General features: G+C 38.8%; 69 protein-coding genes, 1 pseudogene and 1 riboswitch (1 of these 71 running past the window's edge). Of the genes and pseudogenes, 57 read left to right on the top strand and 13 right to left on the bottom strand.

What is annotated here, in order from left to right:
• The 9 genes from G8761_RS20215 to G8761_RS20175 all read left to right on the top strand — a co-directional run.
• Positions 1 to 648, top strand: the 3' portion of a protein-coding gene (locus G8761_RS20215) for a carboxymuconolactone decarboxylase family protein (RefSeq protein WP_166029781.1). Its footprint begins 81 nt before the window's first position; the window shows 648 of its 729 coding nt (coding positions 82-729); its start codon lies beyond the left edge, outside the window; the stop codon is at positions 646 to 648.
• Positions 649 to 799: 151 nt separating this feature from the next.
• Positions 800 to 1,483: a GntR family transcriptional regulator gene (locus G8761_RS20210; RefSeq protein WP_166029780.1), complete on the top strand. Its 684-nt coding sequence runs from the start codon at positions 800 to 802 to the stop codon at positions 1,481 to 1,483.
• A 33-nt stretch (positions 1,484 to 1,516) separates the two neighbouring features.
• A complete protein-coding gene (locus G8761_RS20205; RefSeq protein WP_166029779.1) occupies positions 1,517 to 2,278 on the top strand; it encodes a fumarylacetoacetate hydrolase family protein in 762 nt (253 codons plus the stop codon).
• 74 nt (positions 2,279 to 2,352) lie between these two features.
• A complete protein-coding gene (locus G8761_RS20200) occupies positions 2,353 to 3,414 on the top strand; it encodes an Ldh family oxidoreductase (protein ID WP_166029778.1) in 1,062 nt (353 codons plus the stop codon).
• A 26-nt stretch (positions 3,415 to 3,440) separates the two neighbouring features.
• Entirely contained in the window at positions 3,441 to 4,526 is a 1,086-nt protein-coding gene (locus G8761_RS20195) for an amidohydrolase family protein (RefSeq protein WP_166029777.1), read from the top strand.
• A gap of 24 nt (positions 4,527 to 4,550) precedes the next feature.
• Positions 4,551 to 4,904, top strand: a complete 354-nt coding sequence (locus G8761_RS20190) for a Rieske (2Fe-2S) protein (protein ID WP_166029776.1) — start codon at positions 4,551 to 4,553, stop codon at positions 4,902 to 4,904.
• 41 nt (positions 4,905 to 4,945) lie between these two features.
• A complete protein-coding gene (locus G8761_RS20185) occupies positions 4,946 to 5,716 on the top strand; it encodes an SDR family NAD(P)-dependent oxidoreductase (RefSeq protein ID WP_166029775.1) in 771 nt (256 codons plus the stop codon).
• Positions 5,717 to 5,744: 28 nt separating this feature from the next.
• Positions 5,745 to 6,482: a cyclase family protein gene (locus tag G8761_RS20180; protein WP_166029774.1), complete on the top strand. Its 738-nt coding sequence runs from the start codon at positions 5,745 to 5,747 to the stop codon at positions 6,480 to 6,482.
• Positions 6,483 to 6,527: 45 nt separating this feature from the next.
• Entirely contained in the window at positions 6,528 to 7,868 is a 1,341-nt protein-coding gene (locus tag G8761_RS20175) for a short-chain fatty acid transporter (protein WP_166029773.1), read from the top strand.
• Between the two features lie 178 nt (positions 7,869 to 8,046).
• On the opposite strand, the gene G8761_RS20170 is transcribed toward G8761_RS20175, so the two are convergent.
• Positions 8,047 to 8,412: a hypothetical protein gene (locus tag G8761_RS20170; protein ID WP_166029772.1), complete on the bottom strand. Its 366-nt coding sequence runs from the start codon at positions 8,410 to 8,412 to the stop codon at positions 8,047 to 8,049.
• A 199-nt stretch (positions 8,413 to 8,611) separates the two neighbouring features.
• On the opposite strand from G8761_RS20170, the gene G8761_RS20165 reads away from it, so the two are divergent.
• The 4 genes from G8761_RS20165 to G8761_RS20150 all read left to right on the top strand — a co-directional run bounded on the left by G8761_RS20165 (position 8,612) and on the right by G8761_RS20150 (position 12,281).
• Positions 8,612 to 8,971 (top strand): P-II family nitrogen regulator, encoded by a 360-nt coding sequence (locus tag G8761_RS20165; protein WP_166029771.1) that lies wholly within the window; start codon positions 8,612 to 8,614, stop codon positions 8,969 to 8,971.
• A gap of 4 nt (positions 8,972 to 8,975) precedes the next feature.
• The gene (locus G8761_RS20160) at positions 8,976 to 10,283 is read left to right on the top strand and encodes an ammonium transporter (RefSeq protein ID WP_166029770.1); all 1,308 of its coding nucleotides are present in this window, start codon (positions 8,976 to 8,978) and stop codon (positions 10,281 to 10,283) included.
• A gap of 291 nt (positions 10,284 to 10,574) precedes the next feature.
• Positions 10,575 to 10,772 carry a hypothetical protein gene (locus G8761_RS20155; protein ID WP_166029718.1) on the top strand — a complete coding sequence of 66 codons (198 nt, stop codon included), beginning with the start codon at positions 10,575 to 10,577 and terminating at the stop codon, positions 10,770 to 10,772.
• Between the two features lie 69 nt (positions 10,773 to 10,841).
• Positions 10,842 to 12,281 (top strand): glycoside hydrolase family 1 protein, encoded by a 1,440-nt coding sequence (locus tag G8761_RS20150; protein ID WP_166029769.1) that lies wholly within the window; start codon positions 10,842 to 10,844, stop codon positions 12,279 to 12,281.
• Positions 12,282 to 12,319: 38 nt separating this feature from the next.
• Here the strand turns inward: G8761_RS20150 and G8761_RS20145 are convergent, their stop codons facing one another.
• The gene (locus G8761_RS20145; protein WP_166029768.1) at positions 12,320 to 13,009 is read right to left on the bottom strand and encodes a YoaK family protein; all 690 of its coding nucleotides are present in this window, start codon (positions 13,007 to 13,009) and stop codon (positions 12,320 to 12,322) included.
• A 228-nt stretch (positions 13,010 to 13,237) separates the two neighbouring features.
• Between G8761_RS20145 and G8761_RS20140 the strand changes: the two genes are divergently transcribed.
• From G8761_RS20140 to G8761_RS20095, 10 genes are all read left to right on the top strand, one after another.
• Complete coding sequence (locus tag G8761_RS20140) at positions 13,238 to 14,506, top strand: MDR family MFS transporter (protein ID WP_166029767.1); 1,269 nt, start codon at positions 13,238 to 13,240, stop codon at positions 14,504 to 14,506.
• A gap of 492 nt (positions 14,507 to 14,998) precedes the next feature.
• Positions 14,999 to 15,101: riboswitch (SAM riboswitch) on the top strand.
• Between the two features lie 256 nt (positions 15,102 to 15,357).
• Positions 15,358 to 15,465 carry a YezD family protein gene (locus G8761_RS20135; protein WP_081679927.1) on the top strand — a complete coding sequence of 36 codons (108 nt, stop codon included), beginning with the start codon at positions 15,358 to 15,360 and terminating at the stop codon, positions 15,463 to 15,465.
• 89 nt (positions 15,466 to 15,554) lie between these two features.
• Positions 15,555 to 16,262: a phosphoadenylyl-sulfate reductase gene (locus tag G8761_RS20130; protein WP_166029766.1), complete on the top strand. Its 708-nt coding sequence runs from the start codon at positions 15,555 to 15,557 to the stop codon at positions 16,260 to 16,262.
• Positions 16,263 to 16,273: 11 nt separating this feature from the next.
• Positions 16,274 to 17,368 (top strand): inorganic phosphate transporter, encoded by a 1,095-nt coding sequence (locus G8761_RS20125; RefSeq protein ID WP_166029765.1) that lies wholly within the window; start codon positions 16,274 to 16,276, stop codon positions 17,366 to 17,368.
• Position 17,369: 1 nt separating this feature from the next.
• Positions 17,370 to 18,518: a sulfate adenylyltransferase gene (sat, locus tag G8761_RS20120; protein ID WP_166029764.1), complete on the top strand. Its 1,149-nt coding sequence runs from the start codon at positions 17,370 to 17,372 to the stop codon at positions 18,516 to 18,518.
• 13 nt (positions 18,519 to 18,531) lie between these two features.
• Positions 18,532 to 19,131 (top strand): adenylyl-sulfate kinase, encoded by a 600-nt coding sequence (gene cysC / locus G8761_RS20115; RefSeq protein ID WP_166029763.1) that lies wholly within the window; start codon positions 18,532 to 18,534, stop codon positions 19,129 to 19,131.
• Between the two features lie 28 nt (positions 19,132 to 19,159).
• On the top strand, positions 19,160 to 19,936 hold the full coding sequence (cobA, locus tag G8761_RS20110; RefSeq protein ID WP_166029762.1) for a uroporphyrinogen-III C-methyltransferase: 777 nt from the start codon (positions 19,160 to 19,162) through the stop codon (positions 19,934 to 19,936).
• An 18-nt stretch (positions 19,937 to 19,954) separates the two neighbouring features.
• A complete protein-coding gene (locus G8761_RS20105; RefSeq protein WP_166029761.1) occupies positions 19,955 to 20,680 on the top strand; it encodes a sirohydrochlorin chelatase in 726 nt (241 codons plus the stop codon).
• A 683-nt stretch (positions 20,681 to 21,363) separates the two neighbouring features.
• Positions 21,364 to 22,350, top strand: coding sequence for a glutathione S-transferase family protein (locus G8761_RS20100; protein WP_166029760.1), 987 nt, complete (start codon positions 21,364 to 21,366; stop codon positions 22,348 to 22,350).
• An 8-nt stretch (positions 22,351 to 22,358) separates the two neighbouring features.
• Positions 22,359 to 22,862 carry a GNAT family N-acetyltransferase gene (locus G8761_RS20095; RefSeq protein ID WP_166029759.1) on the top strand — a complete coding sequence of 168 codons (504 nt, stop codon included), beginning with the start codon at positions 22,359 to 22,361 and terminating at the stop codon, positions 22,860 to 22,862.
• 47 nt (positions 22,863 to 22,909) lie between these two features.
• Here G8761_RS20095 and gltC read toward each other — a convergent pair whose 3' ends face one another.
• A complete protein-coding gene (gene gltC / locus G8761_RS20090) occupies positions 22,910 to 23,821 on the bottom strand; it encodes a glutamate biosynthesis transcriptional regulator GltC (RefSeq protein ID WP_166029758.1) in 912 nt (303 codons plus the stop codon).
• 198 nt (positions 23,822 to 24,019) lie between these two features.
• Here gltC and G8761_RS20085 point away from each other — a divergent pair, with 198 nt between their 5' ends.
• The 4 genes from G8761_RS20085 to G8761_RS20070 all read left to right on the top strand — a co-directional run bounded on the left by G8761_RS20085 (position 24,020) and on the right by G8761_RS20070 (position 27,269).
• The gene (locus G8761_RS20085; RefSeq protein ID WP_166029757.1) at positions 24,020 to 24,799 is read left to right on the top strand and encodes a transporter substrate-binding domain-containing protein; all 780 of its coding nucleotides are present in this window, start codon (positions 24,020 to 24,022) and stop codon (positions 24,797 to 24,799) included.
• A 146-nt stretch (positions 24,800 to 24,945) separates the two neighbouring features.
• A complete protein-coding gene (locus G8761_RS20080; RefSeq protein WP_166029756.1) occupies positions 24,946 to 25,590 on the top strand; it encodes an amino acid ABC transporter permease in 645 nt (214 codons plus the stop codon).
• The gene (locus G8761_RS20075) at positions 25,587 to 26,324 is read left to right on the top strand and encodes an amino acid ABC transporter ATP-binding protein (RefSeq protein ID WP_166029755.1); all 738 of its coding nucleotides are present in this window, start codon (positions 25,587 to 25,589) and stop codon (positions 26,322 to 26,324) included. The genes G8761_RS20080 and G8761_RS20075 overlap by 4 nt, the downstream gene beginning before the upstream one ends.
• Positions 26,325 to 26,450: 126 nt before the next feature.
• Entirely contained in the window at positions 26,451 to 27,269 is an 819-nt protein-coding gene (locus G8761_RS20070; RefSeq protein WP_166029754.1) for an STAS domain-containing protein, read from the top strand.
• 146 nt (positions 27,270 to 27,415) lie between these two features.
• Here G8761_RS20070 and G8761_RS20065 read toward each other — a convergent pair whose 3' ends face one another.
• From G8761_RS20065 to G8761_RS20050, 4 genes are all read right to left on the bottom strand, one after another.
• Positions 27,416 to 27,721 (bottom strand): BC1872 family protein, encoded by a 306-nt coding sequence (locus G8761_RS20065; protein WP_166029753.1) that lies wholly within the window; start codon positions 27,719 to 27,721, stop codon positions 27,416 to 27,418.
• Positions 27,722 to 27,856: 135 nt separating this feature from the next.
• Positions 27,857 to 28,021 carry a hypothetical protein gene (locus G8761_RS20060; RefSeq protein ID WP_166029717.1) on the bottom strand — a complete coding sequence of 55 codons (165 nt, stop codon included), beginning with the start codon at positions 28,019 to 28,021 and terminating at the stop codon, positions 27,857 to 27,859.
• A 151-nt stretch (positions 28,022 to 28,172) separates the two neighbouring features.
• Entirely contained in the window at positions 28,173 to 28,739 is a 567-nt protein-coding gene (locus tag G8761_RS20055; RefSeq protein ID WP_243450098.1) for an LrgB family protein, read from the bottom strand.
• Between the two features lie 176 nt (positions 28,740 to 28,915).
• Entirely contained in the window at positions 28,916 to 29,074 is a 159-nt protein-coding gene (locus G8761_RS20050; RefSeq protein WP_166029752.1) for a hypothetical protein, read from the bottom strand.
• A gap of 346 nt (positions 29,075 to 29,420) precedes the next feature.
• Here G8761_RS20050 and G8761_RS20045 point away from each other — a divergent pair, with 346 nt between their 5' ends.
• Positions 29,421 to 29,573, top strand: coding sequence for a DUF1540 domain-containing protein (locus tag G8761_RS20045; protein WP_166029751.1), 153 nt, complete (start codon positions 29,421 to 29,423; stop codon positions 29,571 to 29,573).
• A gap of 177 nt (positions 29,574 to 29,750) precedes the next feature.
• Positions 29,751 to 30,395, top strand: coding sequence for a nucleoside deaminase (locus tag G8761_RS20040; protein ID WP_166029750.1), 645 nt, complete (start codon positions 29,751 to 29,753; stop codon positions 30,393 to 30,395).
• Positions 30,396 to 30,474: 79 nt separating this feature from the next.
• Here the strand turns inward: G8761_RS20040 and G8761_RS20035 are convergent, their stop codons facing one another.
• The gene (locus G8761_RS20035) at positions 30,475 to 30,945 is read right to left on the bottom strand and encodes a ferritin-like domain-containing protein (RefSeq protein ID WP_166029749.1); all 471 of its coding nucleotides are present in this window, start codon (positions 30,943 to 30,945) and stop codon (positions 30,475 to 30,477) included.
• 638 nt (positions 30,946 to 31,583) lie between these two features.
• Here G8761_RS20035 and G8761_RS20030 point away from each other — a divergent pair.
• The 10 genes and pseudogenes from G8761_RS20030 (at position 31,584) to G8761_RS19990 (ending at position 39,939) form a co-directional block, all read left to right on the top strand.
• On the top strand, positions 31,584 to 31,982 hold the full coding sequence (locus G8761_RS20030) for a DoxX family protein (protein WP_166029748.1): 399 nt from the start codon (positions 31,584 to 31,586) through the stop codon (positions 31,980 to 31,982).
• 105 nt (positions 31,983 to 32,087) lie between these two features.
• The gene (locus tag G8761_RS20025) at positions 32,088 to 33,026 is read left to right on the top strand and encodes a VOC family protein (RefSeq protein ID WP_166029747.1); all 939 of its coding nucleotides are present in this window, start codon (positions 32,088 to 32,090) and stop codon (positions 33,024 to 33,026) included.
• 179 nt (positions 33,027 to 33,205) lie between these two features.
• Positions 33,206 to 34,186 (top strand): aldo/keto reductase, encoded by a 981-nt coding sequence (locus G8761_RS20020; protein WP_166029812.1) that lies wholly within the window; start codon positions 33,206 to 33,208, stop codon positions 34,184 to 34,186.
• Between the two features lie 299 nt (positions 34,187 to 34,485).
• Complete coding sequence (locus G8761_RS20015; RefSeq protein WP_166029746.1) at positions 34,486 to 35,307, top strand: STAS domain-containing protein; 822 nt, start codon at positions 34,486 to 34,488, stop codon at positions 35,305 to 35,307.
• A 121-nt stretch (positions 35,308 to 35,428) separates the two neighbouring features.
• Positions 35,429 to 36,319: an SRPBCC domain-containing protein gene (locus G8761_RS27920; protein ID WP_166029745.1), complete on the top strand. Its 891-nt coding sequence runs from the start codon at positions 35,429 to 35,431 to the stop codon at positions 36,317 to 36,319.
• A gap of 118 nt (positions 36,320 to 36,437) precedes the next feature.
• Positions 36,438 to 37,010, top strand: coding sequence for an EMC3/TMCO1 family protein (locus G8761_RS20005; RefSeq protein WP_166029744.1), 573 nt, complete (start codon positions 36,438 to 36,440; stop codon positions 37,008 to 37,010).
• 316 nt (positions 37,011 to 37,326) lie between these two features.
• The gene (locus G8761_RS20000) at positions 37,327 to 37,491 is read left to right on the top strand and encodes a hypothetical protein (protein WP_166029743.1); all 165 of its coding nucleotides are present in this window, start codon (positions 37,327 to 37,329) and stop codon (positions 37,489 to 37,491) included.
• 12 nt (positions 37,492 to 37,503) lie between these two features.
• Positions 37,504 to 37,956 (top strand): annotated as a pseudogene (locus G8761_RS27375) (NAD(P)H-hydrate epimerase); the annotation flags it as partial.
• A gap of 54 nt (positions 37,957 to 38,010) precedes the next feature.
• A complete protein-coding gene (locus tag G8761_RS19995; protein WP_243450103.1) occupies positions 38,011 to 38,871 on the top strand; it encodes an NAD(P)H-hydrate dehydratase in 861 nt (286 codons plus the stop codon).
• Positions 38,872 to 39,165: 294 nt separating this feature from the next.
• On the top strand, positions 39,166 to 39,939 hold the full coding sequence (locus G8761_RS19990) for an NAD-dependent protein deacylase (RefSeq protein ID WP_166029741.1): 774 nt from the start codon (positions 39,166 to 39,168) through the stop codon (positions 39,937 to 39,939).
• Positions 39,940 to 39,996: 57 nt separating this feature from the next.
• Here the strand turns inward: G8761_RS19990 and G8761_RS19985 are convergent, their stop codons facing one another.
• Positions 39,997 to 40,530, bottom strand: a complete 534-nt coding sequence (locus tag G8761_RS19985; RefSeq protein WP_166029740.1) for a helix-turn-helix domain-containing protein — start codon at positions 40,528 to 40,530, stop codon at positions 39,997 to 39,999.
• 186 nt (positions 40,531 to 40,716) lie between these two features.
• On the opposite strand from G8761_RS19985, the gene G8761_RS19980 reads away from it, so the two are divergent.
• The 13 genes from G8761_RS19980 (at position 40,717) to G8761_RS19920 (ending at position 49,183) form a co-directional block, all read left to right on the top strand.
• A complete protein-coding gene (locus tag G8761_RS19980) occupies positions 40,717 to 41,361 on the top strand; it encodes an alpha/beta hydrolase (protein WP_166029739.1) in 645 nt (214 codons plus the stop codon).
• 24 nt (positions 41,362 to 41,385) lie between these two features.
• Complete coding sequence (locus G8761_RS19975; protein WP_166029738.1) at positions 41,386 to 42,165, top strand: DODA-type extradiol aromatic ring-opening family dioxygenase; 780 nt, start codon at positions 41,386 to 41,388, stop codon at positions 42,163 to 42,165.
• Between the two features lie 23 nt (positions 42,166 to 42,188).
• Entirely contained in the window at positions 42,189 to 42,962 is a 774-nt protein-coding gene (locus G8761_RS19970; protein ID WP_166029737.1) for a 2-keto-4-pentenoate hydratase, read from the top strand.
• Positions 42,963 to 42,975: 13 nt separating this feature from the next.
• The gene (locus G8761_RS19965; RefSeq protein ID WP_166029736.1) at positions 42,976 to 43,164 is read left to right on the top strand and encodes a 2-hydroxymuconate tautomerase; all 189 of its coding nucleotides are present in this window, start codon (positions 42,976 to 42,978) and stop codon (positions 43,162 to 43,164) included.
• A 72-nt stretch (positions 43,165 to 43,236) separates the two neighbouring features.
• On the top strand, positions 43,237 to 43,656 hold the full coding sequence (locus G8761_RS19960) for a DoxX family protein (protein WP_207789286.1): 420 nt from the start codon (positions 43,237 to 43,239) through the stop codon (positions 43,654 to 43,656).
• 24 nt (positions 43,657 to 43,680) lie between these two features.
• Complete coding sequence (locus tag G8761_RS19955) at positions 43,681 to 44,436, top strand: GTP cyclohydrolase II (protein ID WP_166029734.1); 756 nt, start codon at positions 43,681 to 43,683, stop codon at positions 44,434 to 44,436.
• Positions 44,429 to 45,541, top strand: coding sequence for a bifunctional diaminohydroxyphosphoribosylaminopyrimidine deaminase/5-amino-6-(5-phosphoribosylamino)uracil reductase RibD (ribD, locus tag G8761_RS19950; protein ID WP_166029733.1), 1,113 nt, complete (start codon positions 44,429 to 44,431; stop codon positions 45,539 to 45,541). The genes G8761_RS19955 and ribD overlap by 8 nt, the downstream gene beginning before the upstream one ends.
• Position 45,542: 1 nt before the next feature.
• Positions 45,543 to 46,115 (top strand): 5' nucleotidase, NT5C type, encoded by a 573-nt coding sequence (locus tag G8761_RS19945; RefSeq protein WP_166029732.1) that lies wholly within the window; start codon positions 45,543 to 45,545, stop codon positions 46,113 to 46,115.
• An 827-nt stretch (positions 46,116 to 46,942) separates the two neighbouring features.
• Complete coding sequence (locus tag G8761_RS19940) at positions 46,943 to 47,320, top strand: hypothetical protein (protein WP_166029731.1); 378 nt, start codon at positions 46,943 to 46,945, stop codon at positions 47,318 to 47,320.
• A 280-nt stretch (positions 47,321 to 47,600) separates the two neighbouring features.
• Positions 47,601 to 47,978, top strand: coding sequence for a hypothetical protein (locus G8761_RS19935; RefSeq protein ID WP_166029730.1), 378 nt, complete (start codon positions 47,601 to 47,603; stop codon positions 47,976 to 47,978).
• A 17-nt stretch (positions 47,979 to 47,995) separates the two neighbouring features.
• The gene (locus tag G8761_RS19930; RefSeq protein WP_166029729.1) at positions 47,996 to 48,418 is read left to right on the top strand and encodes an SRPBCC family protein; all 423 of its coding nucleotides are present in this window, start codon (positions 47,996 to 47,998) and stop codon (positions 48,416 to 48,418) included.
• The gene (locus G8761_RS19925; RefSeq protein ID WP_166029728.1) at positions 48,418 to 48,750 is read left to right on the top strand and encodes an ArsR/SmtB family transcription factor; all 333 of its coding nucleotides are present in this window, start codon (positions 48,418 to 48,420) and stop codon (positions 48,748 to 48,750) included. Before G8761_RS19930 ends, G8761_RS19925 begins: the two co-directional genes overlap by 1 nt.
• Before the next feature lie 106 nt (positions 48,751 to 48,856).
• Positions 48,857 to 49,183, top strand: coding sequence for a YflT domain-containing protein (locus G8761_RS19920; protein ID WP_166029727.1), 327 nt, complete (start codon positions 48,857 to 48,859; stop codon positions 49,181 to 49,183).
• 562 nt (positions 49,184 to 49,745) lie between these two features.
• On the opposite strand, the gene G8761_RS27695 is transcribed toward G8761_RS19920, so the two are convergent.
• Entirely contained in the window at positions 49,746 to 49,877 is a 132-nt protein-coding gene (locus tag G8761_RS27695) for a hypothetical protein (RefSeq protein ID WP_275940726.1), read from the bottom strand.
• A gap of 464 nt (positions 49,878 to 50,341) precedes the next feature.
• On the opposite strand from G8761_RS27695, the gene G8761_RS19915 reads away from it, so the two are divergent.
• Positions 50,342 to 51,517: a M20 family metallopeptidase gene (locus G8761_RS19915; RefSeq protein ID WP_166029726.1), complete on the top strand. Its 1,176-nt coding sequence runs from the start codon at positions 50,342 to 50,344 to the stop codon at positions 51,515 to 51,517.
• A gap of 40 nt (positions 51,518 to 51,557) precedes the next feature.
• Here G8761_RS19915 and G8761_RS19910 read toward each other — a convergent pair whose 3' ends face one another.
• The 3 genes from G8761_RS19910 to G8761_RS19900 all read right to left on the bottom strand — a co-directional run bounded on the left by G8761_RS19910 (position 51,558) and on the right by G8761_RS19900 (position 52,799).
• Positions 51,558 to 51,851 carry an EthD family reductase gene (locus G8761_RS19910; RefSeq protein ID WP_243450102.1) on the bottom strand — a complete coding sequence of 98 codons (294 nt, stop codon included), beginning with the start codon at positions 51,849 to 51,851 and terminating at the stop codon, positions 51,558 to 51,560.
• 101 nt (positions 51,852 to 51,952) lie between these two features.
• Positions 51,953 to 52,372 carry a VOC family protein gene (locus G8761_RS19905; RefSeq protein ID WP_166029724.1) on the bottom strand — a complete coding sequence of 140 codons (420 nt, stop codon included), beginning with the start codon at positions 52,370 to 52,372 and terminating at the stop codon, positions 51,953 to 51,955.
• Positions 52,373 to 52,469: 97 nt separating this feature from the next.
• Positions 52,470 to 52,799 carry a hypothetical protein gene (locus G8761_RS19900; protein WP_166029723.1) on the bottom strand — a complete coding sequence of 110 codons (330 nt, stop codon included), beginning with the start codon at positions 52,797 to 52,799 and terminating at the stop codon, positions 52,470 to 52,472.
• A 712-nt stretch (positions 52,800 to 53,511) separates the two neighbouring features.
• Here G8761_RS19900 and G8761_RS19895 point away from each other — a divergent pair.
• The 4 genes from G8761_RS19895 (at position 53,512) to G8761_RS19880 (ending at position 55,396) form a co-directional block, all read left to right on the top strand.
• Entirely contained in the window at positions 53,512 to 54,405 is an 894-nt protein-coding gene (locus G8761_RS19895; protein ID WP_166029722.1) for a ParA family protein, read from the top strand.
• Positions 54,402 to 54,890 (top strand): hypothetical protein, encoded by a 489-nt coding sequence (locus tag G8761_RS19890; protein ID WP_166029721.1) that lies wholly within the window; start codon positions 54,402 to 54,404, stop codon positions 54,888 to 54,890. The genes G8761_RS19895 and G8761_RS19890 overlap by 4 nt, the downstream gene beginning before the upstream one ends.
• A 165-nt stretch (positions 54,891 to 55,055) precedes the next feature.
• On the top strand, positions 55,056 to 55,214 hold the full coding sequence (locus G8761_RS19885; protein ID WP_166029720.1) for a hypothetical protein: 159 nt from the start codon (positions 55,056 to 55,058) through the stop codon (positions 55,212 to 55,214).
• Positions 55,215 to 55,255: 41 nt separating this feature from the next.
• The gene (locus tag G8761_RS19880; RefSeq protein WP_166029719.1) at positions 55,256 to 55,396 is read left to right on the top strand and encodes a hypothetical protein; all 141 of its coding nucleotides are present in this window, start codon (positions 55,256 to 55,258) and stop codon (positions 55,394 to 55,396) included.
• Positions 55,397 to 55,496 lie beyond the last annotated feature (100 nt).

Genomic DNA, 55,496 nt, shown 5'->3' with positions numbered 1-55,496 from the left:
TCCCCGACAGCGTTGGACCATTATACAGCCTTAAGAAATGAAATTCTGGTTAAGGGAAAAATGAAGCAGAAGGATAAAGAATTGATCCTTGTCGGCGTCAATGCAGCAAGAAGATATGAGAGAAGTATGCTGTATCACACAAAAGGCGCCATCGATGCGGGAGCAACCGTAGAAGAAATCATCGAAATCATTTCCACCTGTATTATTTCGAGGGGAATTCCAGCATGGATGACTGGGATTAAGGCGATTAGCTATGCCCTGAATGATTTGAAAGGCCAGTACTCAATCGAACCTGTCCATGAGGAGAAAGGCTTTACTTCAGTGGAAGAATGCCTCAATTTTTTCAGGGATGGATCAGGTGCAGTGCCCGAATGGTTAAACTTACTTGGTAAGCATAACCCTGATGTCTTAATCCAGTACTGCAGCTTAAGAAAGATAGTATTAAAGGAGCAGGCAGTTTCAAGGAAGCTTAAAGAACTATTACTGGTAGGTATTAATGTCTGTGAAAGATATAAAGAAGGGGTCGCACTTCACGTAAAGGGAGCTAGAAATTTTGGGGCAACCGATGAAGAAATAGCAGAAATTTCCCTTGTAGGCTTACTAACAGCTGGCATACCTGCATGGTTTGAAGGAAGCGATTTCTTGTAATTTATCTTTAAATAGGGAATTGAAATGACAATTCCAATTCCCTTTGTATATTCTTTTTATTAAATTAAGAATATTCAGTTGACCATCTATCTACCAATCCTATATCATATATGATATAGGATGAAAGCGATTACGGTAGGAGGGGTCTTTATTGCAATATAAAACAAAAAAATTATTAATCTATCAAAAGCTTAGAGAAGAAATACTAAATGGTCAGTATGAATTTGGCGAAAAACTGGTGATCAGCCGGCTGGCGAAACGGTTCGAGAGTAGCGAAATCCCTATTAGGGAAGCTATGAACCAACTGGAAGCCGAGAAGTTAATTGAGTTTAAGCCACATACCGGAGCTATTGTCAGCACACTTTCTTTGAAAGATATCCAAGAAATATTTGAACTGCGGGTTGAATTGGAAGGGCTTGCAACAAGGCTGGCTGCAGAGGCTCTTACGAAAGAGACTCTGAAAGAACTTCGTGAAATACTTGATGATTCACGAGTTGCTTTTAAAAATAAGAAATATGAGCGTTTTGAAGAGTTGAATATTGAATTCCATTTAAAAATTTATTCAGAATGCGATAATCAGCTGCTTTTCCGTACAATTAAGGATTTATGGAGCAACACAAATCGATATCCATCACTGTTTAAAGAAAATGATAGCCATATCAAACTCTCAATGCAGGAGCATGAGGAAATTTATTCCGCACTGACAAACAAGGACGGTATGTTGGCAGAAAACTCGATGATCAGGCACAAGGCGAGAGCAGGAAAAGAGATCCTTAGAGTAAAACAATGGGATTTTTATAACAGACTGAATGGGCTTATCGAAGAAAATAAATAAGTTAAAATCTTTTACAAACAGGAGGCTGAAAAAATGAAATACGTACGATTCTCAACTAATGATGAAGTGAAGTATGGTGTTTTGGATGGTGACCAGGTACATCAATTGGATGGTGACTTTTTAAATGGAGAAGCAAAAAAGACAGATACCGTGTTTCCTTTATGTGAAGTTAAGCTGCTTCCTCCTGTAAAACCAGGAAAGATTATTGCAATTGGATTGAACTATGCATTGCATGCTGAAGAAAGCGGAAAGCCTCTTCCAGAAGAGCCAATGATTTTCATGGTATCCCCAAGTGCTGTTGTCGGAGAAGGAGAAGAGGTCTTCCTTCCTTATCTGGACCACCGTATTGATTATGAAGCGGAGTTAGCAGTCGTAATTGGCAAAACTGCCAATAAGGTTAGCAAAGAGGATGCATTATCTTATGTAATCGGCTATACATGCTGCAATGATGTTTCTGACCGTGATCTACAAAAGAAAGATGGACAGTTTACAAGAGCAAAATCATTTTCTACATATAAACCATTAGGCCCGGTTATTGAAACCGATTTAAATCCTAACAATTTAGAAATCAAACTGAGCATAAACGGTGAAGTCCGTCAGCACTCCAATACAAATGATTTAATCCATGACGTTGAAAGCTTGATTGAAACAGTAACAGAAGTTATGACACTGGAACCAGGGGATATCATTATCACTGGTACGCCTTCTGGTGTTGGTCCATTGAAGTCGGGTGATGAAATAAAGCTGGAGATTGAAGGAATCGGTACTTTAACAAACTATGTTATCGCTAATTAACACTATATCTACATTACCCTAAATGATAACAAAATATTTTTCATAGAATACTAGATATCCGGGAGGCTATTTTCATGATAATCGAAGCAGAGAAAATAAAAGATTTTTCGAATAAATGTTTTACTAAACTTGGCATGCCGGAGAATGAAGCAGAGATTATTACTGAGGCACTTATGGAGGCTGACTTAAGAGAAATTCACAGCCATGGTTTTATGAGGCTTCCCATTTATGTGGAACGCATGCAAAAAGGACTTATTGAAACCAAAGCTAATATTTCTTATGAAACAGACAACGGCGCACTGGCCCTAATGGATGCAGGGTACTCTTCAGGGCAGGTTGCAGGATATTTGGCAATGGAAAAGGCGATTGAAAAGGCCGAGGAGTCAGGTGTAGGGCTTGTAGCTGTAAAAAACAGCAACCACTTTGGAATCACAGCATTTTATTCCTTAATGGCTGCCAAAAAAGACATGATCGGCATTGTATTAAGCAATGTAGTTCCTTTAATGCCTGCCATTGGGGGTGCAGAAAAAGTAATCGGAAATAACCCAATTTCAATTGCAGCTCCAACACGGACTGAGTTTCCAATTGTAGCAGACATGGCGATGAGTAATACATCCTTTGGAAAAGTACTTTATGCGAAGGAAAAAAGAGAAGCTATTCCTGAAGGTTGGGGAGTAAATGCAAAAGGGCTGCCTACAACAAAACCTGATGAGGTTATAAACGGAGGATTCCTATCATCAGTTGGCGGCCCGAAGGGATTTGGCCTTGCATTAATGATCGAGATCCTGACCGGAGTTCTAACAGGAGGGGCTTTTTCCAAAATGATTCCTTCTATGTATGATGTGAATCAAAAACAATCCATCTCTCACTTTATGCTTGCCATCGATATTAAAAAGCTTATTCCTTTGGAACTTTACTATGAAAATATCAACCAGCTGGTTTCTTTTATAAAAAATTCTAAAAAAGCTCAGGGAGTCTCAGAAATTTACCTTCCTGGTGAAATTGAATTCCTTAAAGAGAAAAGAAACAAAGAAAAAGGAATCCATATAGAAGAGGATACCCTGGCAAGTTTAAATAAAATGGCAGAACAGTTAGGCTTAAGTGGTCTGGCCCCGAGCGAAGTCACACGTTTATAGATGGTATTTTTAAAGGAGGAAAAAGTATGGGCACCGAGCAAACACTTGAAGCAAATCAGCTAATATTAAAGCAAAAATTAAAAGTAATCGACACAGACGTCCATCATGAACTTTCGTCTCTCCATGATCTGGTTCCTTATTTATCGGATCATTGGAAGCGCTATATTACTGATTATGAATGGAAGCCAATTAAAACCACGCCTTTCCATCAGGTAAGGCAGGGGACAAAGCACAGGAATGATGCGTTCCCGGAAGCTGGTCCTCCAGGCTCAAGCTTTGAACTTTTACAAAAACAATTGCTTGATGAAAATGATATGACCTACGCCGTCCTCGGCGGATGGTTTCATGAATGTACAGTTGCGACAGGTTGGTTCGAGTTTGCTGCGGCAAGGGCATCTGCTTACAACGATTACACTATTGAAAAATTCCTGAACCGGGATAAGAGATTGTTAGGATCAATCACTATCCCTCGTGATCCAGTGGCAGCGGTAAGAGAGATTGAAAGAGTAGGCTCACACCCGCAAATGGTACAAGTCATGTTGTCCGTTGGCAACTTTGCCTGGGGGGATCCTTACTACCATCCAATTTTTGAAGCAGCGAACCGAATGGGTCTTGCAATCGGAATGCACCTGTCCGCAGATATATCTGTTTCAGGAGGTGATTTTCTCCGATATTATGTCGCCTGGCGTTCTGCCCACCCGCAGGCTTATATGACACAAGTCATCAGTTTAATTACAAACGGAGTGTTTGATAAATTCCCGAACTTAAAGGTTGGTTTTATTGAAGGTGGGTTTGAATGGGTGCCATTTATGATGAACCGGATGGATTCAGCTTATAAAGCGCTCAGACAGGAAACTCCATGGGTAAAACGGATGCCAAGCGATTATTTCAGAGACAATATGAAATTCAGTACTCAGCCATGGAATGATATTTCTTCTGAGCATTTCTTATCAATTGTGGACATGATGGGTTCTGAGGATATGCTTATGTTCTCCAGTGATTATCCTCACTGGGATTTTGATTCGCCAAAGCGCACATTGCCACCAAAAATTCCTCAGAGCTTAAAGGAAAAAATCCTTTATAATAATGCAGCTGATTTGTATAAGCTTTAAAACCAAAGGAAGGAGAGACAGTAGATGAAGCATCCAGTTTGTATGGAAGAAGAATTACAGTCAGGAGAAATGAAATCCTTAAAAATTGATCGCATACCAGTTGTGGTTATCCGTTCAAAGGAGGGTGAATTATTTGCCCTTCGGGATGTATGCCCCCATAAAGGACCAGCCCTATCAGATGGATCTCTTGACGGAACATGTACGGCAAATGAACCGGGTGAATATAACTTTGTAAAAGACGGAGAGATATTAAAATGCCCTTGGCACAGCTGGGAATTTGATATTAGGACTGGATGTTCTTTATTTGATCCTCACAATGTGCGTGTTAAAACATATGAAGTAACAGAGGAAGATGGAAAAGTTTTTGTTCATTTATAAACTTTTATTCTTGCATGAAAGACAGGAAAGGAGTGAGCGGGTTGAGAAAACTCGATAACAAGGTTGCACTTATTACCGGTTCAGCAGGGGGGCTTGGAAGAGAAATCGCCGTTGGATTGGCAAAAGAAGGAGCCATTATTGTACTGAATGATGTAAATGAAACATTGGTAGCACAAACGGCCGAGGAGTTAAAGGAAAAATTCGAAGTGGACTACGTTATCGGAGATGTATCTAAAAAGTCCGATGCATTGGCTATGGTAGACCAAGTAGTAAAGAGATTTGGAAAAATTGATATCCTGGTTAATAATGCCGGTGGAAGTTTACATACCCCCCGAGTTCTTGAAGATATCGAAGAGGAAGATTGGGACAAGGTCCTTAACGTAAACTTAAAGGGAACTTTCTTGCTCTCACAGATCGCAGTTAAATATATGAAGGAAAATGGCGGTGGGAAAATAATTAATATGTCTTCCATTGGAGGGAGAACCTCAAGCCTTGTTACTGGAGTTGCTTATGCTGCAGCTAAAGGAGGTGTTATTTCCTTCAGCAGACGACTTGCCAGTGAAGTTGGGCCATTTGGAATTAACGTAAATATTATTGCACCTGGCCTCATCATCAGCGGCGAACGCATGCACAAATTATTCTATGAAGAAAACTCCCAAGAACAGCAGGAGCGTGTAATCAATGAAATCCCTTCAAGGACGCTTGGCGAAAAAGAAGATATAGCAAACGCAGCCGTGTTTTTAGCTTCCGACGAATCAAAATATATGAATGGTGCCGTTTTGGATGTTAACGGAGGAAGATTTATGGGTTAATCTTTGGCCATCAGGAAAGGAGTAAAAAATGAAAATATTTGATTTAACCATGCCGATTTTTGAGGGAATGCCTCAGCACTCCGCACATGGCAAAACCCCTTTCTTTTTGCCGGGAACCCGGACACACGAAGCCTGGCGTACCTTTAACCGGACAAATCATTATGATGAACATGATCTGGTTTCGTTTCAAAATGAAAATATTATTATTTGCGGTCATACAGGAACACATATGGATTCATGCTTTCATGGAGACCCGCACTCAGAATATACCATCGATAAAATGCCAGTGGAATGTGGATATGGGGATGCAGTATGGCTGGATGTATCGTTCCGTTACGGGCCTAAGGAACTCGTAACCGCCAAAGACCTTAGAGAAGCAGAAGCGAAATCTGGTACAACGGTACGGCCTGGAGATATTGTCCTTATCCATACAGGATGGTCTATTAATAAGGATCCATACCAATACTCGTTTAATCATATGGGGTTATCGATTGATGCGGGTGAATGGCTACGCGAAAAGAAAGTAAAGACTATAGGAATTGATAACTGTAATGTGGACGCACCGGGCGCTTTGAATCTTCCAGTCCATATGAACTTTTTAAGACCTACATCCTTAGGGTTAAAGGGCGATGATTTTATTGCCATTATTGAAAATCTGGTTAATATTAATCTAATACCTAAATCCCGGTTTATTTTTTCCGGGGCACCTATTCCATATTTGGGAGCTACAGGCGGACAGGTTCGGGCATTAGCCATTGTAAGTTAATTCAATACAAGGGGAATTTTAGAAAGAACAAAGGGGATGAATTAAATGTCAAAGCTGACAAATTTTTTTACCGAATTGATGAGAAAGTATCTTCCGGATCCATTCGTATTTGCTATTGGTTTGACACTGTTGACTGTATTATTAGCTGTTCTTGTTGAGGGCCAAGGGGTAATGGCTGCAGCAGTCAGCTGGGGGGACGGTTTTTGGAATTTGCTTGCTTTCACAACTCAGATTGCAGTTATGCTAGCTATGGGATATGTAATTGCTAGCGCTCCACTAGTCAACAAATTACTGGACAAACTGGTAAATATGGTCCATAAGCCCAGAACTGCAATTATTGTTGCAACATTGGTTGGGGGAATTGGAAGCTGGTTAAACTGGGCTTTCGGACTTGTCATTGGTGGTATCGTAGCAAAAAAATTAGGTTCAAAAGTTAAAGGGGTACATTATCCGCTTATTATTGCTGCTGCTTATAGCGGTTTCACACTTTATGGTTTGGGATTATCAGCAAGTATTCCTGTATTAATTTCAACACCGGGTCATCCGATGGAAAAAGTAATGGGAGTCATTCCTCTTTCTAAAACGATTTTCACTACACCTATGCTTATCACAAGCCTTATTACGATTATTACTCTCCCTTTGCTTAATGCACTTCTACATCCTAAAAACAAAAAAGATGTTATTGAACATGATCCAAGTTTAGAACTTGCTGGCCAGGAAATTGCTGCTTCTGTTGAGGCAGTACATGAACCCGTTACATTTGCTTCTAAATTAAACAACAGCTGGATTTTAAGTTTTTTAATTGGCATTATGGGTGTCGCTTATATCGTTAACCACTTTGTTAAGGGCGGTACACTTGACTTTAATACAATCAACTTTATTATTCTTTTCGGTGGTATCCTTCTTTTAGGAACTCCTTCAAACTATGTAAAACAGTTGAACGAAGGGATTAAAACGATTTCTGGAATTTTGCTTCAATATCCGTTCTATGCTGGTATTATGGCGATCATGGCTGCATCCGGCCTGGTAGACACTATTTCCAAGGGATTCGTAAACCTTGCTGACGCTCATACTTTGCCACTTTGGGGACTATTGAGCTCTTATGTTATTAACTTCTTTGCTCCATCCGGTGGTGGCCATTGGGTAGTACAAGGTCCATTCATGATTGAAGCTGCACATAAACTTGGAGCTTCACTCAGCCAAACGTCCATGTCCGTTATGTTGGGTAACGCTTGGAATGATCTGATCCAGCCTTTCTGGATTTTGCCAGTCCTAGCCATTTCAAAATTAAAGCTGAAAGATGTAATGGGATATCTTGTTATCATCATGGTTTGGATAGGTATCCTTTATAGTGCTTCAGTATTAATTTGGGGATATCTTGGTTAGTCCTTAAAAAATACTATATTAAATAAATATTAAGCTGGTTATAGAGTAAAAGTTTCACTCTGAACCAGCTTTTATATTTGTTTGAGAATATTTGCATTTTTCCATATGCCCTTTTCAAATCAATATTTCAGTTATTTCTCTTTTCGGGAAACCTAAAAATAGGTTAAGACTCATATACTCAAGATTTAAACTTCCCTATAAATTTCTGCAAATAAGGAAAAACCAAGGGTTTAATTTGCTGGTAGGAGTTATAACAGGAATCTATAGTTTCCATAAGTAATTCATAATCCACCTGGTTAAGCACTTTTTCTATTTCATTCTGGGGCTGGCTTCTATGATTTCTGCCTCCCAAAAGCCAATCATTGCCTTGATTCCTTTGCCGCGAAACAGGTCTTTGCTGCCATCTGAAGTCCTTGCGTTCAGAATGGTTTGACTCAAAATCTTCCTCTTGATTATCCTCTTGGAACCTTCTGCCTCCGAACAAAAATTTAGCCATCGGATCGATATGCCTTTCTGTCTTTTCTTCATTTTCCCCAATAGACATCTTATTCACCCCGTATAAAAACATCTCTATAAACAAGTTATGATTATTTTTATTTTCAGGTTGGACTTTTGTAACGCTTTTCAACTAGTATTTTCAATTGCTGAAAACGTACTTATAAAGGCTTGATAGTTGACGAACATTACAGCATATTATATCCTTTAACAAATGATGTTAGAAAACCTTACATGAGGTGGTTCGATTGAAAAAAATAGATGCCATTATTAGACCAGAAAGACTTACGGAGACAATTAAAGATTTAAAGAAAATAGGAATTACAGGTTTTACTGTATCCCAGGTAGTTGGGAGAGGAAAACAGAAGGATACACAGGGAGTATATCGCGGGAAAAATTATCAGGTAACACTTCATCCAAAGGTTAAATTGGAAATTATTCTTTCTGATTATATGGTTGAGCCAACCATCAAAACGATTTTTAATGCCGCTCAGACAGGCGAGGACGGAGACGGCAAAATTTATGTTTATCCAATATTGGAGGCATATAACATTCGAACAGGGCAGCCGGATTTTGATATTGACGATTTAGCGAATCAGGAGGATTGACAGCATGAAACTAGAGTTTTTAAATACAATTTGGGTCGTTTTGGCTGCTGCAATGATTCTATTTATGGAGGGCGGATTTAGTTTATTAGAAGCCGGATTTGTGAGAACCAAAAATGCCGTTAATGTAATTATGAAAATTTTTGTTGATTTAACGGTTGGGGCGTTAGCTTTTTGGATGATTGGTTTTGCCGTAATGTTCGGTAAAGATGCGTTTGGCATGGTAGGGACAACTTTATTTGGCCATCCTGAATCAATAGTACTTTCCCTTCAGCTGCCGAGTGCAGCCTTTGTATTATTCCAGATGGGATTTGCGGTAGCATGCATTTCCATTGTTTCAGGAGCGGTTGCGGAACGGATGAATTTTAAAGCATATGTAGTAACTGCTGTTTTGATTTGTATAATAATTTATCCTCTTTCTGGACACTGGATTTGGAATGAACATGGCTGGCTCGCGAAGCTTGGAATGAAGGACTTTGCCGGATCTGCTGCCATTCATGCACTTGGAGGGTTTACTGCCTTTTCGATGGCAAAGCTGTTGGGCCCGCGTAAGGGAAGATTTAATTCGGATGGAAGTGCGAATGTATTTGCACCGAGTAATATACCACTTGCCTCAGCTGGTGCGTTTATTCTCTGGTTTGGCTGGTTTGCCTTTAATGCAGGAAGCACCCTTGATGCTTCCAATTCTTCCTTGGCATCTATAGCTATAAATACAATGCTTGCCGGTGCAGCGGGAGGAACCTCTGCTTTATTTTTAACAATGAAGAAATTTGGCAAAGCGGATCCAAGTATGACTATCAACGGTGTGTTATCCGGACTTGTGTCAGTTACAGCAGGTTGTGCTTTTGTTTCCCAATGGAGTGCGATTGCAATCGGGGTAATCAGTGGCCTGATTGTCATATACGCTACCTTGTTAGTAGATAATTTAAAAGTTGATGATCCCGTGGGTGCAGTAGCAGTTCATGGATTCAATGGGGTTTTTGGTACCGTAGCTGTAGGACTTTTCGATAAATCAGAAGGCCTTTTAACTACAGGAAATGGGCATCTTTTATATATCCAATTATTAGGTGCAGCGGTAGTAATCATTTGGGGATTACTTGGAGGATCATTTATGGCCAAGGTTTGTGAGATGACTGTCGGTTTCCGTGCCAGTGCCCGGGAAGAAGACGAAGGTTTGGATATGTCTTACCACGGGATTCCAGCATATAATGAATTAGAACGATTTACCGATCTCCCAACAAGCTTATATAATTTTGAAGAAACTACTGGCATTACAGTTGCAACGCCAAAAGAAAAAGTCAGAAGAGATTTTTGATATTCCAGCACCTCATGAATGGGGTGCTTTTTATTTAGTCCGCTCGTAAGCGATATCAATACCTGGTCAAAAATAATTGCACCCTTTTTTAAAAGGTGTTACTATTTTATTAACTAAAATTAAGCCTTCTAGGGTTGTTACTGGTGAAGCAGGCAAAACCTAAATTGCAATGTCTAATTTTCGACGTGCAATTTAGGTTTTTTTAGTTTCGGAATACCCTAATAAAGGGATTGTTACTGGTCAGTCAAGCAAAACCTAAGTCAACTAACAGCTTCTTTGTGATGTATTGATTTGGTTTTTTACTTAGGTAATGGCCATACCCAAGTAAAAGAATCTGCCGAAACATCAAAAATGAATAGCATCAAAGCAGAAGGCTATGATTTAATCACTCCTGTTAATATTACAAATACAGATAACTACGAATCAATTTCTCCTGTTAAAAAGGGAAAGGTAAACACAAGTGAAGCTTTTCTTACTTTACAGGCATAATGCTTATTTCCAGAGAGGGCATCTGTCCCACCTGTAAATAGATAGAACTTACAATAGGAGGAATTACAAATGGTACAATCTAAAAAAAGATTCCCTGAAGGTTTTTTATGGGGAGGAGCAACGGCTGCTAACCAAATAGAAGGCGGTTTCCACGAGGGTAATAAAGGCTTAAATATAGCAGATGTACTGCCAGGTGGAAAACAGCGTCTAAAAATCATTCAGGAGCCTGGCTTCAATTTTGAAATCGATCCAAATAAATACTACCCAAACCATGAAGGAATTGACTTCTATCACCGTTACAAAGAGGATATTGCTCTTTTTAAGGAAATGGGATTTAAAGTATTCCGTATGTCAATCGCCTGGACTCGTATCTTCCCGAACGGAAATGAATTGGAAGCGAATGGAGAAGGCCTCGCTTTTTATGACCGGGTATTTGATGAGCTTATTAGACAAGGCATTGAGCCGGTTGTTACCATTTCTCACTATGAAATGCCTGTAACACTTGTTAAAGAATATGGCGGCTGGAGAAGCCGAGAAGTAGTTACCTTCTTTGGAAGATATGTAAATGCCATATTCAATCGTTATAAGGATAAGGTTAAGTACTGGATGACCTTTAACGAAATTAACAGCGGTTTAGTAATGCCGATCATGGGTCTTGGTTTCTCTATTCATAAAGAAGAGGACCGTTACCAGTCAACTTTCCAGGCATTCCACCATCAATTTGTGGCGAGTGCCATTGCTGTTAAGGCATGCCACAAAATCATTCCTGATGCCAAAATCGGCTGCATGCTTCTCTATGCTCCTGTTTATTCTTGGGATTCAAACCCGGAAAATGTGATGTATGCCCTTGAAGAAGAGCGTTTCTTTAACCATTTCTGCGGTGATGTACAGGTCCGCGGGGAGTATCCACGGTTTATTAATCGATATTTTAAAGACCATAATATCGAGCTTCAAATCGAGGAAGGCGACCTTGAACTATTAAAGGAAGGAACAGTAGATTACATCGGGTTCAGCTATTATATGTCACGTACCGAGAAAATGGTAATAAGAGATGAGGAAAGCAGCCAGGGCAACTTGATTGGCGGAGTACGAAATCCGTTCCTAAAAGCAAGTGATTGGGGCTGGGAAGTAGACCCAATCGGCTTGAGAATTACCTTAAATAAACTTTATGATCGTTATCAGGTTCCTCTTTTTGTGGTAGAAAATGGCTTAGGTGCTTATGATAAGGTTGAAGAAGACGGTTCTATCAATGACGAATACCGTATTGAATATCTGCGAGAGCATATCCGTGAAATGGGAGAGGCCATTGAGGATGGTGTTGAACTGATGGGTTACACACCTTGGGGCTGTATCGACCTTGTATCTGCTTCATCAGGTGAGTATTCTAAACGTTATGGCTTCATTTATGTAGACAAGCACGACGATGGCAGCGGAACCATGGAACGCAGCCGCAAGAATTCCTTCTACTGGTACAAGGAAGTAATCGAAACAAATGGTGAAAACCTTTAATTAAAGAAATTGCCGGTATCTATGAAAGATACCGGCTTTTATTTTCTAAAAAAACCTTTTTCCCTGTGATATAAGATGAGAGTAATCATCAAAGTGACCGAAGCAATCCATATGGCATTATCCCCGATATAAGTGGTTGAAAAGGTTCCTATCAAAGCTCCGCATAAAAAAGAACCAATAATCGTTACAAAATCTATGAATTGCTTTCTCGCTTCGTCATCATTTTCTATAAATGCTGAATAGGCTGCTTTGGCAGCGGTCCTTAAATTACCCGTTGCCATTGTTGAATTATAAGCCCATTTATCAATTTTATTAAAAGTGGAAATTTGTAAAGAGGAAACAAATGAAATACTTACAGTAACGATGATATCTGGTACACTTTCCGGCATAAAGCCAACCGCAATGAGAATGACACATTCTAATATAAGAATAGAACGCCTATAGCTATACAATAATTCTCTAATATGAGGAATCTTTACAATTTCGGATACAAAAACACCTGCAATAAAAGCAGCTACAGGAGGGATATAAAGTATCGATTGTTTCCATTCTCCCTCTGCAGCATTTACTGCAAGGAGCACCAAATTTGCCGTTTGTGCATTGGCAAACACTCCATCACGGCTAACGAAAGTGTAAGCATCTAAAAAGCCTCCAACAATAGCTAATAAAATCCCCAAATAAATGGAGTTCGAAGATAATGAGGGCAGCTTCTTATATTTTTCTTCCATACTTAAATCTCCTCGGGAATTTTTATACTTTAGTTATTTGCTTATAAAGTAATAACAAAACGAGGATTTTTTAAAAAAAGAGTTGTGAAAATTGCGACATATTCAAACACCTACTTCCAGTGTTTACATAGTTTTCCTGATTTTATAAAATAAACCTATAAGATCATTCGTTCGGACACTTTCCACTTATGATTTTATAAGACTTAAGAAAGGAAAAGGTCTAAATGAATGACGATTTTTCAATTTCACAAAACGATTAAACTTCGGCTTGCAGAGTCCTTTATTAGCTCCACTGTTAGCGGGATGGTATTTCCTTTTATGGCTATCTATTTATCTCATTATTTTGGTACTAAAACCGCAGGACTCCTATTGCTTGTCAATGTGTTTGTCGGTATTGGGATGAGCTTTCTTGGAGGTTATTTTTCCGATCAATTTGGCAGGAAGAAAACCATTGCGCTTGCCGAAACTCTCCGATTCCTGGCCTTTTTTATTATGATGTTATCCAACTCGCCATTGTTTACTTCTCCACTGATTACCTTTTTCATGACAATCATAAATAGTGTCTGCTGGGGACTGGCAGGACCGGCAAACCAGGCAATGCTCATTGACGTTAGCAAACCAGAGGAACGGAAACTTATGTACACGATTATGTACTGGACGAACAATTTATCGATCGCAACAGGAGGCATCGCAGGCGGATTTCTGTTTAAGCATTACTTGTTTGAACTATTGCTTGCTCTATCCGTTGCAGCTCTTATCGCCTGGGTTCTAATTGTTTTTTTCATTGATGAAAGTCTTGCACCAAAACTGCAAATGGCAAAATCAGCCGCTGCCCATACCAAAACGATGCTGAAAAGCTACAGGGAAGTTTTCAAGGACCGTACCTTTATCCTGTTTGTTTTAGCCGGACTTCTTGTTCTATCTATGGAATTTCAGCTTACAAGCTACATCAGTATTCGTCTTGCGGATGAAATGCCTTTACAGCAAATAATGAACTGGACATTTGGCGGAATTGAAATGCTCGGCTTCTTGCGAACAGAAAACACCATTCTTGTTGTCGTAATGGCCCTGATCGCAACACGAATAGTTGAGAAATTCAAAGACAGTAGTACACTTATTTTCAGCAGTATCGTTTTTGTTGCAGGTTATGCTATCATTTCTTACTCAAATAACATCTGGTTGTTGTTCTTCGCGATGCTTGCCGCTACAGTAGCTGAGGTCCTGCGCGTACCGGTGCAGCAGAATTATCTTGCTAATATGCCACCAGCAGAAGCAAGAAGCTCTTATATGGCCGTGCAAGGTTTAACCTACAATATGTCATCACTTATCTGCTCCATAACTGTAACTATCAGCGCTTTCATGTCCAGTTTTGCAACCACTATTTTCATCACATCATTCGGCATCATCGGTGTTCTGCTATACTATCGCATCATGCCAGAGCTTGATGCAAGAAAACAAGTAGAGGAACCCATTCATTCGGTAGCTGAACAGGTTTGACTATATTGAAAAAGTCTTATTGACCGGAACCTCTCTCAAAGCGAAAAGAGTGCGATAAATTAGGGGCATACCGTTCAGAATCAACTATTGAATTAAAAACGATCGATAACGATAATCCTTATTGACCGCACTATATGAGAATTGGCGACAAGGCAATGGCTTAAAAACAAGAAAAGCTATTGTAATCCAAATCGGTTGATATAAATTAGACTTTTATCAACCTATACATTTTAAATATTATGTACTAATAAAAAAGATCCAGTCTTTTTATATTCCTAAGCTCTCAGGTCGGAATTAGACACAGAGTTTTCCACGATAAAAAAACAAAAATTCCATTTTACAAAAAGTCCGGCCAATCCTTATGGGGCCGGCCTTTTTTATAACCATCCAGACCGAACAAACTGGTAAAAAAGAATTAATTTAAAATTTTTTAATTTAACCAATTGCAGAATTCCTATTGGTATGGTAGGATTAATTTCATCAACTGAATAACACTTATCCAGAGCGGCTGAGGGATCTGGCCCAATGATGCCCGGCAACCTGTTAAACAAGGTGCCAATTCCAGCAAAATGTTGATCATTTTGGGAGATAAGGTGGACGTAAAAAATCACCTCTCCAAGCCAGGAGAGGTTTTGTTATTAGAAAAACTTGACATTCGCCAAGCTCTTTTGGCGTATGCCTTAATTTTACTTATCACGCTCAAAACGGCACATCCTGTGCCTTTCGCCTGAATAGGACTTCCTGTCCGTCGTGCGTTCAGAATTTATGGATACAAATTATGATTAGCTAAAAGGAGGCGAACCCATTTGAAGGCGGAGGAGTGGGAGGAAATCATCCCTCATCTTGAACAAATGCTTGCTACTTTAAAATTCGGATCAATCACTTTGATTGTTCAGGACGGTAAAATCATTCAAATTGAAAAAAATGAAAAGGTTCGTCTTCAACAGAATAAACGCTGACTAGACAAACTAGAGGCGGTCTTCCCCTTATTGATTAAGGGAGTAAGACTGCCTTTTTTTAGACAGAATCAATTTCGGAGGTTATAGAAATGGAAAATATCGTTGATATTCAAGAAATTACAAATCAATTTTCACTGGATGACGGGGCAAAGGGGGCTCTCAATGTATTAAAGTGGGCCTACAGCCACTATCCGGAAGATAAGATTGTTTATGCTTCAAGCTTTGGCGCAGAAGCGATTGTTTTGATAGATCTTATACAGCAGGTTAAACCGGACGCTCATATTGTTTTTCTCGATACAGATCTTCATTTTCCTGAAACCTATGATGTTATTGAAAAAATCCAGCAGAGGTTCCCATCGCTTCGCATTGAAAAAAAGAAGCCGGAGTTGACCCTTGATGAGCAGAGAGAACAATATGGTTCTGCTTTATGGAAAAGGGATCCTGGTCTATGCTGCCAAATCAGAAAGGTAATTCCTTTGCGGGAAACTCTGACCTCAAAGGAAGCATGGATTTCAGGATTGAGAAGAGAGCAATCTCCAACAAGAGCTAATACAGATTTCTTAAATAAAGATGAAAAGTTCCAAAATATCAAGGTTTGTCCTTTAATTCATTGGACTTGGGATGAAGTGTGGGAGTACATCAGAGAAAAAGACCTTCCTTACAATGCCCTGCATGATCAAAATTATCCAAGCATCGGCTGCTTCCCATGTACACAGGCCGTTAGCGGTAATGGTGATTCTCGTGAAGGAAGATGGGCAGGAAGCAGCAAGACAGAGTGTGGCCTGCACACTCGTTAAGGAGGACATTCATGCTCACAATATTGGCAATCATAATTGGTTTGTTTTTTGCTTTTAATATAGGTGCAAGCGGTGCCGCTGCTTCAATGGGTATTTCTTATGGTGCTGGCGTTATTAAAAACCGCCAGATAGCACTTTTTCTTTGCGCGATCGCTGTCTTCCTTGGAGCATGGCTTGGCGGAGGAGAAGTAGTGAAAACCATTGGGAGCGGTATTGTTCCAAGCTCCACCTTTACAAATGCCATAGCGCTAATCGTTTTAACATCTGCTGCGATATCTCTGTTTCTGGCCAATCTTTTCGGTATTCCTTTATCAACTAGCGAAGTGGCAGTCGGATCCGTTATAGGTGCAGGAATTGTATATCAGTCTGTTTTTGTTGGAAAAATTGCCTGGATCGCGATGTTCTGGCTATTGACTCCATTTGCTGCTTTCCTTATTGCGATTCTTGCGGCGTTTGTTTTGGAAAGAAAGTGGATCAAAAAATGGGTGACTTCACCCAAAGCCGGTCCTTTTCTTGCGGTTTTAGTTGTTTGCATGGGACTGTTTGAGGCTTTTTCAGCAGGAATGAACAACGTGGCAAATGCCGTAGGTCCGTTAGTGGCAGCAGGGTTAATGACCACGAATAGCGGTATTCTGTGGGGTGGATTATTCGTTGCTCTCGGAGCCGCATTCTTAGGTCATAGAGTCCTTGAAACAAACGGTAAAAAAATTACATCACTAAGGCTTGAAGAGGGAAGCATTATTTCCGGAATCGGGGCGACAATCGTAACCACAGCATCCGTATTTGGCATTCCAGTGCCCCTTACTCAAATCACTACTTCATCCATTATTGGCATAGGCTTTGCCAAACATGGAAAGAGCGTGTTGAAAAAAGATATCGTTGTTAAGCTTTTGACCGTCTGGATTGTTTCACCAGTATTATCCATGGTCATTTCCTATACATTAATCCAGCTTTTGATTGAACATAACATATATCCGATTGTTGCGATGGTGGGCGTGTTGATTTCAGTATTTGGAGTCATCTTCCTGATAAAGAAAACCGCTGCAACCTCCGTATCGGAAAAAAATCAAACAAAAGAACTAAATTTGCTGAGAAAGGTTGATTGAAATGTCATTTTTACCAAAACCACATGGGGGAAAGTTAATTGATGCTTATAACCCTAACTATGATCTTGCATCTGTAAAAAAAGAAATTGAGATTGATAATATCGCACTAAGCGATCTGGAATTAATAGGCGTCGGGTTATTCAGCCCGCTTAGAGGATTCCTTGGAAAAGAAGACTATGAATCTGTTGTAAGCTCAATGAGACTTGCTGATGGCACTATCTGGTCCATACCAGTTACACTTCCTATTTCACAAGAAATTGCTGAAGAATTACAGGAGGGCGAAGAAATTAAACTTGTCCATAATGGTGAAGCTTATGGGGTTATCAAAGTATCCAGCTGGTATGAGCCAGACCTTGAAAAAGAAGCGATTGAAGTCTATAAAACTAACGAATTGGCACATCCAGGTGTTAAGCGTCTTTTTGAAAGAGGCCCTGTATATGTAGCAGGTGAAGTTATTCTTGTGAAAAAGCCTGAAAAAGGAGTATTCGGAGACGTTTGGTTTGAGCCGAAAGATACACGTGCTCTTTTTGAAGGTAAGGGATGGAAAACAGTCGTTGGATTCCAGACTAGGAATCCAATTCACAGAGCTCACGAGTATATCCAAAAAGCAGCTCTTGAAACTGTAGACGGCTTGTTTGTTAATCCGCTAGTTGGGGAAACCAAGTCAGATGATATTTCTGCAGACGTTCGTCTGAAAAGCTACCGTGTTCTTTTAGAAAATTACTATCCGCAAGACCGCGTCCAGCTTGGTGTATACCCAGCAGCCATGAGATATGCAGGTCCACGCGAAGCCATTTTCCATGCAATTGCCCGTAAGAATTTCGGATGCACTCACTTTATAGTTGGACGTGACCATGCAGGTGTAGGCAACTATTACGGCACATATGATGCTCAGCATATCTTCAGTAATTTTACAGAAGAAGAGCTGGGCATAAAGCCATTATTTTTCGAACACAGCTTTTACTGCAAAAAATGCGAAGGTATGGCTTCTGATAAGACCTGCCCGCACAGCAAAGAAGACCGCGTGATTCTTTCTGGAACAAAGGTAAGAGAAATGCTTCGTGCAGGTCAGCTTCCGCCATCCACCTTCAGCCGGAAGGAAGTAGTTGAAGTATTGATCGAAGGCATGAAAGAAGAGGCAAGGGTCTAGGAGGAAGAAGTCAATGTCAAAGTCAACTAATATTAAATGGCATGATGCAGCCATTACTAAAAACGAGCGCAAAGTAAATAACGGCCATGGCAGCGCAGTATTATGGTTTACCGGACTTTCCGGTTCTGGTAAATCCACTCTCGCTAACGCAGTTTCATCAAGTTTATTTCAGAAGGGTATCCACGAATATGTTCTTGACGGCGACAATATCCGCCATGGACTAAACAAGGATTTAGGATTTTCTGATCATGATCGAACTGAAAATATTAGAAGAATCGGGGAAGTATCGAAACTCTTCGTCGACAGTGGTACAATAGTAACTACGGCATTTATTTCACCATTTCGTTCAGACAGGGATCAGGTACGTTCCTTATTTTCAGAAGGTGAGTTTATCGAAGTATTTGTCGATTGCCCGCTTGAGGAATGTGAACGCAGGGACCCTAAGAAGCTTTATGAAAAAGCTCGACGAGGTGAAATAAAGGACTTTACCGGTATCGATTCTCCTTATGAGGCTCCGGAAGCTCCGGAACTGACTATACAGACCGATTCATTATCAATTGAAGAAGCGGTAGAAACGATTCTAAGCTATTTGAAGGATCATAAAATTATCTAAATAAATAGAGTAAAAGGGTGGTGATGAAATGGCAGGAAAAGTATATTTAGTAGGAGCCGGCCCCGGGGATCCGGATTTAATCACTGTTAAAGGTTTGCGCCTTATTCAGGAAGCGGACGTTATCTTATACGATAGGCTTGTAAATCCTGAACTTTTAAAACATGCAAAGAAGGATGCTCAGCTTGTTTACTGCGGAAAACTGCCACATCACCACGCAATGAAGCAGGAAACGATTAATCACTTTTTAGTAAAGTACGCGAAGAAGGGTCTAAACGTTATCCGATTAAAGGGCGGAGATCCGTTTGTTTTTGGCCGGGGCGGGGAAGAAGCTGAAGAATGCGCCAAGCATGATATCTACTTTGAAATCGTTCCTGGTATCACATCTGGTATCGCTGCGTCTGCCTATGCGGGCATACCCGTAACTCACAGGGAATTAAGCCGCAGCTTTGCTTTCATCACCGGCCACCAGATGGGTGATGTGGAAGCCGAACATCAGTGGGAACACTTAGCAAAGGCCGTTGATACGATTTGTGTCTATATGGGAGTTTCTCATCTTCCTTCTATTAAAAATAAGTTAATTAAAGCCGGCAAGTCACCAAAGACACCGATAGCTCTTGTCCATTGGGGGACTCTGGGCGTGCAGAAGACAGTAGTCGGCACATTAGAAACAATTGAAAACCGGATAGTAGAAGAGGGCATTTCAAATCCAAGTATGATTGTCATTGGAGAAGTTGTCAGGCTCCATCAAAAGCTTCATTGGTTTGAAAAGGAAATTCAGCCTCAGCTTCCAGTTCTTCACGGTTAGTTTGAAAGGAGCTTTAGTATGAAAGGGATTCTATTTATTGGACATGGAACGCGTTCGAAAAAGGGAGCAGAAGAAGCAAGGCTTTTTATAGAAAGAGTTAAGGAACAAATTGACGCTCCAATTCAGGAGCTTTCTTTCCTTGAATTGACGGAGCCTTCAATAGAGGAAGGATTTCGCAGTTGTGTGGAAAAAGGAGCAACAGAAATCATGGTAGTTCCATTGTTCCTGCTTGCAGCGGGCCATATCAAGTCTGATATTCCTCAAGCTGTAGCCCCTTTAATGAACGAGAATCCCTCTATTAAAGTAACAATCAGTGATCCATTTGGTGTCCAAGACCTCATGCTGGATGCTGCTGCTGAGCTGGTAAGGAGATCAGCACCGGATTTGTCAGAACAAGACTCTGTTCTCATTGTTGGCAGGGGAAGCAGTGACCCGGATATACTGCAGGATTTTTCAAAAATTGCTGAAGGAATTCGGAGCCGTTTGCCTGTATCAGAGGTTTCAGTATGTTATATGGCAGCTGCTACACCTCGACTTGACGAAGGGCTTGAGGAGATTACAAAGACTACCTCGGGACAGGTTATTCTTGTTCCTTACCTTTTATTTTCAGGTCTCCTATTAGATGAAGTAAATCAAAAGGTTCGCACCAGACAAAAGCAAGGCCAGAACATCATACATACCGGCCAGCTCAGCAGGCATCGGGAAATCGAAAACATCGTGATTCAGCGCGCAACTAATAAATAGAGGTTATCCCCAGCGGATAACCTCTTAAATTTACCCCACGGGGTAAAATAGGTGATTTTTATTCCTCTTTTTCGAAAATGCTTCCAAAAATCTATGAAATTAGTTATTTTTATTGAAAAAAGTGTAACTTTAAGTAGTTTTAGATATCACCAATACATTTTGAAGAAAAATACATCCGATTATGAGGATTTAGGCCTTCTCTTGTATACGGAATGCACGATTTTCTTATGCAAATGCACGGATTCCTTAAAGGAATGCACGAGTTCGCAAAACAAATGCACGAGTTCGCAAAACAAATGCACGAGTTCGCAAAACAAATGCACGAATTCCTTAAAGAAATGCACGAGATCGCAAAACGAATGCACGAGTTCCATAACAAATACACGAGTTCCATAACAAATGCACGAATTCCTTAAAGAAATGCACGAGTTCGCAAAACAAATGCACGAGTTCGCAAAACGAATGCACGAGTTCCATAACAAATCCACGAGTTCTTCTTATGCATGCCCGACCGCTGGACATGTTACATATTGTAGTAATAGAAATAAAGTTGATTCTGTTTTTTACTTAACTTAGAAGATTAACGCAAGAATTTTTAAACTTAAAGAAAGAATTGTTAAAAAATATAATTGGAAAATATCTCCGATTCGTTTAATATATTAATAAATTGTGAGGAGGTAACTATGTCTAAAAAATTAGCTGCAGAAATTAAAGCGGACGGTTCTTTTAACCGTCAGACAAATAGATTTATCACACCATTTGGAAATGGGCCAGATGAATTGCCTGTTGAGGCGGAGCGATACCGTTTACTATGGTCGGCCGTTTGCCCTTGGGCACATCGATCTGTGATTGTCCGAAGAGTTTTAGGTTTGGAAGAGGTGATAAGTCTTGGAACAGCAAGTCCTATGCGGCCAAAAATTCCCCAAGTTGATTGGGAATTTTCCCTTGACGAGGGTTGTGTGGACCCTGTACTTGGCATTCGCTATATAAGCGAGATTTATAAAAAAACAGACCCCGAATACAGCGGACGTCCTACCGTTCCAGTGATAGTCGATCTAAAGGAACAGAAGGTTGTTAATAATGATTATTTTAGACTTACAAACTATTTCGAGACGGTTTGGGCACCTTTTCATAAAGAAAATGCACCAGATTTATATCCGGAAAGTATTCGAGAGGAAATTGATTCTATTAACGGTATCATCTTCAACGATGTAAATAATGGAGTGTATAAATGCGGTTTTGCACAGTCCCAGGAAGCTTATGAAGAGGCTTATGATAAACTGTTTACGAGACTAGATGAATTGGAGTACCGCCTCTCTACGCAGAGATTCCTAATTGGTGATTTTATTACTGACTCTGATGTCCGTTTGTATGCGACTTTAATCCGTTTTGACGCAGCTTACTATGCTGCTTTTAAAACAAATCGAAATAGAATAGTAGATTTCCCTAACCTATGGGGATACTTGCGGGATTTATACCAAACTCCAGGCTTTGCAGACACAACAGATTTCCATGCGATTAAGGTACATTATCATTTATCCAACCATATAGCGAGCAACGACCAAAAGTCAGCCGGAATTTTGCCAAAAGGGCCAGACCTGTCCGGTTTATATTCGAAACATAACCGCGAAGCATTAAGCAAGAGTGAAGAAAAATTTCTAAAGAAATAGGTGAAACGATGATAATCCGTAATGCAAGGGAAAATGAATTAACTTTTATAAGGGAACAAAGGGTTCATTCCTATAAAGAACATTCAAAAAACCTTCCGCTTGAGCATTGGGAGGCCTTAAAGAAGGCTATTTCATCAGAGGCGGATATTCAGCCGGGGGTGGAACTAATAGTAGCGGAATGGGAAGGAAAGGTAACTGGAAGTGTTGCACTTTTTCCTGCAGAAACAGATGCCTATGAAGGGGCAGTTGAATTGCTGGATTACCCTGAAATCCGGATGCTGGCTGTTTCACCTGATACACGAGGCAGAGGAGTTGCAACTGCGTTGGTATCGGAATGTATCAGGCGGGCAAAAGCACAGGGCTGTACCGCAATTGGGCTGCATACCGGACAATTTATGGAGATGGCTATCCATTTATATGAAAGAATAGGTTTTGAACGGCAGCCAGAGTTTGACTTCGAGCCTGCTAATGACGGAATCATTGTAAGAGCGTACAAGCTAGAATTAACATAATGTTATTATGTAAACTTTATTACTTAAAAAAGCCTGAATTCTCCGATTCAGGCTTGTGTTTTGTATTCATCATAGTAAGCAAAGTACTCTTTTACGAAGTTATAAAAAAGGGTTTCTGAGGGGGAGAGCTCTCGGTGTTTAGGAGTTATTAAACCAACGCTTCTTCTTACCTCTGGCTGAGAAATTTTTATCTTAACGGTATCTCTTGGAAGATTGTCGTTAAGAGTTACCTCTGGTAATAATGTGACAGCCATACCCGATGATACTAATCCTTTTATTGCATCCAGGTCTTCACCCTCAAAAGGGATGATAGGCCGGAATCCCGCCTGAAGACAAGAATCCTCGACAATTTTCCGAAGGATATAGCCTTGTGGAAACAAAACAAAAGATTCCCTCATTAATTTCAGCAGGGTAATGGTTTTATCCTGTGCAAGTGGATGGCTTTTTGGCAAAAGGGCCAGGAATTGTTCTGTAAAAAGTATATCTGTACGAATGTCAGGATCCCTTGAGGGTACTGGACCAATAAAAGCTAGGTCAATTTCCCGGTTTTTAACGGCATCTATTAAAAATTGATAAGATCCCTGCCGAAGATGAAAGCGTGCGTCAGGGTGCTTCTTTTTAAATGCTGTTATAATACTAGGTAGAATATTACTAGCAAAGCTCGTTGGGAAACCAATTCGGATGGTTCCACGATCTGGATCTATATATTCATCCACTAACTGCTTGGCATTATTAATGGCTTTAATCCCAATTGCTGCCTGTTTAGCAAATAGTTTTCCAATATGAGTTAACTTAATATTGCGACCATCTTTTTCTAAAAGCTGTACACCTAATTCTGCTTCTAAATTACTAATCTGGCGACTTACAGCAGACTGTGCAACATGCAAAGATTCCGCAGCACTGGATACGTGCTCTTGTTTTGCAACCTCAATAAAATAAATTAATTGTCTAAGCTCCATATCTAAACCTCCAATTCATATCAAATCGAGATTAATTATAACAAAAAAATGTATTGTTAAGATAGAAATTTATTATTAAGATAATATTTAGTAAAAAGAAAGAAAAGTTAGTATAAAATATATTCATATTATTTAACTAATTTTTAATATACTGATAAAATAGTGAATGTATTTAGATACTTAGAAGGGATGGTTAAAATGAAAAAATTTCTTTTAGTAAGTTTAAGTCTTTTAATGGCTGTTGTGCTTGCAGCATGTGGCAGCAGCAATAATGATTCAAAAGAAACAAATGGTGCTGGTGCTGGAAAGGTTTATAAGGTTGGTGTTGATACAACTTATCCTCCTTTTGAGTTTAAAGAAGGCGACCAATATAAGGGAATTGATATTGAATTAATCAACGCCATTGCAAAAAATCAAGGCTTCAAAATCAAACTTTCTCCAATGGATTTCGGCGGAATCATTCCTGCTATGCAGGCTAACCAGCTTGATGTAGCTATTGCTGGCATGAGTATCACAGATGAACGTAAAAAGGTTGTGGATTTCTCAAATCCATATTTTGATGCAGGATTAACAGTTGTTGTAAAGAAAGATAATAGCAAAATTAAGTCCGTTAATGATCTAAAAGGTAAAAAAGTAGCGGTTAAAAAAGGTACAACTGGTGCGAAATACGCTCAGGACAATGCTTCTAAATTAGGCATTGAGGTAGAACAATTCAATGATAGCCCATCAATGTTCCAGGAAGTTTCAAACGGAAACGCTGATGCTCTTATCGAAGACTACCCAGTTATCTCTTATGCGATTGCGAAAAAAGATCTTGGCCTTAAAATCATTGGAGACCGTTTGAATGGTGACAAATACGGTATCGCTGTACTGAAAGGCCAAAATCAGGATGTATTGAAGAAGATCAACAAAGGCCTGGCTGAATTGAAGAAAGACGGAACATATGACAAGATCATCAACTCTTATTTAGCTAAATAAGCAAACGGGCGCGCTTAATGCGCGCTTTGTTTTTAGCTAATCAGAATTTATATCCATAAATTCTGAACCCATAAGCAAAACTAAGGCATCCGCCAAAAAGGACTTGGCAAATGCCAAGTTTTTCTAAGAAAGGAGAAGACACACCTATGGATGTAATTTCTTCAGCAATTCCTCTTTTATTAAAAGGACTCGAAGTTACCATATATATTTTTATAATTGCAATAATCCTGGGATTCTTACTTGGTTTATTAGTTGCTCTGTTCAGGCTTGCACCTATTAAAATTCTAAACTGGATTGCGATAGTCTATGTAAACGCTATACGTGGCACTCCATTCATTGTTCAGTTATTTTTCATTTATTTCGGAATCAATTCATTACATTTTGTATCATTAAATAGCACAACCGCTGGTATAATTACAGTAGCAATAAATGCTGGTGCCTACTTTTCCGAGATTATTCGTGCTGGTATCCAGTCTATCGATAAAGGACAAACAGAAGCGGCTAGATCTCTTGGTCTTACAGGATCACAGGCAATGCGCCATGTCATCCTGCCACAGGCTTTTAGAAGAATGCTGCCAACCATTACAAACCAATCAATTATTAGTTTAAAAGATACATCCCTATTATCTATCATCGGAATAGCCGATTTAACCCAGCAGGGACAAATCCAGGCTTCTGCTACCTTTGAAGCATTCAAAATCTGGCTTACAGTTGGGGTTATTTACTTCATTATCATTTACCTTATTTCTGCATTGGCTAGTTTCGTTGAGAGGAGGTTCGAACTGCGATGATTATAATTTCTGTAAAAAATCTGAAAAAGTCATTTGGCAGTGTTGAGGTCTTAAAGGATATAAACGCAGAAGTAAAGGAAAAAGAGGTTATCTGTGTTATTGGGCCATCTGGTTCAGGAAAAAGTACCTTCCTGCGGTGTTTAAACCGTCTCGAAGATATTTCCGGCGGAGAGGTTGTTATTAATGGAAATAACATCACCGACCCTAAAGTCAACATCAACAAAGTACGTCAAGAGGTAGGGATGGTTTTTCAGCAGTTCAATCTGTTCCCTCACAAAACAGTTTTAGAAAATATCACGCTTGCTCCTATGAAAGTCCGCTCAGCTGAAAAAGCAGAAACAGAAAAAAGAGCAATGGAGCTGCTTGATAAAGTAGGACTACGCGAGAAAGCAAACAGCTATCCAGGCGAGCTTTCCGGTGGCCAAAAGCAGCGTGTTGCTATAGCAAGAGCACTTGCCATGAATCCTAAAATTATGCTTTTTGATGAGCCGACTTCGGCGCTTGACCCAGAAATGGTAGGAGATGTTCTCGAGGTCATGCAGCAGCTTGCTAAAGAAGGAATGACCATGGTCGTTGTTACTCACGAAATGGGCTTCGCTAAAGAGGTAGGGGATCGGGTTATTTTTATGGACGGCGGCTATATAGTTGAAGAAAATACTCCTGATGAACTATTCGGCAATCCTCAGCATAACCGTACAAAGTCCTTCCTAAGCAAGGTATTAAACCACATTTAATATGAAATCAAAAGTCTTCAATCCAAAAAGGGTTGAAGGCTTTTTTAATACTGGGTAGTTTGCCTTTTATTACTTTTAGGGTTATAAATAAGTTACTAAATTACTTGCTGAGCAGGAGGATATAAGTTGCCATTAGAGCATTTAGGAACATTACTAGTAGATCAGCAGCTTCAATTATCATCCAAAATAAGTCATAGATTGAATGAGAGATACACTCAGTTTTTAAATGAATCCAGTATCAAGGATCGGGAGATTGTCAGATGGAGAGGAAAGCTTATCGAGTATATTGGTAAGGCTATTATTTCTAATCAGCCTGAGAATGTGTGGGAACAATTAACCGACTGGGCCCAACAAACGGGTGCCGGAGCGGCCCAGTATAATGTAGGAATTGATGAACTCATGAAAACGATAAAGGTCTACCGTGAGGTGATCTGGGAATTTGTTGAAAATCAGAATCATGATGAACTGAACTTCAAGTCCTTTTTACATATAAATAAAATAATCGATTCATTTTTAGACCAGACAGCGTATGTTTTTAGTACTTCCTATGTGAAGCAACACGCAAAAAATCTCAGTTTTGTCAGACAATCCATGCTTGAAATTTCTGCACCTATTGTTTCTGTTTCCGACAATATTGCAATTCTTCCATTGGTAGGGGAGATCGATACTGACAGGGCTAAGGTCTTGATGGAAACAGCACTAGAAAAATGCAGTGAGCTAAAGAATACTGAATTAATCATTGATTTATCCGGTGTACCTATAGTGGATACTATGGTTGCAGACCAGCTGTTTAAAATAGCACATTCTCTGAATTTAATTGGAGTAAAACCAACCTTTATTGGCATTCGGCCGGAAATTGCACAAGCAGTCGTTCATTTAGGAATTGATTTTACAAATATCAGTACCATGGGTAATTTAAAACAAGCGTTAAAAAATAGATTTTAAAGCCTATCAATTTGGATAGGCTTTTTTTATTGTAGCTCTCTACCTATGAAATCTTTCTCCGGACAATAAGGCAATATATTTCTACGCAGCAAATCCATTTCTCTTCATTTGCAAATTTTTTCTTAACACAATTCGAATAATTTATTTTAAAGCCATTCATCCGCGATGGAGCCATTGTCCACCATATCGCAGGCCGCGTTTGTGATAGCCTCAGCTAAGGTACTGCCTACAGCACATACCTCATTAAAGCAAACCTCGCTATCTCCATTGGTTTTATAGGTAAAACCATCCTCTTCTAATTTTTTAACAATCAGCATCGCGTGGTCAATGTTTTGCTCTGGCTGAAATTTGGAAACAGGAATAAAGATATTGTTTTCAAAATCATACCATCGGTCCCATCTGTTTAATTTCCAGCCAAATATTCTTCGTGCGATGATTTCTGCTTTGTTCAAAAGGTTTGACCTCCTTTTCCCCGGATTTTAATATTTTATCATTGTCATGGTTAGGAACTGATTAAACTTTATGTCCAATTTTCGAATTAAAAAAGACAGTCTCCAATCCAAGACTGTCTTTGACGGAACTCTTTTTCATGCAGTTTTATCATCATCCAGCTCTATTTGATTTTGTATAGCCCTGAGCAAATCATTCGCCTTTGAGCCCAGCATCATTGCTAGTTCTTCAAATAGTTCATCTCTTTTTAAATCTAATTGTATGATTTGTTTCGCTAATTTTATCCCTCTTGAATGTACCATTTTCATTAACTCCTTTTAAAAATTATAATTTCAAAATCAATGGCAGGATTGGAACTAAAATGGATAGTAGAACAGCAGAGGTAATCATCGCTGCGCTCCCCATTGCGCCTTCTTCTTCACCCCAAAGAAGGGAACGGTTCGCCCCTAGCATTTATGCAGAGGTATCCATTGCCAACCCTTTGGCCGCCTTGCTTTTTATTTCTAAACCTTTAAATAAATGAGGGCCAATTGTTAAAGAAATAAGGGCGGATAAAACAACAAAGAAAACGGTGGTTGATGTAAGGCCTCCAAGATCACTTGAAATAATTAAAGCAATTGGAAGGGTGACAGACTTTGGTATTAATGAAGCGACTAATTGATGTTTCAAGTGAAAAATACTGGCCAAAACTCCTGCAGAAATGACTCCCATAGCCGTACCGGTAAACACGCCCATAAGAATTTTTTTATAATTAGTCTTTAAAAACATCCATTGTTTATATAGTGGAACAGCAAGTAAAACAACAGCCAGCTGCAATAGCTGATTAAAAATATGGCTGCCTTCTTGATAAGAATCCTCCCGTATATGCCCAGAAACCAATAATAAAATCAAAAGAACCGAAGAGGTATACAAAGGATTCAGCCAGCTCTTTTGATATTTAATATAAAGCCATAAACCCGACAAGTAGCATAAAAGGGTGAACACAACGCAGAAAAAAACATTTTCTGTATAAGTAATCATTTTCGATTTCTCCTTTTTATTTTTTCATACCATTCCACAAAAAAAGCTGTACCTAACAGATTGCATATACTCCAATTTAATATCTCTCCTAAACGGGAGGATAAAAAGAGACTGACAATGGGCGGTATAAATAGCAAGGTAAGATGTTTTAACTGAAAAGAAGCTGCTTTTTTTATCTAATCCAATTTAATCACACCTGTTAATAGAAACAGAAAGAGGAGAAGCATGCCGGCATCGCTTTCCGGTAAAGGAAGGTGAAAGGCAGCAACTGAACTGTAACCCAGCAAAAGGAAGCCAATAATGATCAAGAGCTGAAAAAACCAACTAAGTTTCACAATATCTGCCCCCAACTGTTTAACTATGTCAGTTATCATAAAGCATTTAACGAGGAGAATCATTATAAATGTCAAAAAATCTGACATGGTTTTTTAGAAACGATTAAGACAATGTAAGAAAGTCTAACAAAAAAGAACAGCCTCCGATTGCTGAGACTGTCCATCGTTTTAATCTATCTTATAGTGGCTTTTCCTTCCTTTTAAATAAATGCACATTAAAAATACACAAGTGAATAGATTGGGAAGAAGTTGTATTCTTTAAGAATTTATTATATACAAACAAATGGTTAGTCCACCTCTAAAAAGGGTATGGATTAGTACAACCTTTTAAAGGAGGTGGCACACCATGAAAATCGAAGTGAAATGTGATGTTGAAAATTGTAAGTATTGGGCTGAAGGTGATCAATGTGTAGCTGACTCCATTCTTGTAGTTGCACATAACGGAGATGAAGCTGCAAATGTTATGGAGACAGCTTGTAAAACCTTCGAAAAACGTTAATTTTGTAAAATGATATTAGGGAACTGGACGGCACACGCTGTCCATTTTTTTTTGTTGACATTTTTTCCTCCCCTAGCAAATAACATCTAGAATTCCTTTAAATACTATTTTTAAAAAAAATATAAAAAAAGGTATAATTAAGTTAATACATATATAAGCAGTGGGGGAAGGTAATTTATGAAATGGTCAGACATACCTTATTTATGGCAAGAAACTTTTAAAGTGGCATGGGAATCCTTCCTGGATGGTTCACGCCCAATAGGAGCAATAGTGGTTAATGATGAGGGAGAAATCATTTCTAGTGGAAAAAGCTCCACTATGAAAGAGACCGATGGGTCGGTGATTTTTCATAATGAACTAGCACACGCAGAGGTAAATGCATTATTAAAGGTTGATAACCGAATACATAAGCAAGTGAATGGATATACCTTATACTCTTCGTTGGAGCCTTGCCCACTATGTTTTGGTGCTTTTTACATGAGTGGGATCCGGAATCTGAAATATGCTGCTAAAGACAAATACGGCGGCAGCACAAATCTGAAAGGGACCACACCTTACCTTAACAGAAAACCGATCAAGATTTCAGGCCCAGTCCCGGAGTTAGAGAACCTATCTATTTTGCTTAACTCTTATTATGATTATTCTATTGATTACAAGAAAGCCCATCCTGTACATATTGGAATGGCTGAAGATTACCCGGTAGCAATGAATCTGGCTAAGAAATGGGCAGCAGAAGAAAAATTAAAAAATCCTAATCAATATAAAATTGAGGATATTTACCATCTCATGTTGGAAGAATTAAACTCCTTGCAAATAGTTTAGGTTAAGGAGGACAAAAAAGGGCAATATGTACTTTGTTAAAGGAGGCTGATACGCCTCCTTTAATTTTTTGTTTTTACATTTAATACCTAGGATGTTTTTGCATAAAATATAAAAACCACACAGCATGATTTTGTTCATCTGCTGCGGCACGGCGGAATGTTCGCTTAATAAATTGATCCTGAGCTCTCTCTGCAATCTCATGATAAAAGTCTACGGTTTCCTGCTCATCCCTAAATGCAAACTCCAAACCCGGTCTATAGGCATTAGGACAACCTTCCTGGATTTCCGTTCTTGGCTGCCTTCCTGTCAAATTGGTGTAAATTCTGACAAACTCCTCAAAATGACGTCTTTCATCCTTTTGAATCTCCTTAATTTGCCTTCTTTCACTCTGTGACCCTGCCATTTGAGCAAGCCTTTCATAACAGGCAATGGCGCTATACTCACCATTAATTGCTTTCTGAATATCCTTCACTAATTGAGTGTCAACCGGCGCTCTATAAGAATCATAAAAGTAAGGATTATTATTATAAAAGTTATAACCTGCATTCATAATTGGGCACCTCCTGCGTTTATAATTATCAACTTATCTTATGTTTTATAAATAGGCTGGTGTGCAGGTCCTCATATACTGATCAATAATTTTTAAAAATAAAAAGACAAACAGAATAGAATAGTATTGTTCATATTTCGGATTTAAAAAATAGGGCGGTCTAAGACCTATGAGGGCCAGTTTATAAGAAAAAGGATTGGAATAATAGTACTTCTACTTTTTCCTCAGATTGGTTGATTAGTTGTAACTTTATTTCACGGATGTATTGATAGACATGCGTACTAGTACCGCCTTGGTTAATTTTTGTTCTTATAATTACTTGCTTCATTATGGCAAATGGGGATGGGTTGTTTTTTACATGATTGTTTTAACAAGTATTTTCCTTGCAGGAGTTTATGGGGGTGTAAAGGTTTTTAAATAAATCCTTTTATGAATAATGGATCAGAAGAGCTACCCAGGCGACGATGACTCAATTAAAATTTCTACTTTAATGTTCTTGACAATCTATTTTATAGGTTGTATTATTATCTCAGATTCAAGATATTTAAATTCAAAGTAAAATAAATCAATTGCTCTTTTATTTTTTTAAATAAATATCTCGAAATCAAGATAAATTCATTCTTTTAGGAGGAATAAACATGGTAAGTATAGGTTTATTATTAATTCGTTTGGTTATCGGGCTTTCATTTATGGGTCATGGGTCACAAAAATTATTTGGCTGGTTCGGCGGCTATGGATTAAAAGGAACAGGCGGATGGATGGACTCAATCGGTATTAAGCCTGGTGTTACGATGGCATTGATTGCTGGGCTTGCAGAATTTTTCGGAGGACTTTTATTTGCTTTAGGTTTTTTAACTCCTCTTGCCGGAGTAATGATTGCGGCCACAATGGTTATAGCAATTATTAAGGTGCATGGTCCTAATGGATTTTGGTCTACAGGAAATGGGTATGAATACAATCTGATCTTATTAGTGACTGCAGTTGCTGTTGCGCTAGCAGGACCAGGCAAATACGCATTAGACGCTCTGTTATTTTAAAAATACTTTAATTAATGATTTTCAATTCCTGTTTTTAAAAATGGGGAAATATAAAATGCAACTGAAAAGAACCAGTATTTAGGAACAACAAAAGGAGTGAACATAGTGAGTAAAAAAACAATAGGTATTCACCATATAACAGCCATAGTTGGACATCCTCAAGAGAACGTGGATTTCTATGCGGGTGTTTTAGGTCTTCGTTTGGTGAAGAAAACGGTGAATTTTGATGATCCGGGTACGTATCATCTGTATTTTGGCAATGAAAGCGGTAAGCCAGGTACAATTATCACCTTCTTCCCTTGGGCAGGTGCTCAACAGGGGACCATTGGAGATGGCCAGGTAGGAGTCACATCCTATGTTGTTCCGATTGCCGCCACTGATTTTTGGGAAAAGCGGCTCGAAAAATTTCAAATCCCTTATTCAAAAATGGAACGTTTTGGTGAGCAGTATTTGGAATTTGATGATCCGCACGGTCTTCACTTGGAAATTGTTGAAAGAGAAGAAGGAGATGCTAATACATGGTGTTTTGGGGAAATAACACCCGATTTTGCCATAAAAGGATTTGGAGGAGCGACTCTTTTATCTTCACAGCCAGACAAAACAGCCGATTTGTTAAATAAAGTAATGGGTCTCGAATTAATTGGGGAAGAAGGAGATTTTACCCGTTATCGTTCAACTGCTGAAATCGGTAATATTATTGATTTAAAATTAACCCCTATTGGGCGAGGACGTATGGGAGTAGGTACTGTCCACCATATTGCATGGCGGGCAAGTGACAACCATGATCAATTAGATTGGAAAAATCATATTGAAACAAATGGATACAGGGTTACTCCAGTACGTGACAGAAACTATTTTAATGCCGTATATTTCAGAGAACATGGGGAAATTCTTTTTGAAATTGCGACCGACCCTCCTGGATTTACTCATGATGAATCAAAGGAAACAATGGGCACAAACTTAATGCTTCCTGTACAATTTGAGCCACACCGAAGACAGTTGGAACGTACACTGATTCCAATTGAGGTAAGAGAGTTAGACTGAGTTTTGGTCCCAACAGAAGCATTTTAAATAAATCTTATTAATAAATGATTAGAGCGGGGAGTTTTCCTGCTCTTTTTGTTTTATATTTTGATAAAGGAAGGAGTCATAACATGAGTTTCCCATGGAAACTTATGTATAATGGATTTAATAAAAAAACTAAATCGAAAGCAGGGAAGAAAATGGACTTTGTAAAGCTTGGCAATACAGGTATGGACGTTTCAAGATTATGTGTGGGATGTATGAGTTTTGGAGTTCCTGAGCGAGGAAATCACAGTTGGGTTCTTGATGAAGAGCAAAGCCGTCCAATTATAAAAAAAGCACTTGATTTTGGAATTAACTTTTTCGATACGGCCAATGTTTATTCAGATGGAACAAGTGAAGAAATCGTAGGGCGTGCATTGAAGGACTATGCCAACAGGGATGAAATCGTCCTTGCAACAAAAGTCCATGGCCGTATGCATAAAGGGCCAAATGGGGGCGGGCTTTCACGAAAAGCGATCCTGAGCGAAATTGATAATAGCCTAAAAAGACTTGGAACTGATTATGTCGATCTCTACCAGATACACCGCTGGGACTACAATACTCCAATTGAGGAAACATTGGAAGCTTTACATGATGTGGTAAAGGCAGGAAAGGCAAGATACATAGGGGCTTCTTCCATGTACGCCTGGCAGTTCTTAAAGGCCCAGCATGTGGCCGAAAAAAATGGCTGGACCAAGTTTGTTTCCATGCAAAACCATTTAAACCTGCTATATCGTGAAGAAGAAAGGGAAATGCTTCCGCTATGCAGGGAAGAAAAAATCGGCGTGATTCCTTGGAGTCCTCTTGCCCGAGGAAAGCTGACACGCGAATGGGATGAGACAACAGCTCGTTCGGAAACAGATGAATTTGGAAAAACACTTTATGCTGCTACTGTTGAAGCAGATCAGCAAGTGGTCGAACGTGTTGCAGAACTGGCAGAAAATCGTGGTCTTCCAAGAGCACAAGTTGCGTTGGCATGGGTTCTCCAAAAAGAGCCGGTGACAGCCCCCATCATTGGTGCAACCAAAATGAAGCATTTAGAGGACGCAGTTGATGCACTTTATGTGAAACTGACTCCTGAAGAAGTTTCCTATCTGGAAGAGCCATATGTACCGCATCCAGTCTTGGGATTCAGTTAATATTTTAAACAGATGCAATTTGCTGCAACTCTTTTTTTATGGAGACCACCCCTTAAATGATGTAGAAGCAGCCCAAAATGCGGGAATAAAAGGGATCTGGAAAAGAGATAACAATTGGGAGAATGTAAAGAAGATTTTATATTGATGATTTAGCAGAAGTTCCAGGTATCATTAAGAAGCTAAATGGACCTTTGTAATTGTTATTTATTTACTATTTGCGTAAACTAGATTATTGTAAGTTTAAAGGTGAACAATTTGTTAGTATATAACTATACAGACATATAAGGATAGTGGGCATAATGAATTCTGTTTCAAAGGTATCAAAGTATATTAAAGCAAATGCAAAATTAATCGCGACTGATGTGATCGAATATAATATCAGTAAGCTTCCCTATGAAGTACCTGAATTCATAAAAACGAACTTAATTAATTTCCAAACTGAATTTATTCAATTTTTAGCAGAGGTAATCAACCTCGAGAATGATCAAGAAGTGGCTCAAAGGTTTAACGAATGGTATAAAACCCATGAACTAAAGTCAACGACTTCCTCTAAAGTTTCTGACATTGTTGCGCCATACGCGGAAGTACGTTTATTTTTTAATAAACGCCTTACATCCATTAGCAGTAGTCATAATTTACCAATTGAAGAGGCGGCAATGATTCAAAATCGATTAAATTATATGCTCGATATTGGTTTGACTAAAGCGATTATAGATAACGAAACCCTAACAGAGATTGAGGATAAAAAGAAGCGTAAGGAGATCATGGAGTTATCTTCGCCCATAGTTCCAATTCAGGATGGAACAGCTATTTTACCGCTGATAGGTACGATTGATTATGAAAGGGCTCAGCATCTATTTAACCATACAGTACCGAAGATAAGTAAACATAGGATAGAATCTCTTATTATCGATTTTTCAGGTATTGTCAATATCGATTCCGAGGTGGCAAATCATATATTCAATCTTTACCGCGTTCTTCGGCTAATTGGAATTCAAGTTATCTTTACCGGAATAAGACCTGATTTAGCATCCAATACTGTAGGTATTGGAATAAACTTTGCAGGTGTAGAATCCTTTTCAAATGTTGAACAAGCACTGGAGCATATTGGTAAGCAATAAGGTTGTCCAAGGTTAAAAGGGGCAGCCTTTTTACTTTTTTCAAAAGGTTTTCAGTTAAATTAATCGAATAAAAAGAGAGTAATGAAATTCACCAACATTTCATGAGTATGGAGAGGATAAAATGAAACTAAAAGTGGAAGTAGAATCAGTCATTTCAAAACCTGTTGATGTAGTTCTAGAAGCAATTTTATCTCCTGAGAAGATGTCTAATTACTTTATATCAAGCGGCAGCGGACGACTTGAAGTAGGAAAAACGGTCCTATGGAGCTGGGATGATGCAGGCGCGGAATTATCTATTCAGGTAACAACTATTGAGAAAAACTTCATTTCTTTTTTATGGACAGCTAGCGGGGCAGAAACGAAGGTAGATATTAAACTTGAAGAATTAGATACGGGAAAAACTTCTGTTAACGTATTTGAAGAGGGCTGGGAATGTACTGAGGAGGGACTTAAATGCTTTAGCCAGCAAACCCAAGGCTGGGTTGACATGCTTAATTGCATGAAGGCTTATCTTGAGTTTGACATTAATTTGCGAAAAGGGATTAAGGCTGTTATTATGCCTGATCTTTCAAAAAGACCTTTTGGTTTGACTGTAGAGCGTGTGATGGAAGCAGCGCCTGAAATTCTATATAAAGCCTGGACGCAGCAGTTTGATCAATGGTTCGCAGCTCCCGGTACTGTATTAATGAAGGGAGAAGTTAATTCAGCATTCTTCTTTGAAACCCAATTTAAATTCGAGAATCAAAGTGAGATGCAGCGTCATCCGCATTATGGAAGATTCTTAAGGCTGGAGCCAAACCGATTGGTAGAATTAACTTGGGTTACTGGTGCTGAGGGAACCAGGGGAGCAGAGACAGTAGTAACAGTTGAACTCGAACCAATTGGCAATGGGACAAACTTACGGCTAAGCCACGCAGGTTTTCCGGATGAGGCATCACGGGACCAGCATAAAGAAGCATGGCCATTTGTAATAAAACAGTTGGATGAAACCTATTTAGGCAGCACTAAATGATTCTTGTTCAACATTCCAAAGGAATCTATTTGTAAATTTTTAATGTGCTTTTATTTTATCATTACATTCATTTTTCCTTGCATTATTTAATATTCATTAATGCTAAAGGAGTGTTGGTATGAATGATGCATTTATCGCGCTAATAAGTGTTGCTGTTGGTACAGTTTCTACCGGTGTTGTTTCTTACTTTCTTCAATCCTCCCAATTTAATAGACAAAAAGAATTCGAGATTGAAAAGCAAAAAACACAGCATAAAAAACAATTGGAAATCCAGGAAGCACAGTATAAACATCAATTAGATATTCAAGAAAAACAGAATCAAAGACAATTAGAAATATTAAAGGATCAATTCAAAAGGGAACAGATTGCTAAAAAATTGGAAGCCTACAATGAAATTCTTAAAGTAAATAACGATGTACAAGTCATAGAGTGGAATCCACAAACAGGAGAAAGCACATTTCATTCAGAGCCATATAACCATCTAATTAGACCTTTACTCTATAAGAATTTCCATCTACTTGAAGAAGAAATTGCCAAAGCCGTCCAAGAAATCGATAACACTTTTTTGAAGTGGAAAGTATTAGGAGAAGGCGATGATTTTGATAATGAAGAATTATGTAAGAGATACCTTGCAATAATTACTTCCATAGAGATGGAACTTAATGATTATCGTAAAACCTTTCAACTTTAATTTTGCTTCCTGACAAACAGGGAGTTTTTTATTGAAGATTATCTTACCTGGAATTTTTCTGTGGGGTTTATAAAGAAATGTTAGTATGTTAATAGATTCTTTTAACATGAAATCTAATCAAGATAAAAGTTAATTTGATGTTAGCTAGACCGGTACAATTTCAAATCTTTTAAAACATGGGGCAAAGTGATGTTAAGCGTTCCAAATTTAAACGCTTCTCCACTGACGGATTAATGAAGATAGAAATTTAAAATTAGTTGAAAAAGATCTAAGAAGGTAATATTAGAATAAAAAACTCCTAATCGGAGGGATGGATATGTTTGTCGCAGGACAAAAGGACATGCAGCAAATGGATCAGTATACAATCGAAAAATTAGGACTGCCTGGCATCGTGTTAATGGAAAATGCCGGTGCAAAAGTAGCTGAAGAGGTAAACGCTGCTGCCAAGGGAATAAATTCCAAAATTGTTGTTCTTGCCTGAAGCGGAAATAACGGGGGAGATGGTTTTGTCATTGCCCGCAGGCTTTTTGATATAGGATACAATCCGCTTCTTTATTTAGTCACTGACCCAAAGAGGATTAATGGAGATGCCAAAATCCATTATGATGCCTACTTCCAAAGAGGTCTGCCGATTTTATATTTTTCAGAGATAGAAGAACTCCGCGTTGAAATAGAAAAGGCAGACATTATTGTAGATGCCATCCTCGGAACTGGAGTTAGCGGGCCAGTTCGCGAGCCTGTCAGTAAGGCAATTTCTTTGGTAAACGAAATAGCTATGGATAAACTGGTGATTTCAGTCGATATTCCCTCTGGTGTCAGCAGTGATACAGGCAAAGTAGAAGGTGCTGCCATTAAAGCAGATAAAACGATTACCTTCGTATTCCCGAAAAATGGCTTCTTTTTAAATGATGGTCCAAGCTATATAGGGGAGTGGAAGGCGGTGGATATTTCGGTGCCGCCTTCGATAATAAAAGATTTGAAACTTGAATTACCGAAATTAATGACTGAAACGCTCGCAAAAGAATTTCTACCCGTTCGGCCGGCGTATGGACATAAAGGAACCTTTGGACATGTCCTTGTTTTGGGCGGCTCACGCAGTTTCGTGGGCGCACCGATTTTCACAGCAAAAGCTGCCTTAAATGCTGGAGCAGGGCTTGTCACACTTGGAGTTCCTGAAAGTATTTATCCATTAGCTGCCATCCAAAGTCCCGAATCATTATTTTTACCTCTGTATGAAGAGGAAGGCCACTTTGCTCTAAATGCAATAGATCAAATCAAGCAATCACTTAATAAAATAAAAGCAATCGCTGTGGGACCAGGTATGAGCAGATTTACTGGCGGAGAAGAGTGGATGAGATCTTTGTTCTCATCTCTTAATGGGCAGCCAATTGTTGTTGATGCAGATGGACTGTATTTAATAAAAAACAGCCTTGATATAGTAAGACAATACCAGGGTAATGTTATATTCACTCCTCATCCTGGTGAAATGGCGGTTTTATTAAATTTATCTGTAAATGACGTGGAAAAAAACCGTATAGAAATAGCCAATAATTTCGCAAAAGAAAACAATATATATTTACTGTTAAAAGGACATCGCGCCATTATTGCATCACCTGATGGAGATATATACATTAACCCTCTGGGTCATGATGCACTTGGAAAAGGAGGAAGCGGGGACGTACTCACGGGTATAGTCAGTGCTTTTCTAGCTCAAGGTGCCTCACCAATTCAAGCCCTTGTTTCGGCCAGCTACCTGCATGCAAAGACTGGAGAAGAAAAGGCAAAAACTTTATCTCATTATGGAGTTAATCCACCTGATCTTATTGATGGTATCAGGGAAGAATTGAAAAGGCTTACTTAAAAGAGCAGAAATTCTCTGCTTTTATTTAGCTAATCAGAATTTATATCCCTAAATTCTGAACGCATAAGTAAAACTACGGCATCCGCCAAAGGAACTTGGCGAATGCCAAGTTTTTCTAATGTATCTATTTCATAAGGCATTATTTATTGATTGAATGATTGTTTTCACTTTCATAGATGTATAATTTTAAGGGTTTGTTTTTTTGTTATGCTTTTGAAATTCGAATAAATCAAGTCTAGTATTGGGATCAAAAGGGAATAAAATAATTGTATTTTTTAACCGGGAGCGTCAAATATGGAAAACGGCATGTTAGAAAAGTGTACAGATATAGTAAGAAATTCAAAGAATATTGTGGTTTTAACCGGAGCAGGAATCAGTACGGAATCAGGAATTAAAGATTTTCGCTCGAGTACAGGGATTTACTCAATGGCTCCTGAATATATCCTGTCTATTGATTATTTTTTTAAGAACCCAAAAGAATTTTATCAGTTTGCGGTAGAGAATCTCTATCACCCCAGCGCAGAACCCAATAGTGGGCATGAGGTACTTGCGAAATGGGAAAAGGAAGGGAAGGTTTCGTATATTATTACTCAAAACATTGATGCCCTACATCAAAAAGCAGGAAGCAAAAAGGTAATTGAGTTTCACGGAACTATGAAAACGGCTACTTGTTTGAATTGCGGGACAAAATATTCAACAGAAGAAATGGCAAATAGGCTGAAAAACATGAAGGAGTTTTATATGTGTGACCATTGCCAGACAAAGAATAAGAGGGATCGCTATATTAAACCCGATGTAGTTCTTTTCGGTGATGCAGGAAAGTGGTTTACTATGGAGGGATTTAATACGGTAATGCAGCTAATCCATGAAGCAGATTGTATTCTGGTTCTTGGGACAAGCCTGAAGGTAACACCTTTTTCTACCTTCCCTCTGTACAGAAGGGAAGGCGTACCACTCATTATTATTAATAAAAGCGATACACCCTATGACCTTGACTCTAGTACATTCGTTATACACGAATCAATTGGAGAAACACTTCGCAATTTAAATACGAATTTAAATAATTAAAAGAGAAAAGGCAAATAATTAAGAGAGAAAAGGCCTTTTATTAATATGGTCCTTTATCTATTCAAGATTTTCTTTATATACAGCGATTAAGATCTTAGCCATTTCATCTCCGACATTTTTTACAAAGTGGGGTACACTAGCGCTCCAACTGAAGGTGTCGCCTGCCTCGAGAATGAAGGATTCTTCACCCTGTTCAGCCAGTACTTTTCCCTGCAATACCAGATGGCATTCTTCCCCTTCATGTGCATTAAGTTCACCAGTGGATGTGCCTGGAGGAAATTCAACAAGCCTAATACTTAATCCGCTTCGGGAAGCAAGATGCTGAACCGTCAAATCGGTGCATTCCACTGTGGTAATTTGCCTTTCGTTCTTTCTAATCACACTCATATGCTGATCCTTCGCAAGCAAAAGATAGGGAAGTGGCACATTTAAAAATTGGGCAATGGTTTGCAGCGTATTAATAGATGGAGAAGTGTTATTGTTTTCCACATTACTTATAAAACCCTTTGATAATCCCGTTCCTTCACACATTTGGGCAATGGTAATTTTTTTTCGATTTCTAATAGTACGGATTTTGGAACCGATATCCATTTTATCACCTCGAGGTTTCCTAAAAGTAAACTTAATTACATATTAACAAAAAAATAATTGACTTTCCATAACTATAGTTGATATTATATAGAAAACAAAGATTCATATTAGTAAACAAAACCTATTAAAGGTTTTTTAATATGAAACATTTGTATGTAGGTTAAATTTTTAAAAGGGGCTGATTTAATGAAAGCACCAATGATATATGAACTTTCACATCCTGAAAAAATAATTCCAGGAAAAAAATATCCGGCATTGTTTGTGATGCATGGAATTGGAAGTAATGAAAAAAATATGATTTCTTTGGTCAATGGACTGGAAGAATCTTTTTATATTTTTAGTGTAAGAGGCCACCTTAGCCAGCCGCCAGGCTTCGCTTACTTTACGATTGAAGGCTATGGAAAGCCGCATAGAGACGTTTTTGATGAAGCAATTTTAAAGTTAAAAAGCTTTATAGATTACGCCTGTGAAGAGTATCCACTCGATCAGAGCCAAATATACCTAATGGGCTTTAGTCAGGGAGCCATTGTTTCAATGACCCTAGGATTAACTTTAGGAGATAAGATAAAGGGGATAATAGCACTAAGCGGATATATTCCAGCATTTGTTAAAGAGGAGTATCCAATTCATACTGGACATAATTTAGAGGCATTTATATCTCATGGTGAATTTGATCAGGTACTGCCATTTGATTGGGGAAAGGAGAATGCTGAGTTTTTTAAAAAGCTCGGGATTCCTGTTACTTTCAAAGCTTATCCGGAACCACACACTGTTTCCGAAGAAAATTATTGCGATTTTCATAAATGGTTAAAAAATAATCTAAATAATTAAAAGTTAATTAAGGAGTGAAGAAAAATGATGCCATCTTTATTTATTGCACATGGTGCACCCATGCTTGCAATTGAAAATAACGAATACACACAATTTTTAAATCAATTAGGAAAAACATTGCCTCGTCCTAAAGCGATTGTTTTGTTTTCAGCCCATTGGGAATCTCCTGTGCAGAAGGTCAGCAAGGTAGATGAGTATAGTACTATTTACGACTTTGGCGGGTTTGATCCGGCTTTAAATTCCATAAAATATCCTGCTAAAGGAAATGAGCACATAACAGAAGAAATTATTAATTTATTTACTGAAAATAACATTCCATACGATATAGATACGAATAGAGGGCTTGATCATGGTGCATGGGTGGTATTACGCTTGCTATATCCCAATGCAGATATTCCTGTTATAAGCATGTCAGTTAATCCGAGCCTTACACCAGCAGAACAATATCAAATTGGAAAATCATTATCAGACCTCCGAGCAAACGATGTTTTAATTATTGCCAGCGGAGGAACTGTCCATAATTTAAGAATTTTAAATTGGGCTGATAATGGGCAGGTTGACCCCTGGGCAGAGGAATTTGAAAATTGGTTATCAAGCAGTTTAGGTGAATGGGATACTGAAGCATTATTTGATTACGATACACTTGCACCTTTTGCTGAATACGCGGTACCTCAATATGGCAGAGAGCATTTTATTCCGATTTTCTATGCTATGGGTGCAGCAGATGATTCTCAAAAAGCGACTTTGCTTCATCGAAGCTACCGCTATGGGAACTTAAGCCACAGTGTTTGGCTTTTTGGATGAAAAACAGAAAACGGAGTAAAGTGATGAATTTAAACGAGATAGCAGATGAACTTTATCAGCATCAAAAAAACGGTGAGGAATTAGAAAAACTAACAGAACGATATACCGGTCTCACACCCGAAAATTCTTATGAGATTCAAAAAATAAATATACAAAAGGATCTCCTGGCCGGCGACCACTTAACAGCATGGAAAATGGGCCTGACCAGTTTAGCCAAGCAGCAGTCTGTAGGAATTAGTGAACCTATATATGGAAGGCTGCTAAAATCAATGGAGATAAACAGTCCCTTATTGAACTTAAAAGGCTTGATTCATCCACGGGTGGAGCCGGAATTTGCTTTTTTCATTAATCAGCATCTTGAAGGTGCTGATATAACAGAAGAAAAGGTTTGGAAGGCTACAATAGGGATTGCTCCTGCTTTAGAGGTTATTGACAGCCGTTACAGGGATTTTTCCTTCAATCTGGTCGATGTTGTCGCTGATAATGCTTCAAGTTCAAGATTTATACTCTCGAAAAACATTTATTCTCCCACCGAGTTCCAATTAGATCAGCTTGAGGTAAGTATGGAGTTAAACGGAAAAACCGTTCAGATTGGAAGAGGTTCAGCGGTTTTAGGAAATCCCGTACGTTCGGTCGTTAAGCTCGTCCAAATGCTGCATTCTGTCGGAGAGTCAGTGGAACCTGGAATGATTGTGCTGACCGGAGGAATTACAGAAGCAGTACCGGTATCGATTGGAGATAATTTAATAGCAAATTTTGAAAAGCTGGGCAGAATGAAACTCAGTGTAAAATCATGAGGAGCGAATAATTATGCCGATTATCCAGGTTCAAATGCTTAAAGGAAGATCACCCGAGTTAAAAAAACAACTCATTTCAGAAATAACCGATACTATTTCAAGAACGCTGGGCAGCCCACCTGAGGCTGTAAGAGTAATATTAACCGAGGTACCTGAAGAAAATTGGGGTGTTGGCGGTGTTCCAATTAATGAAAAAAATTAGGAAAACCAATTGTCTGTTATCTCGAATTAAGAATAATTAAAACTGAGGCATTTATCATAGGAGGAACATATGTTGTTAAATAAACAGGAAATAGGAGCTCTAATATTACGATTAACATTGGGTGCATTATTTTTTATACATGGCTTTGCAAAATTTCAAGGAGGGATAGAAAATATCGTTGGCTGGTTTAGCAGCATGGGAATTCCAGGATTCATGGCTTATGTTATAGCTGTCATTGAAATCCTTGGAGGTTTCGCTTTAATTCTTGGTCTTGGAACCCGTATAATTTCTTCTGTATTTGTTTTACTGATGATTGGGGCTATACTAAAGGTAAAGCTTGCTGTCGGTTTATTAGGCAATGGAAAAATGGCAGGGTACGAGCTGGATTTAGCATTTATAGCCATTGCTCTTTATCTTGGTATTAATGGAAGTACTTTCTATTCTATTGACCGGATGCTATTTAATTCAACAAAGGAAACTAAAGCTGTTTAAAAAGGGGAACAAGGGGGATTTATGATGAGCCAGGCGGAATTAAGCTCAAAGGTTCTTAGCGTTTTAGAAGATAAAATCAAATTAATTAAAAAGGAAGAAGGAGGTATCTATATAGTTGGTCCTATCCGCCTTCCGGTTAATTTATATGGTGAGACGGTTGTGTTTCAATGGTATTGCTGGCTGAATTGTGATGAAGTTACAGAAGATTTCGATCAAGTAATAGATAGATTATCCTCTTCCAATCTGGCAGAATTTCAGCAATCCAGTGTTCTTGTATACGGGGATTTTGAATATGCGGAAGATGCAATGATCCGAATGCATTCCATTTGCCACACCGGTGATATTTTCGGAAGCAAACGCTGTGATTGTGGATTTCAATTAAAACAGTCCATGAAAATGATTGTCGAGCATGGTAATGGTGCTCTATTTTACTTAGCAAACCATGAAGGCCGGGGAATTGGATTATTCAGCAAAGCTATGGCATATATTCTTCAGGAAAACGGTTATGATACCGTTGAGGCTAATGAAGGCCTTGGTTTTGTGGATGATTCAAGAAACTATAGTGATGCAATTGATGTATTAAAATCTTTGCGCAGCAAACCAGTAACCCTAATTACAAACAATCCGAAAAAGATGAATGCCTTGAAAACTGCAGGTTTGCCTGTTAGCGGAAGGGTTCCACTATGGGGAGATATATCAGAGTTTAACGAAAAATATCTTCAGACAAAGATAAACAAATCCGGCCATTTAAAAACTGAAGGGACTTGTCCAAATGACTAACCATGAGTTTTATATGGATTTAGCATTGCAAAATGCCAAAGCAATGAAAGGCCAGACGGATCCTAATCCGCTGGTCGGCTCTGTTATAGTAAATGATAACCGGGTCGTTGGCATTGGTGCCCATTTAAAGGCTGGCGAGCCTCATGCAGAGATCCATGCACTAAGAATGGCGGGGGACAAAGCAAAAGGAGGAACTATCTATGTAACACTTGAGCCATGTTCCCATCATGGAAGAACAGGGCCTTGTGCTGTTGCTATTGTCGAAGCAGGATTAAAAAGAGTAGTGATTGCAACACTCGATCCCAATCCAGTAGTTTCGGGGAATGGTGTTAAAATCCTTGAAGAAGCAGGGATTGAAGTCATTGTTGGTGTGCGTGACGAAGAGTCAAGGAAAATGAACGAGGTATTCAATAAGTTTATTGTTGAAAAAAAACCCTTTGTCACTCTTAAATCTGGTATAAGTCTCGACGGAAAAATTGCTACTCATACGAATGAAAGCAAATGGATAACTTCTGAAGCAGCCCGATTGGATGTCCACCATTTAAGAAATGAGAATATGGCCATTCTCGTTGGTGTTAATACTGTTATAGCAGATAACCCATCTTTGACTACTCGTATTCCCCATGGACGCAATCCTTTAAGGATCGTATTGGACACAACTTTAAAAATCCCATTGGACTCCAAGGTTATTACCGATAAAGAAGCTGACACCTGGATCTTTACTGGCAGTGAGTATGATAGGGAGAAGAAAAAAATCTTAGCATCTCTTGGAATAAAAGTAATCCAAACTTCCGGGTCAGGGATAATCAATCCTAATGAAGTGGTACAGATATTAGGTGAAAATCTTGTTTCCTCCTTACTGATAGAAGGCGGTGGCACTGTCAATGCCTCTTTCCTGGAAAGCAAGGTTATTGATAAGATTGTCCTCTATTTTGCGCCTAAATTAATTGGGGGAAAACTTGCACCTACTTTTCTTGAAGGAATGGGAATTGAAAAAATGCGGGACGCTGTAGAGCTGACTGACACTGATTTTGTTAAAATCGGGAAAGACTTTAAATTTACTGGTTACCCTGGTTACCCTGTTTACCCCAAAGAGGAGATTTAAAATGAAATTCGGTTTTGATATTGATGACACGTTAATTAACCTGCGGGAGCATGCGTTTCACCTATACAACAAAAAGCTGAATCGCAATGTTCCAATTCAGGCTTTTCAGGAGTTAAAGAAGGTATTTATCCATGAACCCTTTGGCTTAACGAACGAACAAGGAAAAGAAATGTGGAATAATTCATTGAATGAAATTTATTATACGAATTGTCCTCCTTATCCATTGGCAGTTGAAACACTTCAGAATCTTAGCAATCAAGGCCATGAAATATTCTATATCACCGCCAGACCAAAGGAACATGGAGAACAGACAAGGGAATGGATGAAAAAGAATGGTTTCCCGGTACAGGATGAACGGTTTTTCTATGGAATGGAAGACAACGAAAAGGCCGCAATCATACAAACACTACAACTAGATTATTATTTTGATGATAAGCCAGAAATTCTGGAAACCATTCTGAACGAATCAACCCAGGTATTTTTAAAGGATCAATCATATAATCGCCATAAGGATTTACCGCGAATCACTGAGTGGAAAGAACTCATTAAAATCATTGAAAACGAGCCAAAATAACGCTTGTTTTTAATGATTGTTTTTTTATGTACATTTTAAGAATGATTTTTTTTGGCAAAACTAAGAGAAGAACTCTGAATGAAGAAAAGGGGAATTTCCTTTGTTAAGCCATTTGCCTTACTCAAACAAATTAATCTACCATATTCAAACCAAACTCCAATGTGAAATTCCTGATGATTTAATAAATGATATTAATTATGCCATATATGATTTTGGAATGAATTGCAGCAAAATTTCGGAGAGCGAAAAGATGTACTGGAGGGAAAAGGCTTTACGTAATAACTAAAAGGTGTCAATAAAAGAAGGGACCATTAATGATTTATATTTTTTCAGCAACCGTTCTTGCCTTTTTTATTATTGCATCTTTAATCGCCAAAAAGAACACTACAAGAAATTCTTCTTAAAGTATTGTTTACATTATTTGCAGGTAGCATTTTGGACGTTTACCTGGATTTGAGATATATGAATTCTACTGTATTATTTCCAAATGGAAGTTAGCGATTGGAAAGCCTTTTTGGACAATCCTCTGTGATGATAATCATCTTTAATTACTTCCCTATGTTCAGCTCTAAGCTTAAGAAAATGATATACATAATAACTATGTCTATTGGTCTCACTCTACTGGAGTTGTTTGCTGTTATCGTAAAGGTATTGCATTACGGGAGCAGGAAAATACAATATTCTTCCGTTATTTATGTCGGGGCATTGTATCTTCTTTATTTAATACTGAAGTTCACATCAGCAGAACGAAGTAAAGAAAGAAAATAATCACCCTATAACTTTTCCTTTTCATAACATATAGAAAAAATACTTCTGGAGCTGATGGAGTGGAAAGAGAATACAATCAGGAAAATATTATATTAGAGCTCGAGAAGGAAGTAGCCTTAGGCTTGTGGATTCAAGTTATTGGCCAATTAATTGAAGTAAAAGGATTAACAGGTCTCTTACAGGTTCAGCAGGATGGGGACACTCGTGGCGAAGAGCAAATTTTGACAGGTGCCTGGATACGGACGATTGGGCAAATCCTAGAGGCCGTATCTGTTTCAAGCCAAATTAAAGAAACGGATAAAATCAAACGAATCCAGGAACAAAAGATTGCCATTGCCGGTGATGCGCTTGTTTCATTCGGTTCTGGCCTAGAAGTTATTGGCGGGCTGAAGGTGCTTGACGAGGAAATCAGCAAGCCTCCAAGTATTGTCCCATAAAGTTTATTAATTTTCAGCCGGCAAAAAGCGCATTGGTTTGAACCAATGCGCTTTTTATTACACTTTTTCATATACCTTTTCGCCCTTAATCCATGTTTGGAGTATCTATACTTGATTCCATCATCTAGTATTTTTTTGCAAAACGAGATTTTTAGTTAAAAAAGGGGTCAGATGATTTTTAAACTAAAATTGGCTTGACTCTTACTAATGTGTATTTTATAGTTAAATTAAATACGAAACCAAATGGTTTCGTTTTTCAAGTGCAAAGGAGTGCTTTTTTGTGGAAGAATTATTAAAAAAACTGAGGTACAAAGAAGGACGAGCCCTTGTGCTAAATGCTCCGGAAGGGTATAGCCTGGACATTGAAGAGGACACACAGCCTGAAGGTACATATGATTTTGTTCAGCTATTTGTCCTAAATAGTGAAGACGTGAAAAAGTTATTTGCTGCAACGATTCCCTTTTTAAAAGAGGATGCGCTTTTCTGGGTAACCTACCCTAAGAAAAGTTCAAAAATTAAAACGGATATTAATAGGGACGTTTTATGGAAGCTGGCCGAAGAAGAAACGCCATATCGCCCAGTAAGCAACGTGGCGGTAGACGAGACATGGTCAGCCCTTCGTTTTCGTCACTCTGATAAAGTAAAAACCAAAAAATAATAAAGGTGGATTTTAAATTGGAAAATAACGCTCAGCTATTAGATATCGTTCGCAAGGTTAGATTTAATGCCCCAATACAAAAGGTTTGGAATGCAGTAGCAACCTCAGAAGGACTTGAAGCCTGGTTTATGCCAAATGATATGCAGCCAGTAGAAGGCCATGAATTTCACTTAAATGCCGGCCAATTCGGTATGTCTCCCTGCAAGGTGACAAAGGTAGACCCGCCTAATACTCTTTCTTTCCGATGGGGAAAAGACTGGACGCTTTCTTTTGAATTATTAGAGGTAGAAGAAGGAACGGAATTTACGTTGATCCATTCCGGCTGGGATGTCAACAAGGTTACCGAATTTGGTGCTCCACATACTGCGGTTCGGGGGAATATGGAAAACGGCTGGGCAGCGATGGTCGAGAACAAGCTGCGTGCGTATGTTGAGGCTTAATGTCTGCTGAAAGAGCAAAACATGACGTATTCCATGCCATAGCTGATCCTACCCGCCGTCAATTATTAAAACTGCTCAGCAAGGAAGAGATGCCTGTTACCGCGATTAGTGCAAACTTTCCCATAAGCCGCACCGCGGTTTCCAAGCATCTTCGGGTCTTAGCAGAGGCTGATCTTGTCCGGGAGCGGAAATCAGGAAGGGAAACCAGATATAGCTTAAATCCGGAGCCTCTCCGTGAACTGCAGGACTGGGTCCAATATTTTGAATTGTTTTGGGACAATAAACTTAATAAACTCAGACACCTGCTTGAAAGTGAACAGCAGGGTGAATAGAAGGAGTGGAGAAATCCTCTCTTTTTTTCTTAGTTTAATTGCCTGTGCGGGAGGGAAATAATTTAGTACAAAAGATTGGCCCACCGGTCAAACAGGAGGAAAAGATATGTATATATATAAAGTCGCGGAAAATTTACAAGAGGCGAGAAACACGGTAAATGGACTCAAAAACGAGGGCTATTTACTCGATGATATATACATCTTTGCCTATGATGAAAAACAATCTGAGGAAGTAATTGAAGAAACTGATACAAATGATGACACCATTGAAGAGGATGGATTGATTGATATTATGGCTTACTTTTTCTCTAGCCGAATAGAAGAGGTACATGATAAGATGCTTTCACTCGGGCTTTCACATGAGGATGTGACGGTTTGTGAAAAAGAAGTGGAAAATGGAAAGTTTGTTATAGTCGCTATTCAGGCAGATTAAGTGCCTTCCCCAGAGAGGGAAAGGTACTTTTTTAATATTCACTAATATTTCAAACACCCTCCATAAGGAAAAGCCAAATTTAAAGGATAATGAGGAAACGGCTGGAGGGGAAAAGAGTTAAAGATTAGATAGATGTGCATCAATTCTTTGAAGCATTACATGCCACGCTTAGGCATATCATTTCCTGCCTAGGCATAACCGTCCTGGTTGGGCAGTCGTTAGAAAAGTCGGAGATTCTCTCGCAGAACCAGGGCATACCTTCTTGGAAGCTAGGAATTCTTTTAGTAACTCATCGTTTTGGGAAAACTAGGAATCACTTATAAATTTTTTTAATAGAAAGGCACCATCTTACTAAATAAAGGAGGCTGTCCTCAAAAGTGAACAGCCTTTTTATACATTTATCAAGTTAAAACATATGCTAACGCAATACTTCCGTAAAATGCCACTGCTGATAAAATTGTTAATCCCCATAGACCGCCTGCAGACATACAATCATTCCTTTCATTTCTTCTTACCATTATTATACCCTGTATAACATAAATCCTCCAAAACCGAAAGAACCTTACCCGAAAAGAGACATTCCTGTTTTATAACCAGCTTGAATGGATTCCATAAATAGATAGGCAAGCAATATTAAAGCCACAATCCGCGCCGTTTTTGGATAAAGGATAAAAAATGATTTGATTTGTTCCACTTGACCACTCTCCATTTTTTAATCAATAGCTGTGTTAAAGAACATTGTTGATTTTTATCTATGTTGATTGTAGCAGAAGGACTCGAGACTCCAGCGGGAAAGCGAGTGTCTTGAACGAAAATCAACAAGCAAGCTTAACAGAGCTTAATTTATATAATTCTATCATATACCATAATATCCCTTTTAACTCATTCTCAAATTTATGGCTATGTTAAAGCTCATTGTTGATTTGGCACAATGGTAATTGGAACGAGAGGTGCGAGACTCCGGCTGGAAAAGCGGGTCAGGTAGACCCCGAAGCGCCAGCCGAAAGCGAGGGCATAAATCGGGAAATCAACAGGCAAATTTAACAGAGCCAAATTTATAAAAGAAAATAAATAACTAGTGAAAAAAACAAAATAATGTATTAATATAATATTATATGATTTTTTATACATTCATATATTAGGGAGATGGAAAATATAATGAAACAGTATATTATTGATCAGATCGAATTATATAAAGAAGATTTTTATAGAATAAGCAAGTACATTGGGGAAAATCCGGAGCTTGGCCATGAAGAGTTTCTTGCATGCACGGTTTTAACAGAGGAATTGAAAAAACACGATTTTGCTTTAGAAGTAGGAACATGCGGACTAGCAACTGCCTTTACAGCAACCTTTGACAGCGGCAAGCCAGGTCCTGTAATTGGATTTATGTCGGAATATGACGCGCTTCCTGACGTAGGCCATGCTTGTGGACATAATCTTATCGGAACAATGGGAATCGCTGCTGGGATTGCTTTAAGTAAGGTAATCCAGGAAACTGGCGGAAAAGTAATGGTTTTTGGTACACCTGCTGAAGAAACAAGAGGCGGAAAAGTAACGATGGCAGAAGCTGGTATCTTCGATGCTTTGGATGTGGCAATGATGGTTCATCCAAGTGACAATTATATAAAAAGCGGTGCTTCATTGGCGATGGATGCCATTCAATTCGAGTTTTTCGGAAAATCAGCCCATGCAGCTGCAAGCCCGCATGCCGGAATTAATGCCCTTGATGCAGTTATCCAGACATTTAACAGCATTAATGCTCTCCGTCAGCACATTAAGCCAGATGCAAGAATACACGGGATTATTCCTGAAGGCGGAAAAGCAGCTAATGTTGTACCTGATTACGCAGTTGCCCAATTCTATGTTCGTGCAGCAAAAAGGGATTATGTGAACGAGCTGGTTGAAAAGGTGAAGAAATGCGCTGAAGGTGCAGCACTTCAGACAGGATCCACTATGAAATGGTCTTTCTATGAATTTTCCTATGATGATATGATCACAAACAATGAGTTATCAGAGGCATTTAACAAGGAATTGGTTTCATTGGGTATTAACGAGGAGCAAATCGTGGTTGAACGCGATGGCTCAGGTTCTCTTGATATGGGAAATGTTAGTCAGGTAGTTCCAGCCATTCACCCCTATATTAAGATTGTTGATGTGCCAACCGTTGCCCATACTCATGAATTCCGAGAAGCAGCGATGAGCGAGCAGGGCAGAGAAGGCATGATTCTTGGAGCGAAAGCCATGGCCCTTACTGCATACGAAATTTTAACAAACCCAGAACTTCTTGCAAAAATAAAAGAAGAGTTCGCCAGCCAAAAAGTATTTGCATAAAAAAACTGCCTGGACCCTTATTGAGGATCCAGGCTATTTTTTATTGGCTAATAATAATAACTGGCGGTTTATGTAAAAACTCTACAAGATTGGCAACATCCTTTTGTGTTTCTTTTCCTTCTTTAGAGCTCATAGATTCTTGAAAGACATCTAAACTTTCAAATTCTAATTCGGCCATTAAATATAAATTTTTCTCCGTATTTTGTGCCTGTAACACTTTTTGATAGGACAAATTTTTTAAGTTGGGGATCTTTTGAGCAAGAGGAATGTGAACCTCAAAATAATGCTTTTCAAAACCTTCCTGGTTTTTTGGCTGTTCATAAATAACATGCATTTTCACTATAAATTTCACTCCTTTAATAGCGGTATTCTTAATATTTATGGAAGACTTATTAAATTTATGACAAGCTTTTTTCTTGAAGTTATAAAATTACTTCATTTAGTTACTCCGAACCTTTCCTTGAAAACAGGACTTAATTCACTCCAAACATCAAACATATTGCCATCAGAATCAAAGAAGACAAAGTTCCTTCCAGCATGGCCTCTGTCTTCAATCTCTCCAGTTTTGATTTCTTTTTCTTTAAACTCTTTATGCAGGGCTTCCAAAGCACTTAACCCATTTACCTCAAAAGTGACCGAAAAACGTTTCACACCTTTATTATCATAAAAATTTGTACTTTGATCCTCAGCAGCTTCAACTAGGAAAAAGCTTTGATTTGCCAAATTGATAATTGCTTTATCTGCGTCTTTATAGTTCAATTCTGCACCTAAGTTATTTACATACCATTCGGCAGATAGTGCAACATTAGTGACCGGAATATAGGTTGTACCAATCCTCACTAATTTTCCCTTCATTAAGACACATCCTTTCTCAGATTAATAAGTTATTCTCCGCAAAGGTAAAAAATCCTATTTGAATCCTCAAAAAAAAGATTACTCGGCCAGAGCAATCCTATACCAGCTTAATATGGGAGAATAAAAGGTCTCTGCCATCTGCAGGGTCAAATACTTCAAAGAATTGGTAAGAAGGCTTCTCGGCCGTAAGGTTCTCGAGCTCCTGTTCAAGCTTCGGAAACAAAACTTGATTCGCATTTTCTGCATCGTTTTTTGTATCCCAATAGTTTAGCGCCCTGTACTCGCAAAGTGTATCTTCAAAAAAATATACGTTTCCTCTGAACCCAGCTAATGTCCTGCTTATCTGATCAAATTCTTTGGTTAATCTTTCTGCGAAAACCCTCTGCCCAAATCCCAACTTATACTTCACCAAGCGTGCATAATACATTTTCATCCCTCACCTTAATTGATTTATATATAATTTTATGATTTTCCTAAAAAAATATGAAATGTCCCAACAGGTGTTTACCCGTCAATCTTTCAAGGCATCATGAAAAATAACCTGTAAGCTGGTTAAGATATGTTTTAACATAGGGAACTCCCTTCCTGGTCCTCGCGTGCCCCTGGATTATCTAGAATAACCATAATTGGAGCTTCTGAATTTCCCTCACCCCAAATCATTCAAGAGCCTTGTTTATATAAACCGCACTCCTTACAGTCTTTTACATTTTCAGGAACCGGCTCCTCAGGCCATATATTTGAGCAAAAATCGGTCATTTATAGTCACTCCCTATTTTATATATTTTAAAAAGAAGGTCAGTGCGGGCTTATGATAAAGAAAAGACTAGAGAAATTTGCATAGGCCATCTAAAAGAGCAGCTTGAATCAAAGAAACCCTCACTCATATTATGTTTAGGAAATGTTGCACTCCAATCATTTTTAGAAAATACCCTTGCAGAAGTGAAAAATATGAGAGGCTGATGGACAGAGGTCCGTAACATTCCCTTAACCGCTGGGTTCCATCCGCTGGCGGTTAGGCGCCGGCCTAATTTATGGCCTTTCTTCCTGGATGATTGGCAGCTTGCTGGCAAACAGGTATAAAGAGTCATAATCTCAATAACCCGCCATAGGATGAATAGTGATGGATGGGAGGCGGGGAAATGGCAAAAGCGAAAAAGATATTTGTTGGAAATTATAAAGGCGGGGTAGGAAAAACAACGAGTATTTACCAGATAGCGTGCCATATGGTTTTACAGGAAAAAAAAGTACTTTTGGTTGATCTTGACCCTCAATGTTCTTTAAGCGAAATTTGTCTCTCACGAATTGATTGGGATTTATACCGGCTTAATCCAGGAGAGTGTCTGAACTATATTTTCGATGCCTGGATTCAGAAAAAAATGCATTTAAATCTCGAGTTTCCAGTTGATAAGGAATTGCTTGTCAAACAGACGGGAGAAGGCATTGATTTTATCCCATCTAATATTTTTTACGAAGGTGGGGGGCTTGATGAACTATCCATCCTGCTGAAGGATGATTTTGACGACCTCTTCGTTCTCCAGCAATTCTTTCAAAAGACTGGTTTAGACCAAGATTATGATTTTGTTTTATTTGATTGCCCTCCCAGCAATAACCTCATCACCCAGGGTGCTTTCCTGCTATCTGACTATTATTTGATTCCTTCTATTATTCAAACCGTCAGTATCCGCGGAGTTGCCCATTATATTACAACGGTCGATAAAATCTACCTGAACATTTGCCAGGAGCACCGCCATTCATCATTAGCCCGTCTATTGTTTGGTGAGAGGCCGCAGCTTCTTGGCATTTTTGAAACCCTAAAAAAAGGCACGGTGAAAAACCAACAGGTGCTTCTGGATCTAAAAGAATATTTAGACGCAGCTGAAGTGCAATGCAAACTGCCTGAAGGCACATACTTTTTTCATACAGTTATTCATAATTACGAGGAAATAGCAAGAGCAACAGCTGCCGGAAACAGGCGGGAGGAATACGCTTCATTAGCTGCTGAAATATTAAATTGTCTGGAAGGCCAGGGATGAATATGAACGAACTCACCTACAAAAAAGTATCCAGTTATCTGGAACATCTTCAGCTTATTTATAAAGCTGCCTCCATACAAAAGTTTAAAAAAGAGCTAAAAGAACTCGATCAAATAATTGAGGTTTTGAAACCCCTGAAAGATACTTTCCTTATGCAGGAACCATCATCAAAGAATTTAATGAAAAAAAATAAAGCAGCTTTTCCAGATATAGCTGAACTGTTTTTACGAAAGGAGTTCCCTATTAATGGAACGAAGTTGGATTTTTCCCTTTTCAACAGCAAAGAGAAAGCCGCCGAGTGGTTTGAAAGTGAACCGAAGACGAAGCTTTTAAAAAATACTACATTGCTTGATTTAAAGCTTTTGTACTGCCTTCTTACTGGACAAATCATTGAGCTTAAAGGAAAAAAAGAAGAAGCCTACGAAGCGATTAAAACCCATACACGGGCGAAGAGAACGGGGGAAGCGTTTGCTAAAATGAAGTAAAGCGTAGAAATAAAAAGAAATTCTAAGAAAAGAAGACTTTTTCGGAGGTTATTGTTAGATAATTCAAAATACTAAAGGCTTATCCTTATTTATCAATGTTGAAGCATTTCACAGATCCTTTATAATAAAGGTGTAAGATGAAATTCTGAATAGGAGGGGTTTAGTATGAAACTCTGTATTGTTTGCGGACAGGAAATTGCCGATTTGCAGAGAGACAGCCCTTGCTGCCCATCGTGTGAAAACGCGATTCATAAAGGCGCATCAAGCGGCGACCTGGTCTATGATGAATGGGAAGATTACGAAATGGCCTCCGGTGAATATTGATCTTTTTGAAAAAGTTGTTTGAAATTAAGGAGGGCGTTAACATGACTGCAAAAACCGTTCGGAAGAGCAGAAAGATTAAACGTTTCCTTCAAATTGAACTGAAAAAGGCAGGCCAGCAAATAAATGCACCGCCAGCAACAGTTCATTTCATTGCAACCTTGACAGCAAAACAAATTAAATGATGACACACGGCACAGTCCGTGTGTTTTTTTGTCGGTTAGGAAATTATAGATTTTCACCTTGTGGAAAACTCCGAACTAGGTTATTGTAATCCAGCTCCAG

The organism is Neobacillus terrae (assembly GCF_011393025.1).
Lineage (GTDB): Bacteria > Bacillota > Bacilli > Bacillales > Cytobacillaceae > Neobacillus_A > Neobacillus_A terrae.
The sequence above is the reverse complement of the archived record's forward strand: the minus strand, read 5'-3'. Positions and strand labels throughout refer to the sequence as shown.

Excerpts from the sequence above, each read along its gene's own strand:
- G8761_RS19900 (WP_166029723.1), bottom strand. The coding sequence starts at position 52,799 with ATGTATTATGCACGCTTGGTGAAGTATAAGTTGGGATTTGGGCAGAGG.
- G8761_RS20095 (WP_166029759.1), top strand. The coding sequence starts at position 22,359 with ATGATAATCCGTAATGCAAGGGAAAATGAATTAACTTTTATAAGGGAA.
- G8761_RS20080 (WP_166029756.1), top strand. The coding sequence starts at position 24,946 with ATGGATGTAATTTCTTCAGCAATTCCTCTTTTATTAAAAGGACTCGAA.
- G8761_RS19955 (WP_166029734.1), top strand. The coding sequence starts at position 43,681 with ATGAGCCAGGCGGAATTAAGCTCAAAGGTTCTTAGCGTTTTAGAAGAT.
- G8761_RS19920 (WP_166029727.1), top strand. The coding sequence starts at position 48,857 with ATGTATATATATAAAGTCGCGGAAAATTTACAAGAGGCGAGAAACACG.
- G8761_RS20035 (WP_166029749.1), bottom strand. The coding sequence starts at position 30,945 with ATGAATGCAGGTTATAACTTTTATAATAATAATCCTTACTTTTATGAT.
- sat (WP_166029764.1), top strand. The coding sequence starts at position 17,370 with ATGTCATTTTTACCAAAACCACATGGGGGAAAGTTAATTGATGCTTAT.
- G8761_RS19890 (WP_166029721.1), top strand. The coding sequence starts at position 54,402 with ATGAATATGAACGAACTCACCTACAAAAAAGTATCCAGTTATCTGGAA.
- G8761_RS20015 (WP_166029746.1), top strand. The coding sequence starts at position 34,486 with ATGAATTCTGTTTCAAAGGTATCAAAGTATATTAAAGCAAATGCAAAA.
- G8761_RS20020 (WP_166029812.1), top strand. The coding sequence starts at position 33,206 with ATGGACTTTGTAAAGCTTGGCAATACAGGTATGGACGTTTCAAGATTA.
- G8761_RS19910 (WP_243450102.1), bottom strand. The coding sequence starts at position 51,851 with ATGCATGTTATTTATGAACAGCCAAAAAACCAGGAAGGTTTTGAAAAG.
- G8761_RS20055 (WP_243450098.1), bottom strand. The coding sequence starts at position 28,739 with ATGATTACTTATACAGAAAATGTTTTTTTCTGCGTTGTGTTCACCCTT.
- gltC (WP_166029758.1), bottom strand. The coding sequence starts at position 23,821 with ATGGAGCTTAGACAATTAATTTATTTTATTGAGGTTGCAAAACAAGAG.
- G8761_RS20170 (WP_166029772.1), bottom strand. The coding sequence starts at position 8,412 with ATGTCTATTGGGGAAAATGAAGAAAAGACAGAAAGGCATATCGATCCG.
- G8761_RS20130 (WP_166029766.1), top strand. The coding sequence starts at position 15,555 with ATGGAAAATATCGTTGATATTCAAGAAATTACAAATCAATTTTCACTG.
- G8761_RS20085 (WP_166029757.1), top strand. The coding sequence starts at position 24,020 with ATGAAAAAATTTCTTTTAGTAAGTTTAAGTCTTTTAATGGCTGTTGTG.
- G8761_RS20175 (WP_166029773.1), top strand. The coding sequence starts at position 6,528 with ATGTCAAAGCTGACAAATTTTTTTACCGAATTGATGAGAAAGTATCTT.
- G8761_RS20200 (WP_166029778.1), top strand. The coding sequence starts at position 2,353 with ATGATAATCGAAGCAGAGAAAATAAAAGATTTTTCGAATAAATGTTTT.
- G8761_RS19985 (WP_166029740.1), bottom strand. The coding sequence starts at position 40,530 with ATGGATATCGGTTCCAAAATCCGTACTATTAGAAATCGAAAAAAAATT.
- G8761_RS19895 (WP_166029722.1), top strand. The coding sequence starts at position 53,512 with ATGGCAAAAGCGAAAAAGATATTTGTTGGAAATTATAAAGGCGGGGTA.
- G8761_RS19990 (WP_166029741.1), top strand. The coding sequence starts at position 39,166 with ATGGAAAACGGCATGTTAGAAAAGTGTACAGATATAGTAAGAAATTCA.
- cobA (WP_166029762.1), top strand. The coding sequence starts at position 19,160 with ATGGCAGGAAAAGTATATTTAGTAGGAGCCGGCCCCGGGGATCCGGAT.
- G8761_RS20000 (WP_166029743.1), top strand. The coding sequence starts at position 37,327 with ATGTTTGTCGCAGGACAAAAGGACATGCAGCAAATGGATCAGTATACA.
- G8761_RS20040 (WP_166029750.1), top strand. The coding sequence starts at position 29,751 with ATGAAATGGTCAGACATACCTTATTTATGGCAAGAAACTTTTAAAGTG.
- G8761_RS19980 (WP_166029739.1), top strand. The coding sequence starts at position 40,717 with ATGAAAGCACCAATGATATATGAACTTTCACATCCTGAAAAAATAATT.
- G8761_RS19970 (WP_166029737.1), top strand. The coding sequence starts at position 42,189 with ATGAATTTAAACGAGATAGCAGATGAACTTTATCAGCATCAAAAAAAC.
- G8761_RS19880 (WP_166029719.1), top strand. The coding sequence starts at position 55,256 with ATGACTGCAAAAACCGTTCGGAAGAGCAGAAAGATTAAACGTTTCCTT.
- G8761_RS20195 (WP_166029777.1), top strand. The coding sequence starts at position 3,441 with ATGGGCACCGAGCAAACACTTGAAGCAAATCAGCTAATATTAAAGCAA.
- G8761_RS19885 (WP_166029720.1), top strand. The coding sequence starts at position 55,056 with ATGAAACTCTGTATTGTTTGCGGACAGGAAATTGCCGATTTGCAGAGA.
- G8761_RS20180 (WP_166029774.1), top strand. The coding sequence starts at position 5,745 with ATGAAAATATTTGATTTAACCATGCCGATTTTTGAGGGAATGCCTCAG.
- G8761_RS20060 (WP_166029717.1), bottom strand. The coding sequence starts at position 28,021 with ATGGTACATTCAAGAGGGATAAAATTAGCGAAACAAATCATACAATTA.
- G8761_RS19975 (WP_166029738.1), top strand. The coding sequence starts at position 41,386 with ATGATGCCATCTTTATTTATTGCACATGGTGCACCCATGCTTGCAATT.
- G8761_RS19945 (WP_166029732.1), top strand. The coding sequence starts at position 45,543 with ATGAAATTCGGTTTTGATATTGATGACACGTTAATTAACCTGCGGGAG.
- G8761_RS20150 (WP_166029769.1), top strand. The coding sequence starts at position 10,842 with ATGGTACAATCTAAAAAAAGATTCCCTGAAGGTTTTTTATGGGGAGGA.
- G8761_RS19925 (WP_166029728.1), top strand. The coding sequence starts at position 48,418 with ATGTCTGCTGAAAGAGCAAAACATGACGTATTCCATGCCATAGCTGAT.
- G8761_RS20135 (WP_081679927.1), top strand. The coding sequence starts at position 15,358 with ATGCTTGCTACTTTAAAATTCGGATCAATCACTTTGATTGTTCAGGAC.
- G8761_RS27920 (WP_166029745.1), top strand. The coding sequence starts at position 35,429 with ATGAAACTAAAAGTGGAAGTAGAATCAGTCATTTCAAAACCTGTTGAT.
- cysC (WP_166029763.1), top strand. The coding sequence starts at position 18,532 with ATGTCAAAGTCAACTAATATTAAATGGCATGATGCAGCCATTACTAAA.
- G8761_RS20100 (WP_166029760.1), top strand. The coding sequence starts at position 21,364 with ATGTCTAAAAAATTAGCTGCAGAAATTAAAGCGGACGGTTCTTTTAAC.
- G8761_RS20125 (WP_166029765.1), top strand. The coding sequence starts at position 16,274 with ATGCTCACAATATTGGCAATCATAATTGGTTTGTTTTTTGCTTTTAAT.
- G8761_RS20105 (WP_166029761.1), top strand. The coding sequence starts at position 19,955 with ATGAAAGGGATTCTATTTATTGGACATGGAACGCGTTCGAAAAAGGGA.
- G8761_RS20145 (WP_166029768.1), bottom strand. The coding sequence starts at position 13,009 with ATGGAAGAAAAATATAAGAAGCTGCCCTCATTATCTTCGAACTCCATT.
- G8761_RS20160 (WP_166029770.1), top strand. The coding sequence starts at position 8,976 with ATGAAACTAGAGTTTTTAAATACAATTTGGGTCGTTTTGGCTGCTGCA.
- G8761_RS19905 (WP_166029724.1), bottom strand. The coding sequence starts at position 52,372 with ATGAAGGGAAAATTAGTGAGGATTGGTACAACCTATATTCCGGTCACT.
- G8761_RS20190 (WP_166029776.1), top strand. The coding sequence starts at position 4,551 with ATGAAGCATCCAGTTTGTATGGAAGAAGAATTACAGTCAGGAGAAATG.
- G8761_RS20030 (WP_166029748.1), top strand. The coding sequence starts at position 31,584 with ATGGTAAGTATAGGTTTATTATTAATTCGTTTGGTTATCGGGCTTTCA.
- G8761_RS19915 (WP_166029726.1), top strand. The coding sequence starts at position 50,342 with ATGAAACAGTATATTATTGATCAGATCGAATTATATAAAGAAGATTTT.
- G8761_RS20140 (WP_166029767.1), top strand. The coding sequence starts at position 13,238 with ATGACGATTTTTCAATTTCACAAAACGATTAAACTTCGGCTTGCAGAG.
- ribD (WP_166029733.1), top strand. The coding sequence starts at position 44,429 with ATGACTAACCATGAGTTTTATATGGATTTAGCATTGCAAAATGCCAAA.
- G8761_RS20205 (WP_166029779.1), top strand. The coding sequence starts at position 1,517 with ATGAAATACGTACGATTCTCAACTAATGATGAAGTGAAGTATGGTGTT.
- G8761_RS20045 (WP_166029751.1), top strand. The coding sequence starts at position 29,421 with ATGAAAATCGAAGTGAAATGTGATGTTGAAAATTGTAAGTATTGGGCT.
- G8761_RS19995 (WP_243450103.1), top strand. The coding sequence starts at position 38,011 with ATGACTGAAACGCTCGCAAAAGAATTTCTACCCGTTCGGCCGGCGTAT.
- G8761_RS19965 (WP_166029736.1), top strand. The coding sequence starts at position 42,976 with ATGCCGATTATCCAGGTTCAAATGCTTAAAGGAAGATCACCCGAGTTA.
- G8761_RS20075 (WP_166029755.1), top strand. The coding sequence starts at position 25,587 with ATGATTATAATTTCTGTAAAAAATCTGAAAAAGTCATTTGGCAGTGTT.
- G8761_RS20005 (WP_166029744.1), top strand. The coding sequence starts at position 36,438 with ATGAATGATGCATTTATCGCGCTAATAAGTGTTGCTGTTGGTACAGTT.